Annotated in this window: 55 protein-coding genes (2 of these 55 cut by a window edge); 25 read left to right on the top strand and 30 right to left on the bottom strand. The window is 59.7% G+C overall.

What is annotated here, in order from left to right; genetic code table 11:
- A protein-coding gene (locus QSV77_RS09450; protein WP_065113889.1) for a MoxR family ATPase crosses the window boundary here: on the bottom strand, nt 1-1005 show its 5' portion. It extends 6 nt beyond the left edge of the window; the window shows 1005 of its 1011 coding nt (coding positions 1-1005); its start codon is at nt 1003-1005; the stop codon falls past the left edge of the window.
- Between the two features lie 175 nt (nt 1006-1180).
- Between QSV77_RS09450 and QSV77_RS09445 the strand changes: the two genes are divergently transcribed.
- The 3 genes from QSV77_RS09445 to QSV77_RS09435 are packed head-to-tail and all read left to right on the top strand — an operon-like array spanning nt 1181 to nt 3698.
- Nucleotides 1181-1810, top strand: coding sequence for a DUF1285 domain-containing protein (locus tag QSV77_RS09445; RefSeq protein WP_080816250.1), 630 nt, complete (start codon nt 1181-1183; stop codon nt 1808-1810).
- Nucleotides 1807-2445: a CoA pyrophosphatase gene (locus tag QSV77_RS09440; RefSeq protein WP_137003848.1), complete on the top strand. Its 639-nt coding sequence runs from the start codon at nt 1807-1809 to the stop codon at nt 2443-2445. Before QSV77_RS09445 ends, QSV77_RS09440 begins: the two co-directional genes overlap by 4 nt.
- On the top strand, nt 2442-3698 hold the full coding sequence (locus QSV77_RS09435; RefSeq protein ID WP_302733252.1) for a CCA tRNA nucleotidyltransferase: 1257 nt from the start codon (nt 2442-2444) through the stop codon (nt 3696-3698). The genes QSV77_RS09440 and QSV77_RS09435 overlap by 4 nt, the downstream gene beginning before the upstream one ends.
- A 25-nt stretch (nt 3699-3723) precedes the next feature.
- On the opposite strand, the gene QSV77_RS09430 is transcribed toward QSV77_RS09435, so the two are convergent.
- From QSV77_RS09430 to hemF, 3 genes are all read right to left on the bottom strand, one after another.
- Nucleotides 3724-3909, bottom strand: coding sequence for a DUF1059 domain-containing protein (locus tag QSV77_RS09430; RefSeq protein WP_046797940.1), 186 nt, complete (start codon nt 3907-3909; stop codon nt 3724-3726).
- Between the two features lie 133 nt (nt 3910-4042).
- Nucleotides 4043-4312: a hypothetical protein gene (locus QSV77_RS09425; RefSeq protein WP_142840387.1), complete on the bottom strand. Its 270-nt coding sequence runs from the start codon at nt 4310-4312 to the stop codon at nt 4043-4045.
- Between the two features lie 122 nt (nt 4313-4434).
- Complete coding sequence (gene hemF / locus QSV77_RS09420; protein ID WP_142840386.1) at nt 4435-5346, bottom strand: oxygen-dependent coproporphyrinogen oxidase; 912 nt, start codon at nt 5344-5346, stop codon at nt 4435-4437.
- Between the two features lie 131 nt (nt 5347-5477).
- Between hemF and QSV77_RS09415 the strand changes: the two genes are divergently transcribed.
- Nucleotides 5478-5750 carry a hypothetical protein gene (locus QSV77_RS09415; RefSeq protein ID WP_302733251.1) on the top strand — a complete coding sequence of 91 codons (273 nt, stop codon included), beginning with the start codon at nt 5478-5480 and terminating at the stop codon, nt 5748-5750.
- A 55-nt stretch (nt 5751-5805) separates the two neighbouring features.
- Here the strand turns inward: QSV77_RS09415 and QSV77_RS09410 are convergent, their stop codons facing one another.
- Both QSV77_RS09410 and QSV77_RS09405 read right to left on the bottom strand, forming a co-directional pair.
- Nucleotides 5806-7458 carry a Na/Pi cotransporter family protein gene (locus QSV77_RS09410; protein WP_142840384.1) on the bottom strand — a complete coding sequence of 551 codons (1653 nt, stop codon included), beginning with the start codon at nt 7456-7458 and terminating at the stop codon, nt 5806-5808.
- A gap of 174 nt (nt 7459-7632) precedes the next feature.
- Nucleotides 7633-8094, bottom strand: a complete 462-nt coding sequence (locus QSV77_RS09405; protein ID WP_142840383.1) for a tRNA (cytidine(34)-2'-O)-methyltransferase — start codon at nt 8092-8094, stop codon at nt 7633-7635.
- Nucleotides 8095-8329: 235 nt separating this feature from the next.
- On the opposite strand from QSV77_RS09405, the gene QSV77_RS09400 reads away from it, so the two are divergent.
- The 4 genes from QSV77_RS09400 (at nt 8330) to QSV77_RS09385 (ending at nt 14036) form a co-directional block, all read left to right on the top strand.
- A complete protein-coding gene (locus tag QSV77_RS09400; RefSeq protein ID WP_302733250.1) occupies nt 8330-9205 on the top strand; it encodes a phosphodiesterase in 876 nt (291 codons plus the stop codon).
- A gap of 379 nt (nt 9206-9584) precedes the next feature.
- Complete coding sequence (locus tag QSV77_RS09395) at nt 9585-11435, top strand: ABC transporter ATP-binding protein (RefSeq protein ID WP_302733248.1); 1851 nt, start codon at nt 9585-9587, stop codon at nt 11433-11435.
- Between the two features lie 19 nt (nt 11436-11454).
- Nucleotides 11455-12045: a GNAT family N-acetyltransferase gene (locus tag QSV77_RS09390; RefSeq protein WP_368045854.1), complete on the top strand. Its 591-nt coding sequence runs from the start codon at nt 11455-11457 to the stop codon at nt 12043-12045.
- Between the two features lie 122 nt (nt 12046-12167).
- A complete protein-coding gene (locus QSV77_RS09385; RefSeq protein ID WP_142840684.1) occupies nt 12168-14036 on the top strand; it encodes an ABC transporter ATP-binding protein in 1869 nt (622 codons plus the stop codon).
- Nucleotides 14037-14045: 9 nt separating this feature from the next.
- Here the strand turns inward: QSV77_RS09385 and QSV77_RS09380 are convergent, their stop codons facing one another.
- A complete protein-coding gene (locus tag QSV77_RS09380; protein WP_302733247.1) occupies nt 14046-14978 on the bottom strand; it encodes an endonuclease/exonuclease/phosphatase family protein in 933 nt (310 codons plus the stop codon).
- Between the two features lie 308 nt (nt 14979-15286).
- On the opposite strand from QSV77_RS09380, the gene petA reads away from it, so the two are divergent.
- The 4 genes from petA (at nt 15287) to QSV77_RS09360 (ending at nt 18844) form a co-directional block, all read left to right on the top strand.
- Nucleotides 15287-15865 (top strand): ubiquinol-cytochrome c reductase iron-sulfur subunit, encoded by a 579-nt coding sequence (gene petA / locus QSV77_RS09375; RefSeq protein ID WP_142840379.1) that lies wholly within the window; start codon nt 15287-15289, stop codon nt 15863-15865.
- A 14-nt stretch (nt 15866-15879) separates the two neighbouring features.
- Nucleotides 15880-17163 carry a cytochrome b N-terminal domain-containing protein gene (locus QSV77_RS09370; protein WP_302733246.1) on the top strand — a complete coding sequence of 428 codons (1284 nt, stop codon included), beginning with the start codon at nt 15880-15882 and terminating at the stop codon, nt 17161-17163.
- A 22-nt stretch (nt 17164-17185) separates the two neighbouring features.
- The gene (locus tag QSV77_RS09365; protein ID WP_142840378.1) at nt 17186-18070 is read left to right on the top strand and encodes a cytochrome c1; all 885 of its coding nucleotides are present in this window, start codon (nt 17186-17188) and stop codon (nt 18068-18070) included.
- Between the two features lie 231 nt (nt 18071-18301).
- Nucleotides 18302-18844 (top strand): adenine phosphoribosyltransferase, encoded by a 543-nt coding sequence (locus QSV77_RS09360; RefSeq protein ID WP_046797952.1) that lies wholly within the window; start codon nt 18302-18304, stop codon nt 18842-18844.
- A 14-nt stretch (nt 18845-18858) separates the two neighbouring features.
- On the opposite strand, the gene QSV77_RS09355 is transcribed toward QSV77_RS09360, so the two are convergent.
- The 4 genes from QSV77_RS09355 to ychF all read right to left on the bottom strand — a co-directional run bounded on the left by QSV77_RS09355 (nt 18859) and on the right by ychF (nt 21892).
- Nucleotides 18859-19494: a bifunctional 2-polyprenyl-6-hydroxyphenol methylase/3-demethylubiquinol 3-O-methyltransferase UbiG gene (locus tag QSV77_RS09355; RefSeq protein ID WP_302733245.1), complete on the bottom strand. Its 636-nt coding sequence runs from the start codon at nt 19492-19494 to the stop codon at nt 18859-18861.
- A gap of 62 nt (nt 19495-19556) precedes the next feature.
- Nucleotides 19557-20024 carry a MaoC family dehydratase gene (locus QSV77_RS09350; protein ID WP_269702088.1) on the bottom strand — a complete coding sequence of 156 codons (468 nt, stop codon included), beginning with the start codon at nt 20022-20024 and terminating at the stop codon, nt 19557-19559.
- Nucleotides 20021-20494 carry a MaoC family dehydratase gene (locus QSV77_RS09345; RefSeq protein WP_269702090.1) on the bottom strand — a complete coding sequence of 158 codons (474 nt, stop codon included), beginning with the start codon at nt 20492-20494 and terminating at the stop codon, nt 20021-20023. The genes QSV77_RS09350 and QSV77_RS09345 overlap by 4 nt, the downstream gene beginning before the upstream one ends.
- A gap of 294 nt (nt 20495-20788) precedes the next feature.
- Nucleotides 20789-21892: a redox-regulated ATPase YchF gene (ychF, locus tag QSV77_RS09340; protein WP_302733243.1), complete on the bottom strand. Its 1104-nt coding sequence runs from the start codon at nt 21890-21892 to the stop codon at nt 20789-20791.
- Between the two features lie 243 nt (nt 21893-22135).
- Between ychF and clpS the strand changes: the two genes are divergently transcribed.
- Nucleotides 22136-22447 (top strand): ATP-dependent Clp protease adapter ClpS, encoded by a 312-nt coding sequence (gene clpS / locus QSV77_RS09335; RefSeq protein WP_046797956.1) that lies wholly within the window; start codon nt 22136-22138, stop codon nt 22445-22447.
- A 48-nt stretch (nt 22448-22495) separates the two neighbouring features.
- Here clpS and QSV77_RS09330 read toward each other — a convergent pair whose 3' ends face one another.
- From QSV77_RS09330 to QSV77_RS09310, 5 genes are all read right to left on the bottom strand, one after another.
- Nucleotides 22496-22957, bottom strand: a complete 462-nt coding sequence (locus QSV77_RS09330; protein WP_302733241.1) for a GNAT family N-acetyltransferase — start codon at nt 22955-22957, stop codon at nt 22496-22498.
- A gap of 5 nt (nt 22958-22962) precedes the next feature.
- Nucleotides 22963-23679, bottom strand: a complete 717-nt coding sequence (pth, locus tag QSV77_RS09325; protein ID WP_142840372.1) for an aminoacyl-tRNA hydrolase — start codon at nt 23677-23679, stop codon at nt 22963-22965.
- Nucleotides 23680-23771: 92 nt separating this feature from the next.
- On the bottom strand, nt 23772-24500 hold the full coding sequence (locus tag QSV77_RS09320) for an ABC transporter substrate-binding protein (RefSeq protein ID WP_302733240.1): 729 nt from the start codon (nt 24498-24500) through the stop codon (nt 23772-23774).
- A 16-nt stretch (nt 24501-24516) separates the two neighbouring features.
- The gene (locus tag QSV77_RS09315; protein WP_302733238.1) at nt 24517-26904 is read right to left on the bottom strand and encodes a bifunctional diguanylate cyclase/phosphodiesterase; all 2388 of its coding nucleotides are present in this window, start codon (nt 26902-26904) and stop codon (nt 24517-24519) included.
- Nucleotides 26905-27141: 237 nt separating this feature from the next.
- On the bottom strand, nt 27142-27750 hold the full coding sequence (locus tag QSV77_RS09310) for a 50S ribosomal protein L25/general stress protein Ctc (protein ID WP_269702103.1): 609 nt from the start codon (nt 27748-27750) through the stop codon (nt 27142-27144).
- A gap of 305 nt (nt 27751-28055) precedes the next feature.
- On the opposite strand from QSV77_RS09310, the gene QSV77_RS09305 reads away from it, so the two are divergent.
- The 3 genes from QSV77_RS09305 (at nt 28056) to adh (ending at nt 32877) form a co-directional block, all read left to right on the top strand.
- Nucleotides 28056-30140 carry a bifunctional diguanylate cyclase/phosphodiesterase gene (locus QSV77_RS09305; protein WP_302733237.1) on the top strand — a complete coding sequence of 695 codons (2085 nt, stop codon included), beginning with the start codon at nt 28056-28058 and terminating at the stop codon, nt 30138-30140.
- A gap of 106 nt (nt 30141-30246) precedes the next feature.
- The gene (locus QSV77_RS09300; protein WP_302733912.1) at nt 30247-31206 is read left to right on the top strand and encodes a helix-turn-helix domain-containing protein; all 960 of its coding nucleotides are present in this window, start codon (nt 30247-30249) and stop codon (nt 31204-31206) included.
- Nucleotides 31207-31359: 153 nt separating this feature from the next.
- On the top strand, nt 31360-32877 hold the full coding sequence (gene adh / locus QSV77_RS09295; RefSeq protein ID WP_269702107.1) for an aldehyde dehydrogenase: 1518 nt from the start codon (nt 31360-31362) through the stop codon (nt 32875-32877).
- Nucleotides 32878-33206: 329 nt separating this feature from the next.
- On the opposite strand, the gene QSV77_RS09290 is transcribed toward adh, so the two are convergent.
- Entirely contained in the window at nt 33207-35471 is a 2265-nt protein-coding gene (locus tag QSV77_RS09290) for a methyl-accepting chemotaxis protein (RefSeq protein ID WP_368045853.1), read from the bottom strand.
- A 187-nt stretch (nt 35472-35658) separates the two neighbouring features.
- Here QSV77_RS09290 and QSV77_RS09285 point away from each other — a divergent pair, with 187 nt between their 5' ends.
- From QSV77_RS09285 to QSV77_RS09270, 4 genes are read left to right on the top strand one after another with little or no spacing between them, the layout of a single operon-like run.
- Nucleotides 35659-36498, top strand: coding sequence for a glycosyltransferase family 2 protein (locus QSV77_RS09285; protein ID WP_302733235.1), 840 nt, complete (start codon nt 35659-35661; stop codon nt 36496-36498).
- 20 nt (nt 36499-36518) lie between these two features.
- Nucleotides 36519-36806, top strand: a complete 288-nt coding sequence (locus QSV77_RS09280) for a lipid-A-disaccharide synthase N-terminal domain-containing protein (protein WP_302733911.1) — start codon at nt 36519-36521, stop codon at nt 36804-36806.
- Nucleotides 36781-38292: a glycosyltransferase family 39 protein gene (locus QSV77_RS09275; protein WP_302733234.1), complete on the top strand. Its 1512-nt coding sequence runs from the start codon at nt 36781-36783 to the stop codon at nt 38290-38292. Before QSV77_RS09280 ends, QSV77_RS09275 begins: the two co-directional genes overlap by 26 nt.
- Nucleotides 38282-39130 (top strand): phosphatase PAP2 family protein, encoded by an 849-nt coding sequence (locus tag QSV77_RS09270; protein WP_302733233.1) that lies wholly within the window; start codon nt 38282-38284, stop codon nt 39128-39130. The genes QSV77_RS09275 and QSV77_RS09270 overlap by 11 nt, the downstream gene beginning before the upstream one ends.
- A gap of 293 nt (nt 39131-39423) precedes the next feature.
- Here QSV77_RS09270 and QSV77_RS09265 read toward each other — a convergent pair whose 3' ends face one another.
- From QSV77_RS09265 to lgt, 6 genes are all read right to left on the bottom strand, one after another.
- Nucleotides 39424-40356, bottom strand: a complete 933-nt coding sequence (locus tag QSV77_RS09265) for a ribose-phosphate pyrophosphokinase (RefSeq protein ID WP_046798416.1) — start codon at nt 40354-40356, stop codon at nt 39424-39426.
- Nucleotides 40357-40576: 220 nt separating this feature from the next.
- Entirely contained in the window at nt 40577-41341 is a 765-nt protein-coding gene (locus QSV77_RS09260; protein ID WP_302733232.1) for a hypothetical protein, read from the bottom strand.
- An 89-nt stretch (nt 41342-41430) separates the two neighbouring features.
- Nucleotides 41431-42582, bottom strand: coding sequence for a Xaa-Pro peptidase family protein (locus QSV77_RS09255; protein WP_142840361.1), 1152 nt, complete (start codon nt 42580-42582; stop codon nt 41431-41433).
- A 1-nt stretch (nt 42583) separates the two neighbouring features.
- Entirely contained in the window at nt 42584-43378 is a 795-nt protein-coding gene (gene pgeF, locus QSV77_RS09250) for a peptidoglycan editing factor PgeF (protein WP_302733231.1), read from the bottom strand.
- 150 nt (nt 43379-43528) lie between these two features.
- Nucleotides 43529-44629, bottom strand: coding sequence for a class I SAM-dependent methyltransferase (locus tag QSV77_RS09245; protein ID WP_302733230.1), 1101 nt, complete (start codon nt 44627-44629; stop codon nt 43529-43531).
- A 15-nt stretch (nt 44630-44644) separates the two neighbouring features.
- The gene (lgt, locus tag QSV77_RS09240; RefSeq protein WP_271362420.1) at nt 44645-45457 is read right to left on the bottom strand and encodes a prolipoprotein diacylglyceryl transferase; all 813 of its coding nucleotides are present in this window, start codon (nt 45455-45457) and stop codon (nt 44645-44647) included.
- A 308-nt stretch (nt 45458-45765) separates the two neighbouring features.
- Here lgt and QSV77_RS09235 point away from each other — a divergent pair, with 308 nt between their 5' ends.
- The 4 genes from QSV77_RS09235 (at nt 45766) to QSV77_RS09220 (ending at nt 48148) form a co-directional block, all read left to right on the top strand.
- Entirely contained in the window at nt 45766-46029 is a 264-nt protein-coding gene (locus tag QSV77_RS09235) for an accessory factor UbiK family protein (RefSeq protein WP_046797974.1), read from the top strand.
- A 428-nt stretch (nt 46030-46457) separates the two neighbouring features.
- Complete coding sequence (locus tag QSV77_RS09230) at nt 46458-46958, top strand: YbjN domain-containing protein (RefSeq protein ID WP_142840357.1); 501 nt, start codon at nt 46458-46460, stop codon at nt 46956-46958.
- Nucleotides 46959-46960: 2 nt separating this feature from the next.
- Nucleotides 46961-47779 carry a pyrroline-5-carboxylate reductase gene (gene proC / locus QSV77_RS09225; RefSeq protein ID WP_271362222.1) on the top strand — a complete coding sequence of 273 codons (819 nt, stop codon included), beginning with the start codon at nt 46961-46963 and terminating at the stop codon, nt 47777-47779.
- A 27-nt stretch (nt 47780-47806) separates the two neighbouring features.
- Nucleotides 47807-48148, top strand: coding sequence for a tRNA-binding protein (locus tag QSV77_RS09220; RefSeq protein ID WP_302733228.1), 342 nt, complete (start codon nt 47807-47809; stop codon nt 48146-48148).
- Nucleotides 48149-48196: 48 nt separating this feature from the next.
- On the opposite strand, the gene QSV77_RS09215 is transcribed toward QSV77_RS09220, so the two are convergent.
- The 4 genes from QSV77_RS09215 to QSV77_RS09200 all read right to left on the bottom strand — a co-directional run bounded on the left by QSV77_RS09215 (nt 48197) and on the right by QSV77_RS09200 (nt 51654).
- Nucleotides 48197-49576 (bottom strand): ATP-binding protein, encoded by a 1380-nt coding sequence (locus tag QSV77_RS09215; protein WP_142840354.1) that lies wholly within the window; start codon nt 49574-49576, stop codon nt 48197-48199.
- 30 nt (nt 49577-49606) lie between these two features.
- Nucleotides 49607-50320, bottom strand: a complete 714-nt coding sequence (locus QSV77_RS09210; RefSeq protein ID WP_142840353.1) for a response regulator — start codon at nt 50318-50320, stop codon at nt 49607-49609.
- A gap of 2 nt (nt 50321-50322) precedes the next feature.
- Nucleotides 50323-50850, bottom strand: coding sequence for a MarR family winged helix-turn-helix transcriptional regulator (locus QSV77_RS09205; RefSeq protein ID WP_161991242.1), 528 nt, complete (start codon nt 50848-50850; stop codon nt 50323-50325).
- Between the two features lie 198 nt (nt 50851-51048).
- Complete coding sequence (locus tag QSV77_RS09200; RefSeq protein WP_142840350.1) at nt 51049-51654, bottom strand: DUF1236 domain-containing protein; 606 nt, start codon at nt 51652-51654, stop codon at nt 51049-51051.
- Nucleotides 51655-51887: 233 nt separating this feature from the next.
- Here QSV77_RS09200 and QSV77_RS09195 point away from each other — a divergent pair, with 233 nt between their 5' ends.
- Complete coding sequence (locus QSV77_RS09195) at nt 51888-52532, top strand: MBL fold metallo-hydrolase (RefSeq protein ID WP_271362221.1); 645 nt, start codon at nt 51888-51890, stop codon at nt 52530-52532.
- Nucleotides 52533-52617: 85 nt separating this feature from the next.
- Here QSV77_RS09195 and QSV77_RS09190 read toward each other — a convergent pair whose 3' ends face one another.
- The 3 genes from QSV77_RS09190 to QSV77_RS09180 all read right to left on the bottom strand — a co-directional run.
- Nucleotides 52618-52833 (bottom strand): cold-shock protein, encoded by a 216-nt coding sequence (locus QSV77_RS09190; RefSeq protein WP_003494703.1) that lies wholly within the window; start codon nt 52831-52833, stop codon nt 52618-52620.
- Nucleotides 52834-53279: 446 nt separating this feature from the next.
- Nucleotides 53280-54182 (bottom strand): DMT family transporter, encoded by a 903-nt coding sequence (locus QSV77_RS09185; protein ID WP_302733215.1) that lies wholly within the window; start codon nt 54180-54182, stop codon nt 53280-53282.
- A gap of 183 nt (nt 54183-54365) precedes the next feature.
- Nucleotides 54366-54539, bottom strand: the 3' portion of a protein-coding gene (locus QSV77_RS09180; protein WP_302733214.1) for a hypothetical protein. The gene runs 135 nt beyond the window's last position; the window shows 174 of its 309 coding nt (coding positions 136-309); its start codon lies off the right edge, out of view; its stop codon occupies nt 54366-54368.

The following is a 54539-nucleotide window of genomic DNA, read 5'->3' as shown; positions in this document are numbered from 1 at the left end:
CTTCGCCTGCTCCACGAGGGCCGCAATCACATCGCGCACCGACATGCCTTCGGCGCGGGCCGCAAAGGTCAGCGCCATGCGGTGTTCCAGCACCGGCTCGGCCAGCGCATGGACGTCGTCCAGCGACGGGGCGAGGCGGCCTTCGTAGAGCGCACGGGCGCGGGCCGTCAGCATCAGCGACTGGCCGGCGCGCGGACCCGGACCCCAGACAACGTGTTTGTCGGTCAATTTGTTGCCATGGCCGGGGCGGGCGGAACGGACGAGCGACAGGATCGCGTCCACGACCTTGTCGCTGACCGGCATCTGGCGGATGAGGGCCTGGATTTCCATCAGGCGCTCGGCACCGATCACGCCGCGTGCTTCGCCGGAGGCGGTGCCCGTCGTGTCGAGCAGGATCTGGCGTTCGGCGGCAAGCTCGGGATAACCGACATCGACCTGCAGCAGGAAACGGTCGAGCTGGGCTTCGGGCAGCGGATAGGTGCCTTCCTGTTCCAGCGGGTTCTGCGTGGCGAGAACGTGAAACGGCTTCGGCAGCTCATAGGTCTGGCCGGCCATGGTGATGTGATATTCCTGCATGGCCTGCAAAAGGGCGGACTGCGTGCGCGGGCTGGCGCGGTTGATTTCGTCGGCCATCAGCAGCTGGCCGAAAATCGGACCCTTGATGAAACGGAAGGACCGGCGGCCGTTCTCGTCCTGATCCATGACTTCGGAACCGAGGATGTCCGAAGGCATCAGGTCCGGTGTGAACTGGATGCGGTTGGCATCGAGGCCGAGCACGGTGCCGAGCGTGGTGACGAGCTTTGTCTTGGCGAGGCCGGGAACGCCGACCAGCAGCGCATGGCCGCCGGAGAGGATGGCGAGAAGCGTGTTCTGCACCACTTTTTCCTGGCCGAAAATGACCTTGGAGACTTCCGTGCGGATGGCCGCAATGTCGGAAAGCGCCTTTTCGGCCGAGGCGACGATGGCCTTTTCATCGAGGGTTTCGCCGGTATTCATCACGCCCATGTCGCTCTCCTCATACCTTCGCCGCTGTCACATTCGCATCCCGGTTTTGCTGGTTGCCAACCGGGGCGGATTTTGCGCTGCATCTAGCTTATTGCTCTCTTGGCCGCTGACAAGCGCCATTCGAATGACTATGTCGTGACTTAGTATTTCCTTATCGGCAAAGCGAGACTCGAATATGGCAGCGGAGACGATAAATTCGGCTGATGATGCGGCGGGGCTTGCGGCGATGATTTCCCGTGCTGCCGAACAGAGCGGCGATGCCAAGCGCGGGCCGGCCCCGGTGGAGCGCTGGAATCCGCCTTTTTGCGGCGATCTCGACATGGAAATCCGTGCTGACGGCACGTGGTTCTACCTCGGGACGCCCATCGGACGGGCACCTCTGGTTCGGCTGTTTTCCACGGTTCTGCGCAAGGATGAGGACGGTAGGACCTACCTTGTAACTCCTGTGGAAAAAGTCGGCATCCGGGTGGTGGATGCACCCTTCGTCGCCGTGGAAATGACGGTGACTTCGGCTGGTGCGGATGGCGAATCCCTGCTGACCTTTCGCACCAATGTCGGCGACGTGGTGGAGGCGGGGCCGGAGCATCCGCTGCGCTTTGAAATTTTCGGTGAAAACCGCGAATTGAAACCCTATCTTCTGGTGCGCGGCCGGCTGGAGGCGCTCGTCTCACGGGCCGTGATGTATGATCTCGCGGCACTCGGCGAGGTGATCGACGTGGATGGCGTCGACATGTTTGCGGTGCGCTCGGGCGGGGTGATCTTTCCGGTGATGCCCGCCAAGGAACTGGAACGGCTTTCACAATGACGATGATGACAACGGGCCTCAAGGCTTTTACCGCCACCGATTTCCGCCGCCGAGTGCTGCAGGAAGGCGAGGGCGTGGCCGAGCGGGAAAATGGCGACCACGTGCTCAATCCGGGCGTGGTGCTGTCTGGCAATGGCATCCGGCTGAAGGATGCCGCAGTGCTGATACCGGTTATCGACGATGGCAACGAGGCGCGGGTGATCTTCACCCAGCGCACCGCAACCTTGCGCCAGCATTCAGGCCAGATTTCCTTTCCCGGCGGCGGCATTGATGCCGAAGACCGCACGCCGGAAGAGGCAGCGCTGCGCGAGACGGAAGAGGAGATCGGCCTGTCTCGTTCTTTCGTGGAGACGGTCGGACGGCTGCCGGATTATATTTCCGGGACGGGTTTTCGCATCAAGCCGGTGCTGTCAGTCGTCCGCCCGGGCTTTGATTTAACGCTTAATCCCACTGAGGTGGATGAGGTTTTCGAGGTGCCGTTGTCCTTCCTGATGGACCCGGCCAATCACGGTCGCGGCAGCCGCATCTTTCAGGGGAAGGAGCGGTTTTTCTACGAAATGCCCTATGGCGAACGCTATATTTGGGGCATTACGGCGGGCATCGTGCGAACGATTTACGAGAGGTTTTATACATGAATAGCCTTGCCGGGCGGGACTGGTTTGAAAAACCGGCGCTGAAGCGCATCTTTACGCTTCTGAATGCCGATGGCGGCGAGGTGCGGATCGTCGGCGGCGCGGTGCGCAATGCGCTGATGGATCTGCCGGTCGTCGATGTCGATATGGCAACGACGCTTACTCCTGACGTGGTTGTTGAGCGGGCGAAGGCTGCGGGCATCAAGTCGGTGCCAACCGGCATCGAGCACGGCACGGTGACGCTGGTGATCGATGGCGAAGGCTTTGAAGTCACGACTTTGCGCCGCGATGTCGAGACCAACGGCCGCCATGCGCAGGTTGCCTTCGGCACCGACTGGCAGACCGATGCCGAGCGGCGGGACCTCACCATCAATGCCCTTTACGCCAACGAAAAGGGCGAGATCATCGATCTCATCGATGGTCTGCCCGATGTCGAAACCCGCACGGTGCGCTTCATCGGCGATGCGGCGATGCGGATTGCGGAAGATTACCTTCGTATCCTGCGGTTTTTCCGGTTTTTCGCCCATTATGGCTCAGGTCGGCCCGATGCCGACGGTTTGCGTGCCAGCGCCCGGGCCAAGGACAAGCTTGGGACGCTTTCGGCCGAACGCGTCTGGAGCGAGACGAAAAAACTGCTTTCCGCCCGCGACCCATCCCGCGCCCTTTTGTGGATGCGGCAATCGGGCGTGCTGGCGGAAATTCTGCCCGAAACGGAAAAATGGGGCATCGATGCCATTCACGGTCTGGTGACGACGGAGCAGTCCCTCGGCTGGACTGTGGACCCTATGCTGCGGCTTGCCGCCATCGTGCCGCCCGACAAGGACAGGTTGGCGGCCCTTGCTGCGCGGCTGAGGCTGTCCAAGGCTGAGGCGGGATATCTCGCCAATTGGGCTTCCGCCCCGGCGATCGACCCGGAAATGAAGGAGACGGCGCTTGACCGGCTGCTTTATCGCCAGGGTGTCGAGGGTGTGAGGACGCGGCTGAAGCTGGCGCTCGCCTCGGCCCGCGCCGACCTTTCGGCGGGTGATGCGGCGATGCAGAAAGTGGCGCGTCTTTCGACGTTGCTGACGCGAGCGGAAAAATTCAAAAAACCGGGATTTCCGTTGAGCGGTGCGGATGTGATGGCCGCCGGCGTCGAGGCTGGCCCGAAGGTGGGCGAGGTGCTGAAAAACCTCGAGGAAAAGTGGATCGACGTCAATTTCTCGCTGGACCGGGCAGCGCTGACCGCCCGGCTTAAAACCATGCTGGAGAATTGAGACCGCAGCGATGATGGCGGTTCGGCTAAGCCGCATTTGCCTCGTCGCGGATGCGGGCCTTGATATTGTCGATCATATTTTCGCGGATCGTGGTTTCGCCATGGGCCGAACGCATATGTTCCACCGTGCGGCGGACAACTTCGGCGTCGTCATCGGCGCGTGTATGCCAGGCACAGCCGGGCACGAGCGTTCCACATTCAAACAGTCTCATTGGTTTTACCTCCCTGTTTCGAGTGAGCGACAGCATTGAAAGGACATGCTGTCCCTCTGCCAAGAAACGAACGGTTGCCGCTTATGTTCCAGAGCGACACCCTTCTACCCTGTTCGGGTCTCTATTCTGGCCCCTATTCCGGCATTGCCCAGCACTGGAAAACAGAGGATGTGCCAGCTGCCGGAATTTTTGTACGAGGCATTTCGTCATTGGCCGCCCGCCGTGCCGTCGTTTGTCCAGCAAGGGTGCGCTTTACCTGTTCGACATAAAAGGAATGCGGCAGTTCACGATCGCCCGTGGCACGCATTTCCGCTGCCAGGCGGTCGATCAATTCGGGGGTATCGATGGATTGCGGTGCTGCCTCGGGGGCAGCAGAAATAGGCATGCTGTTCGAAGTAATCATGACGATAGCTCCTCCAGTACGTCTGCGGGAGGAGACTATCACTGCCTTGATTTTTCCATAAGTCCTAATTTGCGCTATTTGCGACAAATTGGCTGATGAGTGTCAAATTTGCGTGAGGTTTTTTAAGGCCAGCGCACCACCGGCGGTAGAGACGAGAGGATCGATTCGACATTGCCGCCGGTCTTCAGGCCGAAGATGGTGCCACGGTCGTAAAGCAGGTTGAATTCCACGTAGCGGCCGCGGCGGATAAGCTGCTCGTCGCGATCCTCTTCCGTCCAGTTCTGGTTGAAGTTGGCGCGAACGATTTTCGGATAGACCAGATTGAAGGCGCGGCCGACATCCTGCACGAAGGCGAAATTGGCGTCCCAGCCGCCCTTTTCTTCTTCCGGGTGCAGCCAGTCGAAAAATATGCCGCCGATGCCGCGGGCCTCGTTGCGGTGCTTGAGGAAGAAGTAGTCATCGCACCAGCTCTTGTAGCGCGGATAATCGGCGACCGGGTGGCGTTTGCAGGTGATCTCGAAGGCGCGGTGGAACAGCTGGCTGTCCGCGTCCTCCTGCGTCCGTCTGCGGCCCAGCACGGGTGTCAGATCCGCACCACCGCCGAACCAGTGGCTGGTGGTGACGACCATGCGGGTGTTCATGTGCACGGCCGGGACATTGGGGTTGACCGGATGGGCGATCAGCGAAATGCCCGAGGCCCAGAAACGAGGGTCTTCTTCCGCACCCGGTATCTGCTGGCGGAATTCCGGTGAGAACTCGCCATAGACGGTGGAGGTGTGCACGCCGACCTTTTCGAAGACGCGGCCTTCCATCATCGACATCTTGCCGCCGCCGCCTTCGCCATTGTCGCGCAGCCAGTCCTTCTGCACGAAGCGGCCGGGCTCCTGATCCGCCAAGGGGCCGGTCAGGTCGTTTTCGAGCGTTTCGAAGGAGGTGACGATGGTGTCGCGCAGATGCTGGAACCACGCTTGGGCAACGGCCTTCTTGTCTTCGATGTCCTCGGGCAAGCCCTTCGGCAAGATTGGCCGTTCCATATCTCTTCTCTCCTGCGGTGAAGTCCGTTCCCTGCCGCGTCTAGCAGGTGTTTGCGCCGCGCACAAATTCGACTCGCCAAGGCGGCGTGCCGACACTATCTTTATCGATGTAGGTGCCAGAGGTGAATATCATGACGAAATTTGCCGGACCGCCCCTCGACGGGCTGAAGCGCAGGATTGCCAATCACCGCAGGGAACGCGAAAGCGCCGGCGGTGAACAGAAACGTGACGGCATGTTCGTGCGCCAGACCTTCTGTCTTGAACGTGAAGAAGCCCGCGCCAAGGCGCGCGAATGGTTCGACAGCTTTCCCAAGGCCGCCTATTGGACGGAAGTGGAAAGCTGGCGGCAGCTGGAAGGCGACCGCATCGAATTCACCATGCGCAGGCTTCCCTCTGCCGATTAAGTTTCAGAGCGGTTTTGCGTTTCCGGGCGGAAAGCCGGGGACCATTTTTCCTGGCTCAGGCGCGCGGTTCGGCATAACGCAGACGGCTTTCGATCAGTACGCCGCTTTCATCCAGAATGGGGTGGGCCACCGTTACGATATGAGCGTTGATGCGCTTCAGATCCCGCAGCATGTCGAGATGTAGCGAGCTGGTTTGCATGCTTTCCGCCAAGCCGTCCCGCAGCCGCTCCAGATGGCGGTTTGAAGACTGTTTTTCGAGGCGGCGTATATCCACCTTGCTTTCCATCAGCCGCCGGGCAAGATCGAAATCGCCGGTGACCAGAATGCTTTGGGCGGCCCGCAGGTTCTCGATGGTCATGTCGAACAGGGTCTTCAGCTCCTCATAACCGTCGTCGGAAAATTTGAAGCTGTTCAGCACCTTCTTGCGGATTTGCTCGCAGATGCCTTTTTCGATGATATCGCCGATATGTTCGAGATTGATCGCATAGTCGATGATGGCGATCGAACGGCGCGCTTCTTCGTCGGCAAGCCCCTTGCGCCCCAATTGCGAAAGATAGACCTTCACCTCCTGCTGACGGCGGTCGACCTTCTTTTCGAGCAGGGAAACTTCCTGAAGCGGTGCCAGATCATTGTGCTTGAAGGCGTTTTCGGCGCGGATCAGCATCCGTTCTATGCTGTCGCCGACGCTCAAAACCTCGCGGGTGGCGTTGGCAAGCGCGACGACCGGCATATCAAGCGCCTGCTGGTCGAGGAAATTCGGGCCGTCTTCAGCCTTCGGATCGCCCGGCACGAGTTTCGCCATCAGATCGGATATCAGGCCGGAGAAGGGCCAGGCCACCGCCGCCAGAATGACGTTGAAGATGAGATGCGCATCAACAGGCAATTTGGCCGGCGAAAGCGGCAATTGCTGCAAATACGTCGCACCGTAAGAGGCGAGCGGCATGGCGATGAGGCAGCCGATCGTGCGCACCACGAGGTTGCCGATGGTGATGCGCCGCGCGGAGGCGGGGCCCGAAAGTGTGGCGATGACCGGCGGAATGGCGCCACCGAGATTGGCGCCGAGAATGAGAACGATGATGAGCCCGGTGGACAGGGTGCCGGTGGCGGCCAGCGACAGGATCAGCACCACGACGGCGAGGCTGGAGGAGGAGACGAACGCCAGCACCGCGGAAAAGATCAGCGCGACGGGCCATGCACCATCCAGCAGGCCGATGAAGACGCCAAGCGCGGGGGAGGCGCGCATCGGTTCGGTGGCCCCGCTCAAAAGATGCAGCGACAGGAGCATGAGGCCGATGCCGATCACTGCCGTTCCGCCGCCCTGTCTGGCATTGGAACTGCCCTTCTTGAGAATGATGCCTGAAAGGATCAAAAGTGGTGACAGCCATTCCACGCCGGCTGCCACAATCCAGGCGGTAACGGCGGTGCCGACATTGGCGCCAAGCAGCACCACCTGGGCCATGCGCGGTTTGATGAGGTCACGTTCGGCGAAGGAGGCGACTGTGAGTGCCGTTGCCGTCGAGCTTTGAAGTGCGACGGTGGCGAAGAAGCCGGAAAGGAAGGAACGCGGGCCGTTCTGGGTGCCTGTGGCCAGCACGCTTCTGAGTTTCATGCCGAAGGCGCGGGTGACGCCGTCCTTGACCTGCGCCAAGCCGAAAAGCAGCAGCGCGACCGCGCCGAGAAGGTTGACGATGACAATGGTGGATTGCATTCTACGTCTCCTCACACCCGCCGGCGGATTGTTCCGGCGAGGGTGGTTTTTAATTGCCCGGCTAATCAGTATAGGAGCGTGAACGCGTCCGGTACAGGCCATGTTGCGACAGTTTCGCAATGAAACCGGTCAATTTTCATATTTGCCTGAAAAAATGGCTGCAAAGATGGCGGGTCAGGCCCATTCCGTCTGGCGCAGGACCTCGCCGGTGATCATCGCCGCCGACATGGCGACGTTGATGGAGCGTTGTCCGGGCACCATGGGGATGATGATTCGCTCGTCCGCCTTTTCATGCACATGGTCAGGCACGCCGGCACTTTCGCGGCCGAAGAGCAGGATATCATCGGTGCGGTAGCTGATATCAGTATAGGGCAGGGCGGCCTTGGTGGAGGCGAGAACAAGGCGGCGGCCGGTGGTTGCACGCCATTCCTCGAAGCGATCCCAGCTGACATGGCGCGTCAGCGCCGCCGCGGCAATATAATCCATGCCCGCGCGTTTCAGATTGCGGTCGGAAATATCGAAGCCGGCCGGCTCGATGATATCGACGCCGAGGCCAAGGCAGGCGGCCAATCGCAGGATGGTGCCGGTATTGCCGGGAATATCGGGCTGATAAAGGGCTATTCTGATTTCAGGCATGGTTTTCTCATGGCGATTGGAGTGCCTGCCCGATTATCACGGGCGGCGGGCGGGCAACAGATGCGGCACAAAAAGTCCCTTTCCGGTGCCGTTGCCGGCCGGATATTCATTCGCGTGACACACAGGGCGGCTACCCATTCACCAGCACATCGTCAGGCCTGCCCGCAATATCGGACATGGCCGTTACGATATCTTTTCGAACCGGATTTTCTGCACGCAACAACAGGAGGACGCCATGTCCGAACGGGTGAATTTTGTCCATCTGACTGATCTGCATATCGGCAATCCGCAGGTGCAGGATGATGATCTTTATTCCGAGACGTCGGCCACGCTGTCCGCCACGCTTACGCAGATCAAGGCGCTGGTGCCGCCGCCGGAATTCATCGTTGTCAGCGGCGATCTGACCAACCGGGGCGATGCCGGCAGCTATGAAGAACTCAAGCGCCTGATGGCTGAGGCGGAACTGGATGTGCCGGTGCTTTTCGCGCTTGGCAATCATGATCGTCGCGACGGTTTTTATCCCGTCATGCTTGGCCGCCACGAAGATCTGGACGCACCCTACGACCATTCGCAGGTGATTTCGGATATCCACGTCATCGTCATGGATACCAGCGTTCCCGGCAAGGTCGGTGGCGCTTTTGAGCCCGGCCAGATCGAATGGCTCGAGGAGGAACTCGAAAACCATCCCGATCTGCCGAAGCTTCTGGTGATGCACCATGCGCCAGCGCTCGATTTCGACCGTCCCGACGCCGAGTGGGAATCCCTGTCCTTCGACGATACCGAGGCGCTGGACGAAGTGTTGTTCGAACACGACGTCATGGGCATTCTGGCGGGCCATATCCATTACGATCGCATGTCGCACTGGCAGGGTATTCCCGTTGTCGTCGGCATCGGCCAGCATTTCGCTACCGACCCGTTGTGGCTGCATGAAGGTGTGCGCATGCTGTCAGGTGCATCTTTCGCCATCGGCACGGTGCGGGATACCGGTCTGACCGTTACCTTCGCGCCGCAGCCCAGCGATCGCCGGGAACTCAAGCGTCATACGCAGGCCAGCATGGTTGAGCTCGTTACGGAATATGAGAGCGGGCAGGCGCAGGACGCAGCTGAATAAGACCACATATTCAGGTTAAGTGATGGGCGGAAACCTTTGCGGGTAAATCCGCCCATTTTGCACTGTTCGACACAATCGGGAGTTTTCTGGCGCATCCAGTATCTTTCCGACTGGTCATTGATTAATTTTTGCGCTACAAGGCCACATCTTCAACACCAGCTAGGGAGGTTCTCATGGATATTTACGTTCGCTTTCGCCTCCCGGCCCCAGTAGTGCCGCTGCTGGCTTAGGTGTTACTTCGCGGTTTGACCGCGTTTCCCATTTCTCGATTCGTCATGTGGCTGTCACGGCCATATCCAAAGACTTTTTCGTTCCGTCGTGAGCCATATTTGCGTTTGCTCACCTTTCGATGGGGCGATTGATTGCCGGAGCTTGGCCTATGTTTGGCTGGTTTGAAAAACGCCTTGATCCTTTTCCCTCTTCGACGCCGGATGTGCCGCCGAAGAAGCTGTTGCCGTTCCTGTGGCATTATGTGAAACCGGCCTGGCCGTGGCTGCTGCTGCTTGGCCTGATGTCCATGGGCATCGCCATTGCCGAAGCCATGCTCTACAAATTCCTCGGCAACATCGTCGACTGGCTTTCCACGGCGGATCGCGCGACGTTTTTTGCCGATGAGGGCTGGCATCTGATCGTCATGGCCGGACTGGTGCTCGTGGTGCTGCCGCTGATGGGCGCTGTCCACACCATGACGATGCACCAGACGCTTGCCGGCAATTTCGGCATGATCGCCCGCTGGAAAATGCATCGTTTCCTGCTGCGTCACTCCATGAACTTTTTCGCCAATGAATTTGCGGGCCGGGTTTCAACCAAGGTGATGCAGACGGCGCTGGCGATCCGCGAAGTGGCGCTGAAGGTGATCGACGTCTTCGTTTACGCCATCAGCTTCGTCGTCTCGATGCTGTTCATGGTGGCCGCGGCCGACTGGCGGCTGGTCATCCCGCTTCTGGCATGGCTCGGCATCTATATGTGCATTCTCGCCTATTTCGTGCCGAAACTCGGCCGGCTGGCGCAGGAGCAGGCCGATGCGCGTTCGATGATGACGGGGCGGATCGTCGACAGCTACACCAATATCTCGACGATCAAGCTGTTTTCCCATGCGGGCCGCGAGGAGAGATATGCGCGTGAGGGTATGAATGTGTTCCTTGGAACCGTTCACCGCCAGATGCGCAAGATTTCCGGCTTCAACATCCTGATCGACCTCAACAATGCCGTGGTGCTGTTTTCCACGGCGGCGCTTGGTCTTTATTTCTGGATGCAGGGTTCGGTGACGGCCGGTTCGGTCGCCATCGCCATCAGCCTTGCCATGCGCGTTAACGGCATGTCGCAGTGGATCATGTGGGAAGTCACGTCGCTGTTCGAAAATATCGGCACGGTCTATGACGGCATGTCGATGATGACGAAACCGCACGATATCGTCGATGTCGCCAAGGCGCCGCAGCTTGCGGCACCACAGGGCGCCATCCGTTATGACAATGTCCGCTTCCACTATGGCAAGAACAAGGGCGTGATCGACGGGCTGACGCTCGACATCAAGCCGGGCGAGAAGGTCGGTCTCGTCGGCCGCTCGGGCGCCGGCAAGACGACGCTGATGAACCTGCTGCTGCGCTTCTATGATCTGGAAGCGGGCAGGATCACCATCGACGGGCAGGACATTTCCAAGGTGTCGCAGGACAGCCTGCGCGAACTGATCGGCGTGGTGACGCAGGATACGTCGCTGCTGCACCGGTCGATCCGCGACAACATCGCCTATGGCCATCCCGAGGCCACCGACGAGCAGGTAATCGCGGCGGCAAAGCGGGCAAATGCCTGGGATTTCATCGAAACGCTGGTGGACATGCATGGTCGCCAGGGTCTCGATGCCCAGGTGGGCGAACGCGGCGTGAAACTGTCAGGCGGCCAGCGCCAGCGTATCGCGATCGCCCGCGTCTTCCTCAAGAACGCACCGATCCTGGTGCTGGATGAGGCGACCTCGGCGCTCGATAGTGAAGTTGAGGCAGCTATCCAGGAGAACCTGTTCTCGCTGATGGAAGGCAAGACGGTGATTGCGATCGCCCACCGCCTTTCGACGCTGACGGAAATGGACCGGCTTATCATCCTCGACAAGGGCCAGATCGTCGAAGCGGGCAGCCATGCGGAGCTGGTGGCGATGGGCGGCATCTATGCCGATCTGTGGCGGCGCCAGTCCGGCGGTTTCATCGCCGACCACGAGGCGGAAGCGGCCGCGGAATAAGGAAAGGGAAAGGGCGGGAGTGATCCCGCCCTTTTTTGTCGAAGGCCTAAACCTCTCTGTCGTCATGCCGGCCGTGAGCCCGTGTCCAGCCACGCCGTGTCTGCGCCATGAGAGCCGGGTCGTTTGCGATCAGGCGCGGATCGTGCCGTACTCCGAAACCGAAGCAAAAGGGATGCGAATGGAGCCGATATCACCGCAAGAATTCACCCCTTGCGAGTTTACGACCGAATGGCGGGGAGCGTTCGAGAATGCTGAGGTCAATGCCCTTCATGCCGAGTGCTTTGAGCATCGACTGCTCGCCGATGACTGGTGGTCGCAGGTCAACCGCTTCAGTCTCGGCTGGGTGTGTAGCCGCCATTTGGGGAGGCTCGTCGGGTTCGTTAACATCGCATGGAATGGCGGGGTCCACGCGTTTGTTCTCGACACAATGGTGTCGTCCGCTTTCCAACGTCAGGGCATTGCAAAGGCGCTGATAGGGGAGGTGGTTGATCGGGCAAAAGATACCGCCTGCGAGTGGCTTCATGTGGATTTTGACCCGCATCTCCGGCAATTCTACTTCGATGCCTGCGGATTTCGCCCGACGGACGCTGGACTTATCGCCCTGAAGTAGCGACATCGTCTGGCATCCGTTTCATTCCCGCCCTTTTCGTTTCACGAACGTTACCGAAATATAATCTCTTCCCAAAGGCTCTGCGGCTGTTCCGGCGACGGGAATCCGCCTATATCCGGATGATGGTCATTACGCGCATCTTCGAGTTCTTCGAGAACTGGATTAGGCCCTTCGCCCGCAAGGACGACCTGCGGCCGCCTGAAAACACATTCGCTTTCATCTGGTTTTACATTTCGCAGGCCAAGGCGCCGTTTTTTGCGATGCTGGTGCTCGGCGGGCTGACGGCGGCCATCGAGGCGGCGCTGTTCTGGTTCGTCGGGCGGCTGGTGGATATTCTCTCGACCGTGAAGCCGGAAGAGGGCTGGGCTGGGTTGCTTTCCGCCCATGGCGGCGAACTGGTGGGCATGCTGGTGTTGATTGGCGTTGTGCGTTTCATCGTCACGATGATCACGGCACTGGTGGACCAGCAGATCATCACGCCCGGCTTTTACAATCTGGTGCGCTGGCAGTCCTACATGCATGTGGCGCGGCAATCGCTTTCCTTTTTCCAGAATGATTTTTCCGGCCGCATCGTCACCAAGGTCTGGTCGGGCGGGCAGGCGGCGGGCGATCTCGTCACCTCGCTGATGGAAAGCGTCTGGTTCGTCGGTATTTATTCCGTCTCGATGCTGTTTCTGATCGGTGGGCTGGACTGGCGGCTGGCGGTCGTCGTGCTTGTCTGGGTGCTGATCTTTTCGGCGCTGGCGCGTTATTTCGTGCCGCGCATCCGCTATCATTCCAAAGAGACGGCGGAAGCCGCTTCCATGCTTTCCGGCCGCATGGTGGATGCCTATAGCAATATCCAGACGCTGCGGCTGTTCGGGCGCGACGATGCGAATGACCGCTACATGCGGCAGGGCTTCGACATCTTCCAGAATGCCACCATGACCTTCACGCGGTTCATCACCGGCGTGCGCGCCTCCATGGCGCTGCTGTCGGGCGTGATGATCACCTCCATGGCGGCGCTATGTATTGATCTGTGGCTGTCTGGCAGGATCAGTTCCGGTGCGGTGGCCTTCACGCTGGCGCTGGTGCTGCGCCTCAACTTCCTGCTCGGCCGCTTGATGACGCAGTTTAACGGCATCATGCGCAATTTCGGCACGGTGCAGAATGCCGCCGAGCTGATCTCGCAGCCGATCGGCCTCGTTGATGCGCCGGATGCGGCGGTGCTGGAGGTCAAGAAACCGAGCGTTCGCTTCGACAATGTCAGTTTCCATTACGGGCGGGCTAATGGCGTCATCGACAATCTCAATCTGGAGATCCAGGCGGGCGAGAAAGTCGGCATCGTCGGACGCTCCGGCGCGGGCAAGTCCACGCTCGTCAACCTGCTCCTGCGGTTTTATGATGTCGAGAAAGGCCGTATCCTCATCGACGGGCAGGATATTGCCAAAGTGACCCAGGAATCGCTGCGCGCCCATATCGGCATGGTCACGCAGGATACGTCGCTGTTGCACCGCTCCATCCGCGATAACATCATGTTCGGTCGCATGGATGCCACCGAAGCGCAGTTGCGGGAAGCGACGCGCCGGGCCAAGGCGGATGATTTTATCGAGAGGCTGGAAGACCAGCGCGGCCGGACCGGTTTCGACGCCCATGTTGGCGAACGGGGCGTAAAACTCTCCGGCGGCCAGCGGCAGCGCATCGCCATCGCCCGTGTGATGCTGAAGGATGCGCCGATCCTCGTGCTCGACGAGGCGACCTCGGCGCTCGATTCGGAGGTGGAGGCGGCGATCCAGAGCAATCTGGATGAGTTGATGCAGGGCAAAACGGTGCTCGCCATCGCGCACCGGCTATCGACGATCGCGGCGCTGGACCGGCTGATCGTGATGGATCAGGGTCGTATCGTCGAACAGGGCAGCCATTCCGATCTGGTCTCGCAGGGCGGACTTTATTCGGAGCTTTGGGCGCGGCAATCGGGTGGTTTTCTCGCTGCCGAGGAAGCGGCCCAATAAAGACGCGCGCTATTTTCCGATCATGAAATCCGCCATCAGGCCGTAATGATTGGAACCCAGGCTTTCGGGCAGGCGGGTCGTCTTCATCAGTGTTGCCGGCGCGCGGGCGAAGATGTGGTCTATGGCGATGCCGAAGCGGCCGGCTTCCGTCGGCCAGGTGGCGGGTTCCCAGGTCGCTTTCTTCAGCTCGTTGGCGGAAAGGAAAGCGCGCATGTCGGGGGCGATGCTCGCCGAATTGAAGTCTCCCGCCAGAATGAGCGGGCCGGTGACGCGAAAGAGAATTTCGCTGACCTCATCCAGCTCATCGCGGTGATAATCGTCGAAATAGGGTTTGGTGATGTGCCCGGCGGCAAGCGTCAGTTCCGTGCCGTCGATGTCGACGCTGGCGATTGCGAAACGGTCGCGGCGCAGATCGCTGAGGCTGTGGAACCGGCCTTCCAGCAACGGTCGCTTCGACAAGATCAAAAGGTCGCAGGTCGGTGTTCCCGAATAACAGCCAAGCCTGTGGGGATAGGTTTGCTCAAGCCGTGGCAGAGCCGATTGCAGCGCCGCCGCCTCGAACAGATAGACCGCATCCGCGCCTGATTCGAGAATGGTGTCGGCAATCGCATCCGCGTTGACGGCATTGTCCATCAGCACGTTGAAGGACAAAAGCCGGAAGGGCCTCGCACCCGGTGGCGGATTGGCGGATGTGGAGAATTCCATCAGCATGGCGATGGCGTGGATGGCAAGCGCCAGCGACCAGACCACGAGCAGGGCGGAAACCGCATCGCGCGTCACCCAAAAGACGAGGCACGACAACAGGATACAGACAATGGCGATGTGGAGTTGGAAACTTGTGACGAAGGCGAGAAGCCAGAAATCCGTCACATAACGCAGGCTGGCGATGAAAAGAACGGCAGCCACCACGGTGGAGACCATGCAAGCGAGCTTCGCCGTCATCCGAATCCCTGCTTTCCAAGCTCTCCCTGTGCGTCTCGTACCATGGGGCACAGGCGGGCACAATGTTGCCCGCCTGCCAAGGCTCGGGAAAAATGCGAAACAAATCGGCCCCCTCAGGCAGAATTACGGCAGCTTTGTGTGCTTTGCTCTTGCCAAGTCAGTCAATATTTTGCGATCAAACACAATGACGCGGTTTCTTTATGCCGCAGTTGTGTCCAGGACGATGGGACGGAGTTTGTCCTGGATCAAATCATAGCGGGAGGACTCATGCGATTTACGGCAAAAACAGCGCAGAGGATGGTGTAGCGGTGAGCGAGCACGTAACCAATCACGACGCCTCGGGTGAACCGACCCGTCGCGATTTTCTTTATCTAGTAACCGGAATGACGGGCGCCGTTGGCGCTGCTGCAGTCGCATGGCCTTTCATCGACCAGATGCGTCCCGATGCATCGACGCTGGCGCTCGCTTCCATCGAAGTGAATGTCGCGGCGGTCGAGCCGGGCATGTCGCTTACCGTGAAGTGGCGCGGCAAGCCGATTTTCATCCGCAACCGCACGGAAAAGGAAATCGATGAAGCCAAGGCGGTCGCTCTCGGCGATCTCAAGGATCCGGTGGCACGCAATGCCAATATCGCCGTCGACGCCCAGGCGACGGATATTGACCGTTCGGCCGGTGAGGGCAAGGAGAACTGGATAGTCATGATCGGTTCCTGCACCCATCTCGGTTGCGTTCCGCTCGGCCAGGCCGGCGATTTCGGCGGGTGGTTCTGTCCCTGCCATGGCTCGCACTACGATACGGCGGGCCGCATTCGTAAGGGTCCGGCGCCGCAGAACCTCGCCATCCCGACATTTGCATTCACATCCGATACCGTGATCAAGATCGGATAAGGGGACAGATATTCATGAGTGGCCATTCCAGTTATCAGCCGTCCACCGGCATCGAAAGGTGGATCGATTCGCGGCTTCCCTTGCCGCGCTTGATCTATGACAGCTTCGTTGCCTATCCTGTCCCGCGTAACCTGAACTACGCCTACACCTTCGGTGCGATGCTTTCCGTCATGCTGATCGTGCAGATCCTCACCGGCGTCGTGCTTGCCATGCATTATGCCGCTGAAACGACGGTTGCCTTCAATTCCGTCGAAAAGATCATGCGTGACGTCAACCATGGCTGGCTGCTGCGTTATATGCACGCCAACGGCGCGTCGTTCTTCTTCATCGCGGTCTATCTGCACATTGCCCGTGGTCTTTATTACGGGTCCTACAAGGCGCCGCGCGAAATCCTCTGGATTCTCGGCTGCGTGATCTATCTGCTGATGATGGCGACGGGCTTCATGGGCTACGTCCTTCCCTGGGGTCAGATGTCCTTCTGGGGTGCGACCGTCATCACCGGCTTCTTCACGGCTTTCCCGCTGATTGGTGAATGGATCCAGCAGTTCCTGCTCGGCGGCTTTGCGGTGGACAATCCGACGCTTAACCGCTTCTTTGCGCTCCATTACCTGCTGCCCTTCATGATCGCGGGTGTCGTCATCCTGCATATCTGGGCGCTGCATGTGACCGGCCAGACCAACCCGACCGGTGTGGAAGTGAAGACGAAGACCGATACGGTCCCCTTCACGCCCTATGCGACGCTGAAGGATGCGCTCGGCGTTTCGGTGTTCCTCATCGCCTATGCCTGGTTCATCTTCTACATGCCGAACTTCCTCGGCCACCCTGATAACTACATCATGGCGGATCCGCTGAAGACGCCGGCGCATATCGTGCCGGAATGGTATTACCTGCCGTTCTACGCGATGCTGCGTGCCATCACCTTCAATATCGGGCCGATCGATTCCAAGCTCGGTGGCGTTCTCGTGATGTTCGGCGCGATCATCGTGCTGTTCTTCCTGCCCTGGCTCGATACGTCGAAGGTTCGCTCCGCCGTCTATCGTCCGTGGTACAAATTGTTCTTCTGGATTTTCGTGGTCAACGCCATCCTGCTCGGCTGGCTGGGTTCACGTCCTGCGGAAGGCCTCTATGTCGTCATGTCGCAGATCGGCACGCTGTACTATTTCGGGTTCTTCCTCGTCATCATGCCGATCCTCGGTCTGGTCGAAACGCCGCGGCGTATTCCGAATTCCATTACCGAGGCCGTTCTCGAAAAGAACGCCGCCAAGAAGGGTGCCGCGCCAGCGGCCGCCCAGATCTGAGCGCGAAGGAAGGATGACGACAATGAAGACGCTTCTCACGAGCATCGCGCTCATCGCCGCCATTGGCTGTTCCTCCGCCGCATTCGCGGCCGAGGAGAGCCATGACCTCGCCACCAAGACCGAACATGCGGTTGCCGGCGGTCACTTCCCGGTCATCAAGCCCGAGGAGCAGAGCTGGTCCTTTGCCGGACCTTTCGGCAAATACGACAAGGGCCAGCTGCAGCGCGGTCTCAAGGTCTATAAGGAAGTCTGCTCCGCCTGCCATTCGATGAGCCTTGTTTCCTTCCGCACGCTGGGAGATCTCGGTTACTCGGAAGATCAGGTGAAGGCTTTCGCTGCCGAATATGAAGTGCAGGATGGCCCGAACGCCGATGGCGAAATGTATAGCCGCAAGGCCGTGCCTTCCGATCATTTCCCTTCGCCGTTCCCGAACCACGAGGCGGCAGCCGCCGCCAATGGTGGGGCCGCACCGCCTGATATGTCGCTGCTTGCCAAGGCGCGTGGTGTTGAACGCGGGTTCCCGCAATTCATCATCGACATGATCCCGATCATCGGCGGTTACCAGGAAGGCGGCCCGGATTATATCCATGCGCTGCTGACCGGATATCAGGATGCGCCGGCCGGTGTTGAAGTGTCGGAAGGCACGCATTTCAACCCGTATTTCGTCAGCGCCGTGGCGCTGAAGATGGCGCCGCCGATCAGTGCCGATCAGGTGACCTATGATGACGGTGCACCGCAGACGGTAGATCAATATTCCAAGGACGTCTCCGCCTTCCTGATGTGGGCTGCGGAGCCGCATCTGGAACAGCGCAAGCGCACTGGTTTCATGGTCATGGTGTTCCTGTTCATCTTCACGGCACTGATCTATCTGACCAAGAAATCGATCTACGCCAACAAGGAGCATTGAGCCGGTTTCAAGCGGCTGCAATCAACGGCCCCCACGGTTTCCGTGGGGGCTTTTTTGTGGCCTGTCGAACAAGGGAGCGTTGTCCGATCGCAGCTCACGCGACCCGAAAGTTGAGGTTCAGTACCAACGGAGGAGGGCTGACGGTCGCGGTCCTTTTTTGTTGGTCCACAGCCGGCAAGTTGATAGGGTGGCCCGAACCTTCTGATCCATTCCCATATAAATGGAAATACCATGACCCTTATCGCTTCGGAGCTTTCCGCTGCCATCCGTTCCATTCCCGACTATCCGAAGCCGGGCATCATCTTCCGGGACATCACCACTTTGCTTGGCAATCCGCGGGCTTTCCGCCGGGCGGTGGACGAGCTTGTGCAGCCCTATGCGGGAACGAAGATCGACAAGATCGCCGGCATGGAAGCGCGTGGCTTCATTCTGGGCGGGGCGGTGGCGCATCAGCTCTCGGCCGGTTTTGTGCCCATCCGCAAGAAGGGCAAGCTGCCACACACCACGGTGCGGGTCGCCTACAGCCTGGAATATGGCGTGGACGAAATGGAAATGCATGTGGACGCCGTGCAGCCCGGCGAGAAGGTCATTCTGGTCGACGATCTGATCGCGACCGGCGGGACTGCCGAAGGCGCGGTCAAGCTTTTGCGGCAGATGGGCGCGGATATCGTCTCCGCCTGCTTTGTTATCGATCTGCCCGATCTCGGTGGCCGCAAGAAGCTGGAGGACCTTGGCGTCGAGGTACGGACGCTGGTGGAGTTTTCTGGCCACTAAGGCAGAAATAACGGTCAGGGCTGCTGCAGCAGCCCGCTCGCTCTGCCGGTTTTTCGCAAGGCAATCCATGTCCAGTGAACGCCCAGAGCTCGGTTCCCGGCTTGAATGGAACCGACCTCCGCTTCCCGGATTAGCGTGAAGCCAAGACGGGCGGCCTCGTTTATGGTTTCCGCCGGGGAAATGGCAAAGGCGCGGCGGCCCTCGGGCGCCGGGCCATGACGCAGCGACATGATCAGCAATCCGCCTGTCGCCGCCATCTCGGAGAGGCTTTCCATCGCAGCCCGCCGTGCATCGTGATGGATGTGATGCCAGACGCCGCACAGGGCAACCAGATCGAAGGTGCCATAGTAGCGAGCCTTTGTCAGGGCGGGCAAGGTGTCATCCAGCCAGGTTATTTTCTCCGATGAATGCAACTGCATGCCGGGTTCACGAAGCTCTCCGACCGGCTCGACGGCGAGAACCTCATGGCCCTGCGCGGCAAACCATGCGGCGTCGCGGCCGGTGCCGCTGCCAATATCTGCAATCCGGGAGGGTGCCGTCGGCAGCAGGTCGATGACGGGTGCGTAAACTGCCCCGCAGTCGAGATTTTCGAACCTGGAAATCAGGTCGGGCGTTGCTGCCTCGGCATAACCCTTGAGAATATCATCCATATTTACCGGCCCGCCGCGATTCCTGCTGAAGGGTATCGCGGCGGAGTGATATGGGCCAGTGCCTATTCGAACTCCAGAACCCCGCTGCGGAAGGTCAGCACCGTTTCTCCCGACTGGTTCACACCTTCGTTGAAGGTGGTGTTGAGCCAGACGCCGGCGCGGGATTCCAGCGGGCGGGTATCGAGCAGGGTGACGAAATAGGTCACATCATCACCGGCAAACACCGGCTTCTTCCATTTGAGCTCTCGAAACCCCGGGGAGGGGCCGAGCCGCGGTGGCTCAATGCCCTGCTGCTTCAGCCTTTTGACCTCTTTTGCCCAATGGGACAGGAAACACTTCATCCAGCCCGCGCCCGTGTGCCAGCCGGAAGCGCAGAGGCCGCCGAAAACGCTGTTTCTGGCGGCATCGGCATCGAGGTGGAACGGCTGCGGATCAAAATCGCGGGCGAAGCGAATGATGTCTTCGGCGGAAAAATGCAGCGTGTCGAGGGTGACGCGCTCGCCGATCGGGGATAATTCTGCCAGTCTCATGCTGCAAGGCCTCCGTCTGCCCGCATCAGGAACATTACGGTGTTTTCGCCCTGCGCGACCAGAATACCGCGCTGATTGTAAAGCTCATGGCGGAATTTCACGAGGCCGATGCCAGCGCGCGACGCGGAAGGGCGCTGTTCCAGAACGATGGATTTTCCCGAAAGCGTATCTCCGGCCAGAACCGGCTTTTTCCAGTCGACGTAATCGATGCCGGGGCTGCCCTGCGAGGTTGAACTGGCAATATAGCTGTCTGCCATCATCCGCATCAGCAGGCTGCAGGTGTGCCAGCCTGATGCCGCCAGCCCGCCGAGAATGCTCTGGCGGCCGGCTTCTTCGGAAAGATGCATGGGTTGCGGGTCGAATTCGCTGGCGAAAGCAATGATCTGCTCTGCGGAAATCGATTGCGGTCCGAGGGGAAATTCCCGTCCAACGGAAAAATCCTCATAGGTGTAAATCGCGACCGGCGTCATGGCGTCCTCCCTTCGCACAGTCAAGGTCGGCGCATCTAAGATGATTTTTCCCTTTACGTAAAGGTCAAATCGAAGGTGTGATGCGAGGGAGGGATGGCGAGCGGGTGAGGCCCGTTTCTTCTCCCCGCCGGGGAGAAGGTCGCGGCAGCGGGATGAGGGGGCGAGGGTAGAGATATGCGGAGAGGTTATCCCGCATCCGACTCTTCGAGCCACCTTCTCCCCGGACGGGGAGAAGAAATAAGCGGATCCGTGGCACCTAGCGCTTCAGAAGAAGCAAGCCCCGTCCAAACCTGATCAGGTGTTGAAGCGGAAGTGGATGACGTCGCCGTCCTGAACGACATATTCCTTGCCTTCGTCGCGCCCCTTGCCGGCTTCCTTGGCGCCCACTTCGCCCTTATAGGCGATGTAGTCGTCAAAGCCGATGGTGAAGGCGCGAATGAAGCCGCGTTCGAAATCGGTGTGGATGACGCCGGCGGCGGCGGGGGCTTTGGTGCCGCGCACGATCGTCCAGGCGCGCGTTTCCTTCGGGCCAACGGTGAAATAGGTGATGAGGTCGAGCAGGTGATAGCCTGCGCGGATTAGGCGGTCGAGGCCGGCCTCGTTAAGACCGAGGGCCGAGAGGAATTCCTCGGCTTCATCAGCCGGAAGCTGTGCAACTTCGGCCTCGATCGCCGCCGAGATGATCACGCATTCGGCGCCCTGCTGCTTTGCCATCACCGCGACGGCCTCGGTGTGCTCGTTGCCGGAGGATGCATCGGCTTCCGAGACGTTGCAGACATAAAGCACTGGGTGCGACGTCAGAAGGTTGAGGCCCTTGAGGATTTCGATCTCCTCGGCTGCCAGCGTCTTCAACAGCAGGCGTGCCGGCTTTCCGTCGTTGAGCAGCGCGATGACGGCTTCCATGACGGGCAGCTGGGCGAGGGATTCCTTGTCCTTGCTGCTGGCGCGCTTGCGGGTCTGCTCGACGCGGCGTTCCAGGCTTTCGAGGTCGGCGAGCATCAGCTCGGTCTCGATTGTTTCGGCATCGCCGACCGGGTTGATGCGGCCTTCCACATGGGTGATATCGTCGTCTTCAAAGCAACGCAGCACGTGCACGACGGCATCGACTTCGCGGATATTGGCGAGGAACTTGTTGCCGAGACCTTCACCCTTCGATGCGCCACGCACCAGACCGGCAATGTCCACGAAGGAGATGCGGGTCGGAATGATTTCCTTCGAACCGGCGATGGCGGCAAGCTGCTGCATGCGTGGATCGGGCACCGCAACCTCGCCGGTGTTCGGCTCGATGGTGCAGAAAGGATAGTTGGCGGCCTGTGCGGCGGCCGTTTTCGTCAGCGCGTTGAAGAGGGTGGACTTGCCGACATTCGGCAGCCCGACGATACCGCATTTGAAGCCCATGGCTTGAAACCTGTCCGTTTGAAAGAATTCGTTGAGGAGCCTTTTGCGGAAACGGCAGGGCAAGGTCAAGCCCGCGGGCCGATTTGGGCTGGCAAAGCCCTGCGAAAGGTACCGATTTCCGGGCAGGCTTGCCGATAGCGCGGTTGCGGCGCAATATAAGCGGGTCCATAGCGCGATCTTTCGCCATCCAGCGGGATTTTCCCCCTGAACCACGATGATGAACCACCATGACGAGCGACAATCATGAGTGACAGTCCTGTCGACCTCAAACCGAAACCGAAAGTCAAACCGAAGCTGGAGCGGCCGAAGCTCTACAAGGTCATGCTGCTGAATGACGACTATACGCCGCGCGAATTTGTCACCGTGGTGCTGAAGGCCGTCTTTCGCATGAGCGAGGAGACCGGCCACCGGGTGATGATGACGGCGCATCGCTTCGGCAGCGCGGTGGTTGTTGTCTGTGAGCGCGACATCGCCGAGACCAAGGCCAAGGAGGCGACCGATCTCGGCAAGGAGGCCGGTTTTCCGCTGATGTTCACCACCGAGCCGGAAGAGTGAGCGTATTTTGTTTCACGCATTTTCCGGACGTAAAACCGCTACGCACCTTTACTGGAAATTTTCGCTCCGGATCTGAAAGCCGGTCTTGTTCTGCACAAAACCGCAGCTTTCATAAAAGGCATGAACCGCGGGGTCGTCACGGCCCGTCAGCAGCATGACCTTGTAACAGTTTGCAGTGAAAGCGGCCTTGATGGCATGGCGCACGACCTCGCGGCCATATCCCCGGCCGCGCAGCGCTTCCAGCGTCACGACATTCTCGATGAGCGCATAGGGGCGGGCGGCGCGCGTCAGGTTTGGAACAACCAGAAGCGTGGCGGTCGCAACCGGTTTTCCGTCATGCGTTGCCAAAAACACGGTCAGGCCGGGTTGCTCAAGCATGGCGGCGAAGGGCGTGCCAGCCTCCTGCACCGTCAACGCGGGGTCCGATGGATTGAGCGCCTGGTAGAGTTCAAGCAGGCCAGGCAGATCGCCGGGACCGGCTTTGCGCAGGGCAAGGGTCTCTGAAGGCATTCGAGTTAGTCTTTCTTGCCGAACATGCGCTTCAGCATTTCTGCCATCGGCCCGGTTTCCGGCAGCTTTTTCGGCTGGGCGCTGTTGCGGGCCTGATGGATGTGGGACTGCCCGGCGGGTTTGGCCGCCTTCACCGGTTTTTCGGCCTCCGGCTTGCTGCCTGTGGCCAGCGCCAGCTTGTTCATCAGCTGCGAATCCTCACCCTTCACTAGCATGGCGGCGTTGTCGGCGATGGCGTCCAGCAGCGGATCGAGCCAGACCCGGTCGGCCTTGGCGAAATCGCCCAGTACGTGGCCGTGCACCCGCTCCTTGTCGCCGGGGTGGCCGATGCCGAGGCGCAGGCGGCGGTATTCCTTGCCACAATGGGCATCGAGCGATTTCAGGCCATTATGGCCGCCATGACCGCCGCCCGTCTTGATGCGGGTGCGGCCGGCGAGAAGATCGAGTTCGTCATGGATGGCGATGATGTCGCCGGGCGAGAGCTTGAAGAAGCGCATGGCCTCTCCGACGGACTCGCCCGACAGGTTCATATAGGTGAGCGGTTTCATCAGCAGAACCTTCTCGCCGGCGATTTCACCTTCGGAAATCTCCGCCTTGAACTTTCGCGCCCAGGGCGAAAAGGAGGGCAGGCGCTGCAGCGCGTCGACGGCCATGAAACCGATATTGTGGCGGTTTCCCGCATATTGTGCGCCGGGATTACCAAGTCCTGCGATGATCTTCATGGGGGCATGTCCGCGTTTTACCTGATGATGCTGTTGTCACCACCCCGAAATGCGCCGACTGTCAATCTTTTTATGGATGTGCGGGATGCCGCTCAGGGGCTGACGAGGTTGTAGCGGTCGAATATGCGCTGTTGGGTTCCGTCAGCGATCAGCCCGTCCAGCCGAGCCTGCAATTTTGCGATGAGCGCGTCGGGAACGCTCTTGTTGCAGGCAAGGCCCAGTTGTTGTCGCGTCAGGGTAATCACTTCCTTGAACGTGTCGGCCGGCAGAGTTTTGAAGGTGCTTTCCGACATGGGCATCAGGTCGATGCGCCCTGCTTTCAGCTTGTGAAGGGTGATCTGGAAATCTGCACCGACATCCACCAGCGGGAAGCCGAGCGTTTCCAGAAGCGCTTCGGTATAGTCGCCGCGCTGGGTGCCGATGCGGTATTTCTTTGCGTCCTGAAGGCTGGAGACATTGATATCCGCCTTGCGGCGCGCCACGAGAATGTTGCGATCGGTGTGGATCGGTGAGACCCATTTGAAGAGTTTTTCCCGCTCCGGCGTTCGCGCCGTGGCGAAGACGCAATGCATCGTCTGTGTCGCGGCGAGCGCAATTGCCCGCGCCCAGGGCATGACAGCGACTTCGTAGCTGGTGCCGGTTTCCTCCAGCATGATTTTCAGCTGGTCGAAATAGACGCCCTGCACGCTGCCATCGGCGGCCTGCAGATTATACGGAGGATAGACTTCGGTCGTCAGGAAAAGCTTGGCCGCGCTGGCCGGCCATGGGGCAAACAGGAGTGCGAAAGCAAGAAAGATCAGACAAATGCGGATCAATCCCATGGCTCTTTCCACCGCTTCACGCTTGCCGTGCCGCAATGCGGCCAATATCGGACATTGCGTCCAGTGTGGTGATCAGTCTTTCGACGGGCTGCGGCCTTGCGAAGAAATAGCCCTGTCCGTAATCGGCGCCTATTTCCGTCAGAAGTTCCTTCTGCTCTTCCGTCTCGACGCCTTCAGCGATGACGGTGCAGTTCATCTTGTGCGAGATGGCGGCTATGCCTTCGACCAGCATGCGGTTGCGCTGCCTGATTTCCACCGCATCGTCGCAGATGGAGCGGGTGAAGGACTGGTCGATCTTGACGATATCGACCGGAAAACGGCTGAGATAGCTGAGCGAGGAATAACCCGTGCCGAAATCATCCAGAGCGATGCGGCAGCCGAGCTGGTGAATGGCGTTGAGGATTGCCCGGATTTGCGGGTCGTCCTTCATGATGACGGCCTCGGTTATCTCGATGACCAGTCGCTTGGGAACAATGCCGTGCCGGTGCAGAACGCCGGCGATCCGCGTCGGCAAGCCCGGTTCGAATTGCAGCGGTGAAAAATTCACGGCTACATAGGTCTGTTCCATGCCCGGCAGGCGCGACAGCCTGGCAAGGTTGGCGATCGACTGATCGAGAATGACATTGCCGATACGATTGATGGTGCCGTTTTCTTCCGCAAGGCTGATGATGGCGGCGGGGGAGAGCAGACCCTTTTCCGGGTGGTTGAGACGCAGCAAGGCCTCGAAGCCCGCTATTCCGCCCTTTGCGAGGTCTTGAATCGGCTGGAAATGCGCCTCGAACCAGCCTTCGGAAAGCGCCTGTGCGATATCCCGCTCCAGTTCGGCATGTTCGCGCGCCCGGTCCATGATCGAGGGATCGAAGATCTGCGAGCCGTTCTTGCCCGTTCTTTTGCGGCTATACATGGCCATGTCGGCATTCTGCAGAAGCTCGGAGGCGCTGGTGGCGTGCAGAGGATAGACTGCCATGCCGATGCTGGCGCTGAGGCGGATGCTGTTGCTGCCGATCTCAAAAGGCGTATCCAGTATGGCGCAAATCCGCTCGCAGAACTGCAGGGCGCGTTCTTCCACCGTGTCGCCGGCAAGCAGGATCGCGAATTCATCGCCGCCGAGACGCGAGGCGCTGTCAAGCGGCGTCAGCAGCGGTTCGAGTTTCAGCGTGAATTCGCGCAGAACCGCGTCGCCCACCGCATGGCCGAGATTGTCGTTAATGGATTTGAACCGGTCCAGATCGATGAACAGGCAGGCCAGTTCGCTGGCGTTCGTGTCCGCTTCACGGATCTGCAGGTCTAGGATCGCCTCGAAACCCTGACGGTTGAAGAGGCCGGTCAGATGGTCGGAAATGGCCTGCTGGCGGTTGCGTTTTTCCGACTGGCGCAATTCGGTCACGTCAGTCATGACGCACAGGCATGTGCTCTGCTGTGCCCCATCGCCGGAATCAAGGGCTTTTTCAAGGATGAGCGCATCCATGACGCTGCCACCCATGCAATGAAAGCGGATGGTGATGCCGACCTGCGAAGCCTCGGGCGACTGTTGCGCCGCCTTGCGTTCCCGGAACAGGGAACGGTCATCCGGGTGGATAAGATCGGCGAAGTTGAGGCCCAGTATCCGGGCGCGGCCATAACCCGTCGCCTGCACCCAGTAATCGCTGACGGCGGCAATCCGGTCGTACCTGTCGAGCGAGAACAGCATGGCGGGTGTGCGGTTGTAGATTTCCGTCTTGCGCTCATGGGCGTTCTTGATTTCCAGCTCTTCCTTTTCAAGCTGGGTCTGCATTTCGTTGAAGCTTTTCGCCAGCCGGCCGATCTCATCCTTCGAGCGCCAGTCGACATGATGGCGGGAGCCGAGGCGCCGTGTCGCCTCTATCGCTGCCGCAAGCCGCATCAGCGGGCGGATGACCATGAAGCGGTTACCGGCAATCGCCGCCAGAACGATGGTCAGGATGGCGAGAACGAAAATGGTGATGAAAGCCATTTCGGTGCGGCTGAGAGAGGTGAGAAGGCTGACATTGTCGTAATAGACCGTCAGTTCGCCAACGGTGACAGTGCCCTTCGTCGTCTTGTAGGTTACCTCGCGCGTGGTTGAGGCAGCATCCTGAATGAAATCGCTACCGGCCGTCTGCACGATATCGAGCTGTCCGGACGTATCCTTGACCTCGACCATCTTGATCATCGGGTCGGAAACAAGGGTTCCGGTAATCTGGTTTATGGTGTCGTCATCCATATCCCAAAGGGGACGGGCGAGCGCCTGCGAATTTGTCGACAGCAGAATCTCAAGGTGATTGCGCTGGCTACGAATGGCCTCGTTGTAGGAGAGCGTCAGCAAAAGGGTAAAGAGCGGAGCGACCACTGTAAGAAGTGCGCCGGAAACAATCGCGATAAAGCGGCTTTCGACGGAATGAGCCATGTTTGATTGTAGCTACCCTTTGCCCCTGAATTTTTGCGCGCCGTTTTCATCCGTCCGGAGTTTCCACGACAGCGCGAGGGTATCGTTTCATGGAAGTGTTAATCGACGCTAAAACAGGGTGGGCGTCCTGCACGGTCCGCGGGCTTTCTGTTTTTAAAGTTCATAAAAACTAAAAGGCCCGTTCCGAAAACGGAACGGGCCTCAATGCGCAAAGCTATCCGGCCTTGCGGCCGCCGATTATTCTTCGGAAGCTTCTTCGGTCGTTTCGTCTGCAACGCCTGCAGCCGGAGCGACGATCGTTGCGATCGTGAAGTCACGGTCGGCGATAACAGGCGAGATGTTCTTCGGCAGCTTCACATTCGAGATGTGGACGCTGTCGCCGATCTTCAGGCCGGACAGATCAACCGTGATGAATTCCGGAATGTCGTTGGCCGGGCAGTGGAATTCCACCGTGTGGCGAACGATGTTCAGAACGCCGCCGATCTTGATGTCCGACTTTTCTTCGTTTTCGAAGTGAACCGGAACTTCAACGTTGACGAGCGTGTTGCCCGAAACGCGCAGGAAGTCGACATGCATGGTGAAGTCGCGGACCGGATCAAGCTGGTAATCCTTCGGGAGAACCTTGATCTTCTTGCCGTCGACGTCGATGGTCGCAACCGTCGTCATGAAACCGCCAGCGTGGATACGCTTGGTGACTTCGTTGGTCGAGAGTGCGATAGAAACGGGGGCCTGCTTGTCACCATAGATGACAGCGGGAATCAAACCGTTGCGGCGAAGTTCACGAGAGGACCCCTTACCAACTCGTTCGCGCGCCTCGGCCTTGAGCTCATACGATTCTTTGCTCATGGCAATTCCTTTCGAGGTTATATGGAGAGTTCACGCCGACGATGCGGCCTGAACTGGAGAGGCCCATGGAGCCATCCCGCCCGCGTTGCCTCCAAGGGTGTCTACACGGGTGCGGGCGCTATAATACAAAAGACCCATAAAGACAAGAGCGGCCAGTTTTCACGATCATCTAGCCAGGATTTTATTAGTTGCAACTAATTCACTCGTTTGTTGCAACTTTTAATATGTGCTTATCCATGCATATAAACTAGCTGAAAACCTGGCAAATGATAAAGCTGCACGGAATTCCAATTGTGTAGATAACAATGCTGACCGTTCTCCAGTGCCTCGCCATCGATCATGACTTCCGATACACCGCCGCAGCGGTTTTCGTGTGCATGTTGGGAAGCTTCGTTACGATACGTCTTTTTTCGAGAGCGCGTCTGGCGACCGGGCTGCAGAAGGTCAATTGGCTGTTTCTGGCGGGTGTGAATGGTGGCGCTGCGATATGGACCACCCATTTCGTGGCGATGCTGGGTTATTCCGCGGCAGGCGAGGTGGGTTACGATCCCTATCTGACGGGACTTTCGCTCCTTATCGCCATTGCCACCACGACTGCCGGCTTCGGCATTTCCGCCTATGCCGGACGCAGTGCGCTGGTGGAAGCCGGTGGCGTCATCCTGGGTCTTGGCATCGCGGCGATGCATTACACCGGCATGGCCGCTTATAATGTACAGGGCGTGATTTTCTGGAACCAGGCTTATGTCATCGCCTCGCTGGTGCTGGGGGCGGTGCTGGGCGGGATTGCCGTCAACAGAGTGGCGCGGCCGCTCAACCGGTTCTGCCAATATAGTGCGGTGACGTTTCTGATCGTCGCCATCGCCTCGATGCATTATACCGGCATGGCCTCGATGTCCTTCGCGTTTGATCCTCGCGTCGTCATTCCCGAGAACCTGCTGCCGCCGGCCATCATGGGCGGAGGTGCCATCGCGGTCACGCTTCTGCTGCTGGCGCTCGGTCTTTCCACCTATGTCATCGATGCCCAGTCCACCCAGCAGGCGGTTGCCCGCTATCGTCATCTTTCGCTGCACGATCCGCTGACGGGCATTCCCAATCGCGCGGCCTTCATCGAACATCTCAACCGCCGCACGCGCCATATCTCCCTCGGCGCGCATACCGCACTTCTGTCCATCGATCTCGACCGTTTCAAGGAAATCAACGACGTGCACGGTCACGCGGCGGGGGACGCGGTGCTGCGCGCCATTGCCGACCGGGCGAGTTCCGTGCTGAAGGCCGGGGAGTTTCTGGCGCGCATGGGTGGCGATGAATTCGTGGCGATGACCCATTCCTATTATACCCGTGCCGATGGCGCGGAATTCGCCCAGAGACTGATCGAGCAGATCAGCAAGCCGGTCGAGTGGAACGGGCAGACATTTTCCGTGGGCGCGAGTGTGGGCATATCGGTCCGCAACAGCGGCGCCATCGATGCCGACACGCTGATGGCGCAGGCCGATGTCGCCATGTATCGGGCAAAGGGCGGCATTTCGGAGACGATCTGCTTTTATGACAAATCCATGGACGAGGCCGCCCGCGAGCGCAACGCGCTTGCCATCGCCATGCGCAGTGGTCTCGCCAACAAGGAATTCGAGCTTTATTACCAGCAGCAGAACGATACCAAAAGCGGCAGCATCGTCGGTTTCGAGGCGCTTTTACGCTGGAAGCACCCTGAACGGGGCATGGTGTCTCCCGCTGAGTTCATTCCGATTGCCGAACAGACCGGCTTTATCGTCGAACTCGGTGAATGGGTTCTCCGCGAAGCCTGCGCGCAGGCGGCGCTGTGGAAGAAATCGCTTTCCATCGCCGTGAACGTCGCGCCGCAGCAGCTCGCTGACAATGATTTCCCCGAAAAGGTCGAGAGGATCATTCTGGAAACCGGACTTGCGCCAGAAAGGCTCGAACTGGAAATCACCGAAGGCAGCATCATCGCCGACCATCGCCACGCGCTGGTCACGATCCGCAAGCTCAAGGCGCTCGGCGTCAAGATCGCCATGGACGATTACGGCACGGGCTATTCCTCGCTATCGACCCTGCAGAGTTTCCCTTTCGACAAGATCAAGATCGACCGCGCTTTCATCGACGGCCTGTCGACCAACGTGCAGTCGGAGGCAATCGTCCGCTCAACGCTCATTCTGGCGCACAGCCTCAATATACCGGTGCTGGCGGAAGGGGTGGAGACCAAGGCCCATATCGAATTCCTGCGCCGTGAAGGCTGCCTGCAGGTGCAGGGCTTCTTTTTCGGCAAGCCCGGTCCGCTGAATTCCATCGCCAATCTCGTCGATGACACGTTTCTTTCGGTTGAGGAGGAAACTGACGCGGGTGACGGCCGGCGTTACTTCAAGGCGGCTCGATAGGCTGGCCGCAGCCCGCGGTTGCGCCCGGCCATGCCGGTCGCGAAGTTTTTAGTTGAAACATGAACGCTTCCAGCGCACCATCGCCGAAAAGCTTTGGGAGGAGCGTATGCCGACCGACATCGCCCATGCAGAACGCGTGTATGAAACAGCGCGCCACCGTTCCGCAGCCGCAAGTTCTCCGATTGTCGCTTCATGGCGCCGCTGCATGGTCAAGCATCGTCTTGCGCCGGAGGAAAACCGCAAGCCGATCTTTCTCAGCGAATTCGAATTTCGCCGCGCCCGCGAAAGTGCTGCCGGCCTGATCGCGGAAAGCACGGATGAACTCGACCGCATCTTTCATAGTGTCGGCAAATCCGGCTGCTGCCTGCTTTTGACCGATGCGCAGGGTGTTGCGCTGGAACGGCGCGGTGCTGCCGGCGACGACCGCGAATTCCGTGCGCTCGGTCTCTGGTCCGGTGCCGTCTGGAGCGAGGCGAGCGTCGGGACCAACGGCATTGGCACGGCACTTGTCGACGAGCGCTCGGTGGTGGTCTATCGCGACCAGCATTTCTTCACCTCGAACACTGAACTCTGCTGCACCACGGCGCCGATCCGCGATCACACCGGCCGGGTGACGGGGGCGCTCGATATTTCCACCTGCCGCGACGACATCAACGAGATGACCTTCTCCTTCGTCACCCAGGCGGTGAGGGATGCGGCGCAGCGCATCGAGGGCAATCTTTTCCGCCGGGCCTTTCCCGGCGCACGCATCGTCGTTGTGCCGAGCGGTTTCGGGGCGGCGCTTTCGCTGCTGGCGGTGGATCAGGACGATCTCGTTCTCGGCGCGACACGTGCCGCGCGTCTGGCGCTGAAGCTCGACGACCATGCCATCGCGCAGGGTCTGCCTGCCGCAGATATTCTGCAGGAAGAACGTCACGACGGCGGTTCCGACCTTGCGGAAGCGGAGCGCTCTGCCCTGCGCCGGGTTCTGTCGCGCACCAATGGCAATGTCACGCAGGCTGCATCCCTGCTCGGCATCAGCCGCGCCACGCTGCATCGCAAGATGAAGAAGCTTGCCGTGCATTGAGGCTGTTTAAGTCGTCCCGCAGCGCGTCTGTCGCAGATGTGAGACAATGTGCGCTGCGGAACCGCGCTGCCCCTCTACCCGACTGCACCATCCAGGCCCACCTTCCTCTCATGCGATCCGTCGCGGATCGTTTTCATCAGGGAGGATGAAATCATGAATATTCAGGTTCAGCAGAAAGCCGGCGAAGCGCCCTTCAAGCTGAAATACGGCAACTACATCGGCGGCAAATGGGTGGAGCCGAAATCCGGCCGCTACATGGATAATCTTTCCCCCGTCACTGGCCACAAGATCTGCGAAGTTCCGCGTTCAGACGCATCCGATATTGAATTTGCGCTGGATGCCGCCCACAAGGCCCGCGACAAATGGGGCAAGACGAGCATAACCGAACGCTCCAATATCCTGCTCAAGATCGCCCAGCGCATCGAGGAAAATCTCGACCTCATCGCCCGGGCCGAAACCTGGGATAACGGCAAGCCGCTGCGTGAGACCACCAATGCGGATATTCCGCTGGCCATCGATCATTTCCGTTATTTTGCGGGCTGCATTCGCGCGCAGGAAGGCACGATCGGCCAGATCGACAACGACACCGTCGCCTATCATTTCCATGAACCGCTCGGTGTTGTCGGCCAGATCATTCCGTGGAACTTCCCGATCCTCATGGCTGCGTGGAAGCTTGCACCGGCGCTTGCCGCCGGCAATTGCGTGGTGCTGAAACCGGCGGAGCAGACACCTGCCTCCATTCTCGTCGTGATGGAACTGATCGAAGATCTGCTGCCGCCCGGCGTTCTCAACATCGTCAACGGCACGGGCCTCGAAGCCGGCAAGCCGCTGGCGCAGAGCAACCGCATCGCCAAGATCGCCTTTACCGGTTCCACCTCGGTCGGCAAGGAAATCATGCGTTATGCGGCCGATAACGTCACCAACATCACGCTGGAGCTGGGCGGCAAATCGCCGAACATCTTCTTTGCCGATGTGATGAACGAGGACGACGCCTTCCTCGACAAGGCGCTCGAAGGTTTCGCCTTCTTCGCGCTCAATCAGGGTGAGGTCTGCACCTGCCCGTCGCGGGCGCTGGTGCATGAATCGATCTATGACCGCTTCATGGAAAAGGCCATCAAGCGCGTTCAGGCCATCAGCCAGGACGATCCGCTCAATCCGTCGACCATGCTGGGCGCACAGGCCTCGCAGGAACAGTTCGACAAGATCATGAGCTATCTGGAAATCGGCAAGAAGGAAGGCGCCAAGGTTCTGACCGGCGGCGACCGCAAGACGCTGACGGGCGATCTGAAGGACGGTTATTACATCCAGCCGACCGTCTTTGAGGGCAACAACAAGATGCGGATTTTCCAGGAGGAAATCTTTGGTCCTGTCGTTTCCGTCACCACCTTCAAGACGGTGGAAGAGGCGCTCGAAATCGCCAATGACACGGTTTACGGATTGGGTGCCGGCGTCTGGAGCCGCGATACCAATATCGCCTATCGCGCCGGTCGCGGCATAGAGGCTGGCCGTGTGTGGACCAATTGCTATCACGTCTATCCGGCGGGTGCGGCATTCGGTGGCTACAAGCAGTCGGGCATCGGTCGCGAGACCCACAAGATGATGCTCGACCACTACCAGCAGACCAAGAACCTGCTTGTTTCCTACAGCCCGAACAAGGTCGGCTTCTTCTGAGCTCCTCCCCGGAAGCCGGCGAGGGTCATCGTGATCTGCCTTCGCCGGCGCGTTCCCAGGGGCCCTGGCCCCTGGGAGCCCGGCACAAATAAAAAGGCCGGAGGTTTTGCCTCCGGCTTTACTGATTACGGGGGGCGAAGCCTCCTCCGTCATGCCGGACTAGATCCGGCATCCAGCCACGGCGCGTCTGCGCCGTGAAAGAGTCCCTCGCGATCAAGGACTTGACCGCGCTGGACCCCGGATCAAGTCCGGGGTGACGGTGTGCGGATGATGGATTTTTGTCCTTGGTCTGGGGCCGGAGATAAGATTTCCGGCCTTTTGTTGTTGCTTTACGCCGCGTAGCGCTGATCCCGCTGTTGGGTATGGCCGACGGAGAATTGCCCTACCTGTTCGGTCAGGCCATCCGCCTCGTTGGCCAGTGAGAAGGCCGCTGCCGTGGTTTCCTCCACCATCGCCGCATTCTGCTGCGTCACATGATCGAGTTCGTTGACCGAGGCATTGATCTCGCCAAGGCGGCCGGACTGTTCGCGCGAGGCCGTGGCAATCGCGCCGATCTGGTCGTTGACCGACTGGATGCGTTTCTGGATCTGCTCCAGGCTTTCGCCGGTCTTCAGCACCAGCGCCACGCCGCTTTCCACATCGCCCGCCGAAGTGGCGATCAGTGTGGTGATGTCGCGGGCGGCGGCTGCCGATTTCTGGGCGAGTTCGCGAACTTCCTGCGCCACGACAGCAAAGCCCTTTCCGGCTTCACCGGCGCGCGCCGCTTCCACACCGGCATTCAGTGCCAGAAGGTTGGTCTGGAAGGCGATCTGGTCGATGACGTCAATGATCTGGCGGATCTTGGACGATGAGGTTTCGATACGCTCCATGGCGACGATGGCTTCTTTCACGACAGCCGTGGATTTATGGGCGTCCTGCATGGTTTCCGCCGTCGTACCAACTGCGACATCGCAGCGTGACAGCGAAACATTGACGGCCTGCGTCATGTCGCCCAGTGCCGCTGCCGCTTCTTCAAGGGCGGCCGCCTGACGTTCCGTGCGCCGCGACAGATCTTCCGATGCGCTTTTCAGCTCGCCGGAGCCGGAGCGGATGGCATTGGCGCTTTCGCCGATATTGGAGATTGTCGCTTCCAGCCCCGCCATGGAGTTGTTGAAGTCGATGCGCAGATGATCGAGCGACGGCACGAAGGATTTTTCAATGCGCAGATCGAGCCTGCCGGCTGCAAGATGGGCAAGGCCGGAGGCAAGCGCATCGACGGCCTCTTCCAGTTCCTTGGCGCTTCTTGCCTTTTCCATCTCGCGCTGGGCGCGTTCCTCGTCCAGTTCTTCGCTCTTGCGATGGGACTCGGCTTCCATGTTCTGTTTGTCCAGAATGCCCTGACGGAAGGATTCCAGCGCGCGCGCCATGGTGCCGATCTCGTCGCCACGGGAAACCGCCTTGATCTCGATGTTGTTTTCACCACCGTTCAGGCGCTCCATCAGCCTGGCAAGGCCAGTCAGCGGCTTGGTGAGGCTGGCGGAAACGAAGATGCCGACAAGCGTCATGACGGCAAGCACCGCCAGTGTCGCCAGCGTCGCCCAGAAGGCCAGATCATTGGCGGCGGCGAGAACCTTGCTTTCCTGCTGGCCGATGGCCAGAAGATGCTTCTGTCCGAAGACGGAGACCGGGCGATAGGCATAGAAGATGTTGCCCGCAGATGTCTGCGCCATCACCGTTCCAGCTTCGCTGGTGCCGGAGAGGGCCGCGAGGCTTTCCGAAACCGCGGCATCTGCGCCGCCCGAGAGCACGCCTGCCCGGCGTTTGCCCTCTGCAGTGAGAATAACGGCGTCATCGATGGTCTTGCCGGTTTCTTCCGGCGTGACCACCGCGCCGATGCGGTCGGCTGAAATGCGCATGATGACGGCGCCCTTGCGCTGCAGCTGGCCCCAGTTGGAGACCGCGAGCGGCATGCCGACCATGGCCGAATCATTCGCGCCGCCGGTAAATCCGGTCGTGCTGACGACACCGTCCTTGCCGGCTTCAACGCGATCAAACAATTCCTTGATCGCGCTGTTCTCCGGGTCCTTGACACTCGTCAGGAAGTTCTTGCCCTTGGTGACGGAATAGATAATCAGCCCGGTCTTGTCGATCACATAGATATCGCTGACCCGGGTGTTGCGCCAGACGCTGGCGATGGTCGCGTTGATCGTCGCGTGGCGAATGGCGTAGAGCAACCGCAATCCTTCGCCGTTGAAGGAGGCGCGCTCCTCCTCGGAGACACCTTCGCGGCGGAAAGCCTGGATGATCGCATCCTTTTCCGTCGGAACGACATTGGTCATGGTTTCCAGCGCCTGGGCGATCGCGGCATTTTGCGACAGTTCGGAAATGCTCTGTTCAACCCGCAGCGTATAGGCGTCCAGCTGCTTGGACTGGTTTCCCGCAACCGTCTCCAGCCTTATTTTGCTGGCGTCGATCAGGCCCGACTTGCCCATCTCATAGGACAGCAGCCCCACGGACAGGCAGGAAACCAGCGTCGCACCGGTGACGAGCGCCGCAAATTTGGCCTTGATTGACAATGATTTAGCTCTGACAGCAGTCGGATTTGCACCCGGCATCTGTTTCCTCCCCCAAAAAAACGTTGCCGCAGCGTCGCAACAATTGTTTACGGCCACGTTAAAGGGCTGAAATTTGTATGATTATTTCCCGCATACCGCGAAAAAATCGCCGACCTGTTCAGGCGTCGTACCCGTTATAAAACTGCAACAGAACGGGCGCATACCGTGCGAAGTTCAACGGTCGTTCATGTTCATGCAAGCTTTTCGCGCTCCATCTCCTGCCACTATCGATGATGTTTGCGCCACCCGCGCAGACGGATGTGACGGAGCCACTTTGCGATCGACGCCGGATTTCGCCGTTATCGTGCCCATGCACAATGAAGAAGCGAGTGTGGAAACGCTCGTGGCGGAGATCGTGGCTGCCTGCCAGCCAGTCGGCCAGTTCGAGATCGTCGTGGTGGATGACGCTTCTTCCGACCGAACGGCGGATGCCGTTCTTGCGCTCGGCGATCGTTATCCCATGCTGCGGCTGGTGCGGCACAACCGTCAGGGCGGGCAATCGGCGGCGATCCATAGCGGTGTGCAGGCGGCGCGCGCGCCTGTCATCTGCATGCTTGATGGCGACGGCCAGAACCCGCCGGATAATCTGCCGGCGCTTCTCGCGCCGCTTCTTGCCGCCAATGCCGCCGGCCGCCTAGGGCTGGTGGCCGGCCAGCGCGTCGGCCGGCGCGATACGCTTGGAAAACGGCTTTCCTCACGCTTTGCCAATGGGCTTCGGGCGCGGATATTGAAGGACGGAACGCGCGATACCGGTTGCGGCCTCAAGGCCTTCCGCCGCGATGCCTATCTCGCCTTGCCCTATTTCGATCACCACCACCGCTATTTCCCGGCGCTGTTTAATCGCGACGGCTGGCAGGTCGCCCATGTCGATGTGACGCACCGGGCGCGGCAGCATGGCAATTCCCATTACACCAATATCGGCCGCGCGCTTGTCGGCATTCACGACCTGATCGGCGTCGCCTGGCTGTTGCGCCGGCGCAAGCGGGCAAGCTGGGCCGAAACTTTCAAAACGGAGACATCGCCGTGAATACACCGGCCATATGGTCCATGCTGCATGTGAGCAGCTGGAAGGAATTTCTCTGGGTCATGACCGGCTTCATGGGCCAGATGCTGTTCACCATGCGTTTTCTGGTTCAGTGGATTTCGTCGGAACGGGCCAACCGTTCGGTCATCCCGGTGGCCTTCTGGTATTTTTCCGTTCTCGGCGGCCTTGTGCTGTTGTCCTATGCGGTTTGGCGTCGCGACCCGGTCTTCATCATCGGACAGGCGTCCGGCCTGTTCATCTATGCCCGAAATCTCTGGTTGATCCATGCAGAACGCCGCCAGCATGCATGACGGGGCAGCGGCTTTGCCCTATGCGCAGGCGAGCCAGCAGCGCCAGTGGATGACGCTGGCGCTTGCGGCCATCGTGTTTGTAACGGTGCTGCGCGTCCTCGGTCTAGCCTTCAATCGGACCGATCTGTTCGTGGACGAGGCGCAATATTGGCTGTGGGGCCGGGAGATGGCTCTCGGCGCCTATTCCAAACCGCCGCTGATCGGCTGGCTCATTCGCGCATTCAGCATTCTGGGCGGCGGCGAGGGTACTTTTCAGGTGCGGTTGGCTGCACCCGTGGTGCATGGCATCGCGGCGGCGGCCATCCTTGTTCTTGGACGGATGATCTACGATGTGAGGCTGGCTTCGCTCGCCGCCGTCGTCTATCTGACGCTGCCCGCCGTGACGCTCGGCAGCCTGCTGATTTCGACCGATACGCCGATGATGCTGTTCATCGTGCTGTCGATGATCTGCGTGCGCAAGCTGGCGCAAGCCCGCATTGAGGGCAGGGCGGCGGTGGGCTGGAGCCTTGCGCTCGGTCTCTGTTTCGGCCTCGGCCTGATGTCGAAATATGCGATGATCTATTTTCTGCCCTGCTTCATCGCGGCTGGCTGGCTTTGCGAGGCATGGCGCATCCGGCTGCGGGACGCAGGCGTTGCCGCCGTTGTCTGCGTCGCGGTCATCGCTCCCAATCTGTGGTGGAATGCGGCACATGATTTCATGACCGCGCGCCATACGGCCGACAATGCCAACTGGAACGGCATTCAGCTGAAAATCGGTCCGGCGCTTGAGTTTTTCTTCTCGCAGGCGGGTGTTGTCGGGCCGTTCGTCTTCGTCGCCATGATCGTCGCAACCTTCCGGGCGAAGAGTGCCGAAACCCGGGCGCTGGTCGCCCTCTCTGTGCCGATCGTGCTGTTGATCACGGCGCAGGGTTTGATGTCGAGGGCGCTCGCCAACTGGGCTGTCGGGGCCTATGCCGCGGGGGTGCTTCTGGCGGTGCCGGTACTGGCATCCCGGCGCTGGCTGACGGTCTCCACCCTCGTGCTCGGTGGCATCGTCGCCGTCGCGCTGCCCGTCATGACGATTGCCGGGACCGAACTGCGCCTGCCAAGCGGCGAGCTGGCGATGAAGCGTTATCTCGGCCGGTCGGAATTGGTGTCCACCGGTTTTACGCGGGCGAAAGAGGCGGGCGCGGATGCCGTTGTCGCTTCCGATCGCTCCATATTGGCCGAGCTTTTTTATCAGCTGCGGGATGAAAAACAGGTGCTGACGCGCGCCTTGCCGGAAACCGGCGTGCCGTCCAGCCACTATGCGCTTCTTTATCCGCTGAAAGCCGGTGAGGCCAAAAATCCCCTGTTCCTGGCAAGCATGGATGGCCTGCCGGCCTGCCTTGCCGGTGAGGCGCCGGTTGCGCGCTGGACTGCCGGGCCGGGCTTCCTCGAAGGCAGGGAAATCGGGCTGTGGCGCCTGCTGCCGCAGTGCATTCCGGGAGGCGCCAATGGACAATGACCTTTCGCATATGCGGATCACGATCTGGGTAATGTTCGTTACCCTGGCGCTTGTCATCCTGTTTGCGACCTTCCCATCCATCGATCTTGGGTTCTCTTCGCTGTTCTTCTCTCCCGAGGGAAATTTGTGGTCTGGCCGCGAGCCGCTGCCTGAGTGGTTTCGCGACACATTGCGCGAGCTGACGGAGCTTGCCACCATTCTGGCCTTCATCGTCCTTGTCGGCAACATCCGGCTCGGTTCCCTGCAGCGCACCGGCTGGCGTGTCTGGGCTTTCCTCTGCGGGCCGGTGGTTCTGTGCGCCGGGCTTCTGGTGAACGGCGTGCTTAAGGCCAATATTGGTCGCGCCCGGCCATTCAGCGTCAGCGATTTCGGCGGGCAACAGCTATTTACGCCGCCTTTCCAGTTCAGCACGCAGTGTTTTTCCAACTGTTCGTTTTCCTCGGGGGAAACGGCGCTGATCGCGAGTTTTTTCCTGCCGCTCTGCGCGCTCGTCTGGCCCCGCCTGCAATGGCGCGGTCGTGTTGCGATGGGCAGCTTCGCCGCCGGCGCGGTTATCCTCATGTCCGGTCTTCGTATCGCGGCCGGCGGGCATTTTCTCAGCGATGTGGTGATGTCTGTGCTGTTCTCGGCTCTCACGACGCTGTTTCTCTATCGGGCGCTGGCAATTGGTCGCCATCGACATCTGTTTACGAGCGATGCCGTCACGGCCGATACTGTCAATCTGTGGCGCAATGGCAGCTATGCGGTGCGTGTGAGGGCCCGGCGCTGGTGGCCGAAAATCAAGGCTGCCGCCACACGGCTGCAGCGTCCGCCGGATGCGGGTGCGGCATCGCCTTGAGGGATGCAGAATGATTCTTGCGATTGCGTTTTAGCGCGTCAATGGTTTCCGTAAGGCGAAAGGCAGCGACCTTTGGTCGAGAACACGTGCTGCAGGGCGGCTTGTGTTCCCAACAATATAAATCGTGCGATTTTTTTACTTGAAACGCGCATGCGTTCAGCGAACGCTCGGATGCGAGGTTTTCAAACCCTCAGTCATCCTCGGGCTTGACCCGAGGATCCATAACTCGTCGAAATCAAAGGATCCTCGGGTCAAGCCCGAGGATGACTGAGCGCGAGGAAAGGACGGCAGCGTCAGTCGAACAGGCCGGACACCGACTGTTCCTGCGCAGTGCGGTTGATCGCTTCGCCGAGCAGGCCCGCCGTGCTGATGACGCGGATGTTATGCGCGGATTGCACGCCGGTGGTGGGCTGGATACTGTCGGTGATGACGAGTTCGCGCAGCTTCGAGGAGGCCACGCGGGCAACTGCGCCGCCGGAAAGCACACCGTGGGTAATATAGGCGGTGACGCTGGTGGCGCCCTTCTTCAGCAGCGCTTCGGCCGCATTGCAAAGCGTGCCGCCGGAATCGATGATGTCGTCGATCAGGATGCAATCCTTGCCGGAAACATCACCGATAACGTTCATGACTTCGGATTCACCCGGACGGTCGCGGCGTTTGTCAACGATGGCCAGCAGACAGTCCAGACGCTTCGACAGGGCGCGGGCGCGCACCACGCCGCCGACGTCGGGTGAAACGACCATGACGTTGTTGGTGTCGTAATGTTCCTTGATATCGCGGGCCAGAATGGGGGCTGCGAAAAGGTTGTCGGTCGGGATATCGAAAAAGCCCTGGATCTGGCCGGCATGAAGATCGAGCGTCAAGACGCGGTCGGCGCCGGCTTCGGTGATCAGGTTGGCGACGAGCTTGGCGGAAATCGGTGTGCGGGGGCCGGCCTTGCGATCTTGGCGGGCATAACCGAAATACGGAAGCACCGCGGTGATGCGCTTTGCCGAGGAGCGGCGCATGGCATCGATCATGATGAGCAGTTCCATCAGATGATCATTTGCCGGAAACGATGTGGACTGAACGACGAAAACGTCCTCGCCACGTACGTTTTCACTGATTTCTACGAATATTTCCTGATCAGCAAACCGCTTTACGGTGGCATTTCCGAGAGGAACGTTGAGATACTTGCAGATCGCTTCGGCAAGGTGCCGGTTCGAATTGCCTGCGAAAACCTTCATTGCGGCCGCCTGTTTCCATGCCATCGCCTTGCGCTACGGAAGTCTGTCTGCCGTAACCAAGCGTCGTTCAAGGGGAGGAACATCCGGCCGAAAAGCCTTTGCCGGACACGCCTTGTTGCCATGCGCGCCTTAATAGCGCTGTTGCTTTCGATTGCAAGAGGACTCAGCGCTTTCGCAATGATTTTCATGAAATCTCTGTGACTTCTCCCGCCGTTTCACCTCATCCCCTTTGAGACTGCTTCCATGATGAATAGTCATTGAGCGTTTTTGCGGCGATATCCTGCATCACCCTGTCGGTCACGGCGGCCCATGGATCGCTGCCCTTTGCGGCCACCGTCTCCTGTCCCTGAAGACGGTGAAGCCGCACGCCATTGGCATCCAGAACGTCCCAGACGTAAATGACATTGACCTTGCCGCCATCGGCGAAGGCGGAGAAATATCCTTTCAGGATGTTCTCTGCCGAATTGTCGTTGGAGGCGCGGATGGTCAGTCCCTTGGCCCGTGCTTCGGCACCCAGCTGCCGCGAGAGCGGCGTGACGGCCTGAACGGGCGCGCCGATGATTGGCAGGAAGCGGATGGTATTGCCGGAACCCGCCGGAGCAAGGGCGGCCGTCTGTTGCGAGGGTGGTGGCTGGCCACCTGCAGGCGATGCTGCGGATGACGGGGCCTGGCCAAGCGGCTCACCATATTGGTTGCCGCTCGAAAGCGCCTGTGCCTGCGCCTGCAAGGAATTCTGCGGCGCATAGGCCGGCACGGACGATGCGGTTGCCGAAGCGCCCGGCGGCGCGCGGTCGGCGGCGGCGGCCATCTGGTCGAGATCGCCCTGGGTTACCGGCGTCGATTGTATAGCGTTGTGGCCGACGTCCACCTGCGGGGTCAGCGCCTCCGTGGTGTTGCAGCCCGAGAGGGCCAAAACCAGTGCCGAAACGGCAAGAGCTGGAAAGACAAAGGCTGGGAAAGGGGAGACAAACCCCGTCCGGCTCATGTGACGTTTTCTCTCATGTTCCGCTCCTTCTTGCCCAAGGTGCGGCAATGTAAGGGCGGTTTTCCCGCTCTGTCAAACCCGGTGGTGATTTAAGCTGTGAGAAGATCGAGGCTATGGCGTGAGAGCGGCTCGGGAGCGCCGTCGGTGGTCAGATAGGTCTGGCCGAGCGTCATGGCGGTGCCGGCATCGGAGTCCATCACGATCATATGCACGAACAGCGTCATGTCGCTGGTAATCTCCTGCGGATTCCCGGCATGGAACATCTGATGCTCCATCCAGGAAGGGGAGAAACGCGCTCCCAGCGAATAACCGCAGGAGTTCAGCCGGTGGCGGGTGAGCCCGCGCTCGTCCATGACGCGGGCATGCACGTCGAAGACATCGCCGAAGGTCTTGCCCGGCCGCAATACATCCTCAATGGCGGTGAGGTTTTGCAGGCAGGCGCTGTAAAGCTCCTTCTGGCGGAAGTCCTGTTCGCCGATCACCACCGTGCGCATCATGGCGGCGTGGTAGTGGGCGCTGACGCCGGCCCATTCCAGCGTCAGCTGGTCCTTGGTGTCGAGCCTGCGGCGGCCGGATTTATAACGGCACAGCAGCGCATCCGCGCCGGAGCCGATGATGAATTCATTGGCGGGATAATCGCCGCCGCCAGCCAGAACCGCGCCCTGCATCGCTGCAAGAATGGCGGCTTCGTCCGCGCCGGCCTTGATGAGCGGCAGAGCGGCGTCGAGGGCGTCGTCGGCCAGTTGGCCGGCCTTGCGGGCATAAGCAATCTCGGCCGGGCTTTTGACGAGCCTGAGCGTGCTGACGAGGTAGGAGGCGTCAACCATCTGGCCGAAGCTGGCAAGCTGGTTGTCCAGCAGCCGGGCGACACGGCCGGTCATGCCGTGGGTATCGTATTCCACGCCAATCTTTGCGCCGAGCAGGTCGAGGTCACTCAGGAGATTTTTAAGATCGAGCGTCGGGTCGGCATTGGGCCGGTCGACCCAGATGAGGATATTTTCGATGATCGAGGTATTGCGCGCCTGGCGCAGATCGGCCGAGCGGGTCAGCAACGTCATCGAGCCATCCGACTTGACCACCAGCGTCTGGAAGAAGCAGTAGCCGAAGGTATCGTAACCGGTCAGCCAATACATGCTTTCCTGCGCGAAAAGCAGCAGGGCATCCAGCTTCTCTTCCGCCATTTTCGCCATCAGCCGTTCGCGGCGGGCATCGAATTCCGAAAGCTCGAAGTGCAGGGCCATGTCAGTCCTCCAGAATTGCGATTGCGGAAATCTGCCGGCCATAATCGGGTTCGGCGCGGTGGGTCGTGCGGCGATAGGAATAAAAACGTTCTTCGTCAGGATAGGTGCAGAGGCCGAGATTTTCCGCCCTGACGCCGGCTTTGGTCAGGCGGTCGATGGTAAACCGCTTGAGGTCGAAAAGCGCGTGGCCCTGCTTCTCGGCCGCGGTGAAATAATCCGCGTAAGCCGGATCGATATCGGTGAAGCGTGCCACATATTCCGGCCCGACCTCGTAATTACTCTGGCTGATGGAGGGGCCGAGTGAGGCGACGATGCGCTCGCGGCTGGCACCCAGTTTTGTCATGGTCTCGATGGTGTTTTCGAGAACGCCGAACAATGCACCCTTCCAGCCGGCATGGGCGGCGCCCACGACGCCGGCATCGGCATCGGCAAACAGGATCGGGCCGCAATCGGCGCTCAAGACGCCGAGCACGAAACCCGGCGTCGCCGTCACCATTGCATCGGCCTGCGGGCGGTTGCCGTCATAGCTTTCATCGACCACGAGAACATCGGGGGAATGGACCTGATGCACGGTGGCAAGGCGTTCAGCCGAAAGGCCGAACCATTGCGCCACGCGCCGGCGGTTTTCCTGCACAAGTTCCGGCTCATCATGCGAGCCGAGACCGACATTGAGACCCTGATAAAGCCCCGAGGAGACGCCGCCCTGCCGGGTGAAGAAACCGTGGCGAACACGGTTTTCACCAGAGGCGGCGAGCAGGGGGCTCTGGATGGGGAGCGGCAGCGTTTCGTTCTGCATGGTGCGGGAGTTCCTTGGAGAATATCGCTGTTGGCCGGTGGGGTGCGTTAAGCGAGATGTTTCCTGTTGCTGCGGCGTTGCGCGGCGTGTGTGATGCAGTGTGCCTGCTTCGTGTGTCGCGGCGATGTTGGCCCAGAGGTTATTGCGCTGTCAATCCACCGCACGAAACGGCATGAGATGAAGCGCGGGACTTGAAACGGCGACGACCTTGAAAAGTTCCCCCATCTTGCCAGCCCCTTCGCCGGCAAGGCGGTTGACCGCTTCGGCAATCGCCAGCGTCTGATCGGGTGTAGCCTTGGCGGCAAGGGCTGCTGCCCGCTCCTTGAGGCCGAGGCCATAAAGAAAGTCGCCCTGTCTCAGGTTGCCGTTGACATGCACGCCGGTCGCTTCGGCCGTTCTGACGAGGCTTTCGAAATCGACATGGCTCGTCAGGTCGGCCTCGCCCGGATGTGCTAGCGGCGGGTCGAAGGCATGGTTGCGCATGGCCTGCAGGGTGTCGCCAAACCCGGCGACCAGATGGCCGTAATCGATGGCGAGCGCTGTGCCGCCATGGGCCGACAGGCGCTGGCAGATGGCCGTCATCACGGCTTCGCGGGCAGGTGAAATTTCGAATATGGTACCAAGCGGCTGTCGTTCAGGCTGCGGCGGCAAGAGGGCCGGGTCGATGCTGGCAAGGCCCGTCGAGAAGACAAGCTCGTCATTTGCATCGAGGCTGACAACCCGTTCGCGAAAACCCTGAGGCGTCTTGACGAATTGCCGTATGGGTATGGCGTCGAAAAGTTCGTTGGCGACGAGGAGCAGGAAACCTTCGGGCACCACATCGAAACTTTCATGCCATGTCAGCCGGCCGGCATGGTCGGCAAGCGTATCCTTCTGGATCGTGGAAAGGCGGGGACTGGTTTCCACCAGATGCACCCGCATCGTCTCGTAAAGCGGCGGCGCGATTCGGCGGATGACGCGCAGCATGTCCGACATCATGGTGCCGCGGCCGGGGCCGATCTCCACCAGCTGGGTTTGCGCCGGTGCGCCGTGCCGCTGCCAGGCATGGACAACGAAAACGCCGAGCATTTCGCCGAATAGCTGGCTGACCTCAGGGGCGGTGATGAAATCACCCGAGCGGCCGAAGGGTTCACGGCTCTTGTAATAACCGTGTTCGGGATCGGCGAGGCAAAGCGAAAAATAATCGGTGACGCTGAGCGGACCGTTGAGCCGGATAAGGGATTTGATGCGTTGCGCGAGCGGTGTCGTCATGGCAGGCCATACCGCTTAGGCGATTTTTGCAGCGCGGCGTGCGCGCAGCACCGCCCAGAGGCCGAGAAGGAACATCGGTGTGGAAAGCACCATGCCCATGGTCAGCCAGTTACCGGCGAGATAACCGATCTGGGCATCCGGCTCGCGGAAGAATTCCACGAAGATGCGTGACAGCGCGTAACCGCAGACGAAGATGCCGGTGACGACGCCGGGCGTTTTCAGCGCCCTGAAGGCATAGATGGCAATGGCCAGAATGATGACGAGCACGAGGCCTTCGAGGCCGGCTTCATAAAGCTGGCTCGGGTGCCGCGCAAACGGGCCGCCGGTCGGGAACACGACTGCCCACGGAACATCGGCGATGCGTCCCCACAATTCGCCATTGATGAAATTGGCGATGCGGCCGAACAGCAGGCCGATGGGTGCCACGGCCGCAATGACGTCGAACATGCTCCAGACCGGGATGCCGTTCTTGCGGGCAAAGAGGATCATGGCGACGGTGGTGCCGATCAGGCCACCATGGAACGACATGCCGCCGTTCCATATTTCCAGCGCTCTAATCGGGTTGGCGGCAACGGCGCCGAGATCATAAAACAGGATGTAGCCGATGCGGCCACCGAGCACGATGCCGCCAGCTGCCCACAGGATGAAATCATCAAGGTGCTGCGCCGAGATCGGCGACGTCTCGTTTGGCCACAGGCGATCCGTGCGGGCGAGGCGACGGGCATAAAACCAGCCGAGCATGATGCCGGCGACATAGGCAATGCCATACCAGTGGATCGCCAGAGGCCCGATGGAGAGCGCAATCGGATCGATATTGGGAAATGGCATGATGGCAAGTTGAGTGGGAGCGGCTAACAATCCGTATATTCCGTCATCGTTGCTGGGCGGACAACAGAATGATCCATTGCCTCGAGGGGCCGGGCGATGATGCTCACCGGTCTCCCTGACGCCAAGGAAAATGGCGATTGCCGAGGCGGCGGTCAAGGTGATTTTTCGTGAGCGGATTGCGATGTCGGGCGCTGCAGCGAAAGGCCGCATTTTTCGATTTCGCTTGCAAGGCGGCTGTCGAGCACCTACCTGAAAGGCATCAACAGCAGGGAATGGAACGCTCCCTGAACCGACGAAGGAACAGCGCCATGAGCACGACAGGCACCAACCGTATTCTGGATGAATTCGCCAAGCTGATGACCGATGCGGCCGGCGCGGCGCAGGGCGTGCGCAAGGAAGCGGAAGCCGCCCTTCATGCACAGGCCGATCGCTGGCTGAACAGTCTTGATGTCGTCAAGCGCGAGGAATTCGACGCGGTGCGTGAGATGGCCATCAAGGCGCGTGATGAAAACGACGCGCTGCGCGCCCGCATCGAGGCTCTGGAAGCAAAGCTTTCGGCCACTAACGACTGATTCTTTAGCGCTTTTTCCTGATGGGTCCCGGATCGCCTGCGATTCCGGGACTTTTTGTTTGCGGGCCATGCAACCCGAAATAATCTCCGGTTGCCGAAACCGGCCTCTGGCGCGATTTTTTTGGTGCCTGTGGACACTTCCAAAAAACGCAATCGCCAGAGTCGCTTATGTATCTCGCCTGAGGTGATGGGGGAGAAGATATCCACTGTTCAAAAAGCAAAAATGGCGGACGAGGGGTGGCAGCAGGACTCGGCCATTATACACTGATTTTAAATGATGATTCGAAACGACCTGGTAAGCTCCGGACAGGGTGAATGCGTAATTCTGTTGGTGTCGGGCAATCGTCTCAAATGTTGAATCCGGTTTGTGTGTGCGTTTTGTGCCCGGCGTTCAAAACAGAACATCCATACCGGCTGAGAAGGTGCCGCATGAGCCTGATAGAATTTGAAATTGAGCGTCAGTCCAATCCCGTGGACATGATCGAGATTGTCGCTGCCTCGAATGACTGGTCGTTCGAGCGTTCCGGCGAAGACGAGATCGCCATGACGGTGGCTGGTCACTGGGCCGACTATCACGTTTCCTTTGCCTGGATGGAGGATTTCGAAGCGCTGCATCTGGCTTGCGCTTTTGACATCAAGGTGCCCGACCACCGCGTCAACGAAGTCATTTGCCTGCTTTCGCAGGTCAACGGCCAGGTGCTGATGGGTCATTTCGATCTGTGGCGGCAGGAAGACGTGGTGATCTTCCGTCAGTCCCTGCTTCTGGCTGGTGGCGCCGAACCGAACAACCAGCAGGTGGAAGTGCTGCTTTCCAGCGCGCTTGAGGCCTGCGAACAATATTATCAGGCATTCCAGTTCGTCGTCTGGTCGGGGCTGGATGCGAAAAGTGCAATCGAAGCGGTCATGTTCGAGACCGTCGGAGAAGCGTGAAGATGGTATACAAGGCTTCCGGTCCGCTGGTGCTCGTCGGCGCCGGCAATATGGGCGGCGCCATGCTTTCGGGCTGGTTGAAAAAGGGCGTGCCTGGATCCCAGGTCATCGTCATCGATCCGCGCCCTTCCGATGCCATGCGCACAACGATTGCCGAAGCGGGTGCAACGCATAGCCAAAGCGTGCCTGACGGCATCAAGGCAGGCATTCTTTTCGTGGCGGTGAAACCGCAGATGATGGAAGCCGTGCTGCCGTCCCTCAAACCCCTCCTGGGAGCGGATACCGTCGTTGTCTCGATTGCGGCTGGCACGACCATCGGCACCTTCGTGTCACATTTCGGTGCGGTTGCCGCCGTGCGGGCCATGCCCAACACGCCGGCCATGGTCGGGCGCGGCGTGACGGGGGCCTATGCCAATGAATTGGTAACGCCGGAGCTTAAAGCCGTGGTGGACGGATTGCTGAAGGTCAGCGGTCCGGTCGAATGGGTGGAAACCGAAAGCGATATCGACGCGGTGACCGCGGTTTCGGGCAGCGGCCCGGCCTATGTCTTTTATCTGGTGGAATGCATGGCCGAAGCCGGCCGCAAGGCCGGTCTGCCGGCGGATGTGGCCATGCGTCTGGCGCGGGAAACCGTGGCCGGCGCGGGCGAGTTGCTGCACCAGTCTCCCGACGAGGCGGCGCGGCTGCGCCAGAACGTGACCTCACCGGGCGGAACGACGGCCGCGGCACTTTCCGTGCTGATGGCTGACGATGGCATGCAGCCGTTGTTCGACAAGGCGGTTGCGGCGGCAAAGACACGCGCCGAAGAACTTGCTGGTTGAAGCATTGCAGGCAGGCGGGAGCAGGATATGAGCGGTGAAATTTCCTACGCCGATTTCGAGAAGGTCGATATTCGTGTCGGCACGATCATCGAGGCTGAGCCCTTTCCCGAAGCCCGCAAGCCGGCAATCAAGGTAAAAATCGATTTCGGACCTGAGATCGGCATCAAGAAATCTTCGGCACAGATTACGGTGCATTATACGCCGGAAAGTCTGGTTGGCCGGCAGGTGCTGGCTGTGGTGAATTTTCCGCCGCGCCAGATCGGCCCGTTCCGTTCCGAGGTCCTGACGCTGGGCTTTGCTGACGGCAAAGGTGATATCGTGCTTGCCGCCGTTGAACGGCCGGTGCCGAACGGCGAGAAAATGTGCTGAGATAACAGCACGGGTGCTCGATCTCTTGGATTGAGCGCGGGATGTATTTTACGCCGGAATTTTGACGATTACCCGCAGTCCGCCCAAGGGGCTGTCATCTAGCGAGACGTCGCCGCCATGGCTGCGGGCGATGTCGCGGACGATGGAGAGGCCAAGTCCCGTACCCGAGGCGTTGAGGTTGCGCGCCTCATCCAGCCGGAAGAACGGCTTGAAGACATCCTCGCGGGAGGCTTCCGGAATACCCGGGCCATCATCATCGAAGGTCATGATGATGGAGCGCGGCGCCTTGCGGATATCGATGTGCAGATTGGTCGCATAACGCCGGGCATTCTCCGCCAGATTGGCGACGAGGCGGGAAAGAGCATTCGGGCGCGCGATGATGCGCTCGATATTATAAAGCTCGTAGCTGAATTTCTTGCCGTGAAGCTCGAAATCATGGCCGATCTTCTCCAGAAGTGCGGGAAGCTCGAGCGTGCCGACATCCTCTTCGACATCGGTGCGGGCAAAGGTCAGATAGGCCTCCAGCATCGACTGCATGTCCTCGACATCCTTGTCCAGGCCTTCAAGGTCCGGATTGTCGCCCGCCAGAGCCAGTTGCAGCTTGAAACGGGTGAGGATGGTGCGCAGGTCGTGGCTAACGCCGTTGAGCATGGCGGTACGCTGTTCCATCTGCCGCTCGATGCGTTCGCGCATCAGGATGAAGGCGAGACCCGCCCGCCGGACTTCATCTGCGCCACGGGGAGAATAGGCTGTGAGTTTCTGGCCGCGGCCGAAATTCTCCGCCGCTTTGGCAAGCGCTTCGATGGGCTTGATCTGCCCGCGCAGGAAGAGGATCGAGATTGCAATCAGCACCAGCGATGCGCCAACCATCCAGACGAGGAAGATATGGGTATTTGAGGCATAGGCCGCGCTGCGGCTGGTAAAGACGCGCAGGGTCTTGTCGTCCAGCTGGACGCGGATTTCGACCAACGAGCCGTTGCCATAGGTGTCGATCCAGAACGGCCTGCCGATCTGCTGGCGCAATTGATCGGCCAGAATTCTGTCGAGGATCGAAAACAGCGGCTCCGGCCTCGGCGCGGGCAGGTCTGCTTTCGGTTCGATATAGACGCTGAGATCCAGCTTCTCGCGGGCGATGCGGATGACGCGCTGGTAGTCATCTTCCTCGGGGTCGGTTTGCAGCAGCTCGATGATCGCGGCAATATCGCGCGTCACGGCGGCGGAAAGACGCTCCGTCACCAGCTGCCAGTGGCGTTCCATGAAGACGGCGGCGACCACGCCCTGAAGCAGGATCATCGGCAAAATGATGATCAGCAGCGAACGTGTGTAAAGCCCGGTGGGCAGCCAATGGCGCAGCCCTCTGGCAAACGAGCGCCAGGTCTTTGCTATGCCGCTTTTTTTGACCGTATTGAGAAAATCGAGGCTCGCCATGGCCGTGCGCCCGCCTTTCGTTTATCCTTGTCAGTCCACGCTTAGCCGGTAGCCGATGCCGCGCACCGTCTGCAGATAGACCGGATTGGCAGGGTCGTCCTCGATCTTGCGGCGAAGACGGTTGATCTGCACGTCGATGGTTCTTTCGCCCACTTCCGATTCCGCCTCGACCAGTTCATGCCGTGGAATGGTGTCGCCGGCGCGGAGCGCAAAAAGCAGCATGATCTCCTGCTCGCGGTCCGTCAGGCGGATGGTTTCGGGACCGCGGCGCAATTCCCTTTTGGGAATGGAGAAGCTGTAGGGTCCGAACATGATCTGCTCGATCTTCGGGGTATCCGGCGAGGTGTTGCGCCGCAGGATGTTGTTGATGCGCAGCACGAGTTCGCGCGGATCGAATGGTTTGGCGAGATAATCATCCGCCCCGGCCTCCAGCCCCTCGATGCGGGAATCCGCCTCCGAGCGGGCGGTCAGCAGAATGACCGGCACGGATTTGTCCTCGTTCAGCGAGCGGGTGAGCGAAAGTCCGTTTTCTCCCGGCATCATCACGTCAAGGATGAGCAGGTCGAAGCGGATGCCGATCATCTTGCGCCGGGCTTCGGCCGCATCCCCAGCGACGGAAATGCGGTATCCCTTCTCACCCAGAAAGCGCTGGAGAAGGTTGCGAATGCGGGCGTCGTCGTCAACGATGAGAAGGTGGGCGGCGTCATCATCCGCCGGCGGGCGCTTTGTCGTTGCTGTCGCCATCGTCAGTCGCCTTCCCCTGTTGTCGGGCTGCGCATCTGCGCCAGGAATTTGCGCACGCAGGCGCGGGCATCGGGACCAAGGCCCTCCAGCGCACGATCAATACGCCGCGACTGCGGTTCGCTCAGCGCCAGGGCCAGTTCGCGACCGGTCAGCGTCGGATAAAGCCGGCGCTGGCGGCGGTCTTCGGGGCCGGCCATCTGGCGGATGTAACCGTCATCGATCAGTTGCTTCAGCACGCGGGCGAGGCTCTGTTTGGTAATCTGCAGTGTATCGAGCAGATCCGCCACCGTCATGCCCGGCTGCCGGCTGACGAAATAGACTACCCGGTGATGGGCGCGGCCATATTCCAGCTTCGACAGGATGACATCAGGGTCGGAGACGAAATCGCGATAGGCAAAAAACAACGCCTCGATCGTATCGAAGTCAATCTTGCCGTCGTCAACCTTCGGGAGTGCCGGTATTTGTCTCGCGGCGGCGGTTTTGAGCGATTGCGGTGGCACTGCGGTTCCTTCATATCCTGCGGCTGACATACGTCGATGCGCCAATATTCTGTAAACATAGCCGAAAATGCGTCCGCTCGGGAGAATGTCGCCGATCATTTTCTGTTGCGTTGGATAATATGCTGCGGGTGCGGGTGCAACTGGAATCCTGAGTGGCCTTTACCGGAAATAGAAAAGAGCGCGGAAAGCCCGCGCTCTTCAGTTGTTTCATACGATTTAGCCAGGGGTCTACTGGTAGACGTAGACGATCCGGTGGGTTGATGGCTCGACCAGAACCGGCACGTCGTTCACCCGGACATATCGATACTGATAATCGGGAACTTCGACGAGACGGGTATCGGATGGCAGGGTTGTGCCGACGACCACGTCGCCATCAAAGGTGACGGTGTCTGCAGGATGCTCGTCCATGTAGGTGATAACCGCTTCGGGCGGGGTGATGTCGACATCACCAACGCGGCCGAGGTTCGGATCACCGGGATTGGGTTCAGCCTGCACGCTTGCGGTCTTCTCATACGTCACGACAGGCACACTGAGTTCGGTGCGACGGTCTTCGAGAATGACGGGAGAACCCTCATACATGACATTCAGATAATCGGCATGCGCCCAACCGCGCAGGCCATTGACCTCGATGCGGCACCAGCTGCTGCCGTCCATGCAACCATCCAGCACGGCATTGCTGCCACGTGTGGCCAGACCCAGTTCGGGATAGTCTTCGCCGGGGCCTGAACGAACGGAAATGTCCGATGCGGTGGTGGCGACCATGGCGGCGTTTGCATAACCGGCCATCAGGGCGAAAGCGCCGCCAGCCATGAGCATTTTAAGCGTCTTGTCCATGTGTCTCACTCCTTTCAAGACTGGAGCTACAACGTCGGGGCCACCCGGGCGTTCCACATTTTTTGGGGGGACTTCCTGTTTTAAGAAGTAATATACCGACTATCTTGTTGAATTTTATCGTAATTTTTAGGGGCGATCTGGCAAAGGAAAAACCGTATCTTTTCTCCGCCATTGTACTGTGATCGGTCGCAGTCTATACGAGGCGGGATTTTTCGGACAAGGAGACACGGGATATGGGAAAGTTGCAGGCGGGCATTATTCCGGTCACGCCGTTCGAGCAGAACTGCACCATCCTCTTTGATCAGGATACCAAGGAAGGTGTTGTCGTTGATCCCGGCGGCGATGTGGATGTCATCCTCCAGGTCGTCGCTGAAAACGGCATCACGCTCAAGGAAATCTGGCTGACCCATGGACATCTCGACCATGCCGGTGGTGCCGAGGAATTGCGCGCGAAACTCTCGCTGCCGGTCATCGGTCCGCATGAGGACGACCGGCCGTTGCTGGAGAGGATCGAGGTGCAGGCCGAAAAATACGGTATCGCCGGTCTTCAGAACGTCGTGCCGGACAAATGGCTGAAGGACGGGGACAGGGTATCCTTCGGGGATCATGTCTTTGAGGTCTATCACTGCCCAGGCCATGCCCCCGGCCATGTCATCTATTATAATCGCGACCAGCAATTTGCCCATGTCGGCGACGTGCTGTTTTCAGGGTCGGTGGGGCGGACCGATCTGCCCGGCGGGAACCATGAGCAATTGATGGCGTCCATTCGCGACAAGCTTTTGCCGCTCGGCGACGATGTCGGGTTCATCTGCGGCCATGGTCCTGGCGGTCGGCTGGGCGATGAACGCCGCAACAATCCCTATCTTCAGGGGATCTGAGCGCGTTACGCATGGCGTGTGCGCAGGCATAAAAAAACCCGGCATTCCTGCCGGGCTTCAACTAGAAAAGAAAGCCGTTTTAGGGTCAGCCAGCAATCTGCAGATTGACTGCCTTCGGGCCCTTGCCGCGACGATCCGGTTCCGTGTCGAAGCTCACTTTCTGATTTTCTGAAAGTCCGGACAGGCCAGAAGCCTGTACAGCAGAGATGTGAACAAAGATATCAGCGCCACCATTGTCTGGCTTGATGAAGCCGAAGCCTTTGTCTGTATTGAAGAATTTTACGGTGCCAGTTTCGGCCATGCATCAGGTCCTTTTCGCTCTGCCCGCGTTCAGCTACAGGCAGCATTACAGTTTTGCCCCGCGAGGGCGTTGGCAGGCAGTTTTTGACTATTGAGAAAATGGACCTTCGCAGCGGGAAGTAATGGCGTTTTCATCCAACGTTTTTCGTCCCACCGCCCGAGGTTTATAGCGTCCCCAGTGCGCAAAATTATAGGCCTTCCCATGCTCGCAAATTGCCCGAACCGCGGTAGAGTGATGCGTTTATGGAAAATTGGCAAGCAAAAGTTTTCACGGGCTTTTTGTCAGATAAAAAACCTGCGGTAGAATAACGGCGTGCAATCGCACATTTTTTTCGCATAGGCGATATTTGATGAAATAATTGCCGGTTAGGGCGGGCGTTCCCGGCAAAATTTTGGATGCCGAAACGCGTTTTTGACGCGGAGCGAGAAAAAACGGTTCTTTTTGCGTCAGGCCGTTCCAGCCACGGTTTTTTGCCGTTTTCGCGTCAGTTCAGGCACCAGTTCCACGATCAATATGGCGATGAATATGATCAGGCAACCGACATAACCGGCGCGGGAAATGGTCTCATTGAGGAAAAGCGAGGCCATCAAAGCGCCGAAAAGCGCCTCCGAGGACAGGAATATCGCCGCCTGCGGCGCCGTGGTGTAACGCTGGCCAATGACCTGCAAAACGAAGGCGAGGCCGGAGGATACGAGGCCGACATAGAGGATTTCCGCCAGCGAGGCTTCGATTGCAGCCATGCTGATGGGTTCGAAGGCAATGCCGATCATGCAACTAAGAAGGGAGCAAACCGCGAACTGGGTGCAGGAGAGGGCGAGCGGTCGCCCGCTCTCGGAGACGAAGCGGCCGGCAAGCGTGATCTGGATCGCCCAGAAGAAGGCGCAGATGATGCTGAGAATATCCCCTCTTGTCAGCGCCTCGAATGCGCCGCCGGACAGGAGGAAGATGCCGCCGAGCATCATCAGCGCGCAGGGCCAGACGATCCAATGGGGATGCCGCCGGTAAAGCACGACAGCGATCACGGGCACGAAGATGACGTAAAGCCCGGTCAGGAAGCTGGAATTTGTGACGGTCGTGGTCAAAAGCCCGACCTGCTGGGTGGTGGCGCCGCCGAACAGGGCAAGTCCCACCAGGATATAACTGCCGATTTCCTTGCGGCGCGGCGGCGATTTCTTCGACCGGGTTTCCATCATGGCGAAGGGCAGCACGGCGATTGCGGCAATGGCGAAACGCAGACCGACGAACCAGAAAGGGCCAATGGAGGCCATGGCGGAGGACTGCGCGACAAAGCCGCCTCCCCAGATCGCTGCGGCGAGCAGAAGCAGCATATTGGCCTGAATACGCGTCATTGTTGGCACCAGCACACAGGGGCCGGAAGATCATTCCATCGCGGCCTTGGCAATTCGGGGATTTTTTGAAATGTCGATCAGACGGTTTCCCGGGTGCTTTAGCAGCAACCTGCCGGTGCCGCAAGCCGGCGGAAGGCGGTCACCGTCAGACGCGGCGACTGGCGTAGCTTTTGGAGCGCCAGCTTATTTGTAGCGGCGGGCTTCGTCCTTGAGACTGCGGCGGGTCAGCGTCAGGCCGCCGATGCCGAGGCCGATGAAGGCCGCAGCCGAGAGGATGATGAGCAGGAAGTGCGGACCCGCCCGCGATGTGGCCGCTTGCGGAATAGACGCGGTGTGCAATGTATCGACGGCTTGGGC

This window comes from Agrobacterium sp. V1, from assembly GCF_030518355.1.
GTDB classification, from domain to species: Bacteria; Pseudomonadota; Alphaproteobacteria; order Rhizobiales; family Rhizobiaceae; genus Agrobacterium; species Agrobacterium cucumeris.
Note: the sequence above shows the minus strand (reverse complement) of the source record. Positions and strands in the feature narration are given on the sequence as shown.

What these genes read in the sequence shown, in the direction of transcription:
- QSV77_RS09445 (WP_080816250.1), top strand. Translation starts at nt 1,181, where the DNA reads ATGGCAGCGGAGACGATAAATTCGGCTGATGATGCGGCGGGGCTTGCG.
- QSV77_RS09440 (WP_137003848.1), top strand. Translation starts at nt 1,807, where the DNA reads ATGACGATGATGACAACGGGCCTCAAGGCTTTTACCGCCACCGATTTC.
- QSV77_RS09435 (WP_302733252.1), top strand. Translation starts at nt 2,442, where the DNA reads ATGAATAGCCTTGCCGGGCGGGACTGGTTTGAAAAACCGGCGCTGAAG.
- QSV77_RS09430 (WP_046797940.1), bottom strand. Translation starts at nt 3,909, where the DNA reads ATGAGACTGTTTGAATGTGGAACGCTCGTGCCCGGCTGTGCCTGGCAT.
- QSV77_RS09425 (WP_142840387.1), bottom strand. Translation starts at nt 4,312, where the DNA reads ATGATTACTTCGAACAGCATGCCTATTTCTGCTGCCCCCGAGGCAGCA.
- hemF (WP_142840386.1), bottom strand. Translation starts at nt 5,346, where the DNA reads ATGGAACGGCCAATCTTGCCGAAGGGCTTGCCCGAGGACATCGAAGAC.
- QSV77_RS09415 (WP_302733251.1), top strand. Translation starts at nt 5,478, where the DNA reads ATGACGAAATTTGCCGGACCGCCCCTCGACGGGCTGAAGCGCAGGATT.
- QSV77_RS09410 (WP_142840384.1), bottom strand. Translation starts at nt 7,458, where the DNA reads ATGCAATCCACCATTGTCATCGTCAACCTTCTCGGCGCGGTCGCGCTG.
- QSV77_RS09405 (WP_142840383.1), bottom strand. Translation starts at nt 8,094, where the DNA reads ATGCCTGAAATCAGAATAGCCCTTTATCAGCCCGATATTCCCGGCAAT.
- QSV77_RS09400 (WP_302733250.1), top strand. Translation starts at nt 8,330, where the DNA reads ATGTCCGAACGGGTGAATTTTGTCCATCTGACTGATCTGCATATCGGC.
- QSV77_RS09395 (WP_302733248.1), top strand. Translation starts at nt 9,585, where the DNA reads ATGTTTGGCTGGTTTGAAAAACGCCTTGATCCTTTTCCCTCTTCGACG.
- QSV77_RS09385 (WP_142840684.1), top strand. Translation starts at nt 12,168, where the DNA reads ATGGTCATTACGCGCATCTTCGAGTTCTTCGAGAACTGGATTAGGCCC.
- QSV77_RS09380 (WP_302733247.1), bottom strand. Translation starts at nt 14,978, where the DNA reads ATGACGGCGAAGCTCGCTTGCATGGTCTCCACCGTGGTGGCTGCCGTT.
- QSV77_RS09370 (WP_302733246.1), top strand. Translation starts at nt 15,880, where the DNA reads ATGAGTGGCCATTCCAGTTATCAGCCGTCCACCGGCATCGAAAGGTGG.
- QSV77_RS09365 (WP_142840378.1), top strand. Translation starts at nt 17,186, where the DNA reads ATGAAGACGCTTCTCACGAGCATCGCGCTCATCGCCGCCATTGGCTGT.
- QSV77_RS09360 (WP_046797952.1), top strand. Translation starts at nt 18,302, where the DNA reads ATGACCCTTATCGCTTCGGAGCTTTCCGCTGCCATCCGTTCCATTCCC.
- QSV77_RS09355 (WP_302733245.1), bottom strand. Translation starts at nt 19,494, where the DNA reads ATGGATGATATTCTCAAGGGTTATGCCGAGGCAGCAACGCCCGACCTG.
- QSV77_RS09350 (WP_269702088.1), bottom strand. Translation starts at nt 20,024, where the DNA reads ATGAGACTGGCAGAATTATCCCCGATCGGCGAGCGCGTCACCCTCGAC.
- QSV77_RS09345 (WP_269702090.1), bottom strand. Translation starts at nt 20,494, where the DNA reads ATGACGCCGGTCGCGATTTACACCTATGAGGATTTTTCCGTTGGACGG.
- ychF (WP_302733243.1), bottom strand. Translation starts at nt 21,892, where the DNA reads ATGGGCTTCAAATGCGGTATCGTCGGGCTGCCGAATGTCGGCAAGTCC.
- clpS (WP_046797956.1), top strand. Translation starts at nt 22,136, where the DNA reads ATGAGTGACAGTCCTGTCGACCTCAAACCGAAACCGAAAGTCAAACCG.
- QSV77_RS09330 (WP_302733241.1), bottom strand. Translation starts at nt 22,957, where the DNA reads ATGCCTTCAGAGACCCTTGCCCTGCGCAAAGCCGGTCCCGGCGATCTG.
- pth (WP_142840372.1), bottom strand. Translation starts at nt 23,679, where the DNA reads ATGAAGATCATCGCAGGACTTGGTAATCCCGGCGCACAATATGCGGGA.
- QSV77_RS09320 (WP_302733240.1), bottom strand. Translation starts at nt 24,500, where the DNA reads ATGGGATTGATCCGCATTTGTCTGATCTTTCTTGCTTTCGCACTCCTG.
- QSV77_RS09315 (WP_302733238.1), bottom strand. Translation starts at nt 26,904, where the DNA reads ATGGCTCATTCCGTCGAAAGCCGCTTTATCGCGATTGTTTCCGGCGCA.
- QSV77_RS09310 (WP_269702103.1), bottom strand. Translation starts at nt 27,750, where the DNA reads ATGAGCAAAGAATCGTATGAGCTCAAGGCCGAGGCGCGCGAACGAGTT.
- QSV77_RS09305 (WP_302733237.1), top strand. Translation starts at nt 28,056, where the DNA reads ATGCTGACCGTTCTCCAGTGCCTCGCCATCGATCATGACTTCCGATAC.
- QSV77_RS09300 (WP_302733912.1), top strand. Translation starts at nt 30,247, where the DNA reads ATGCCGACCGACATCGCCCATGCAGAACGCGTGTATGAAACAGCGCGC.
- adh (WP_269702107.1), top strand. Translation starts at nt 31,360, where the DNA reads ATGAATATTCAGGTTCAGCAGAAAGCCGGCGAAGCGCCCTTCAAGCTG.
- QSV77_RS09290 (WP_368045853.1), bottom strand. Translation starts at nt 35,471, where the DNA reads ATGCCGGGTGCAAATCCGACTGCTGTCAGAGCTAAATCATTGTCAATC.
- QSV77_RS09285 (WP_302733235.1), top strand. Translation starts at nt 35,659, where the DNA reads ATGTTCATGCAAGCTTTTCGCGCTCCATCTCCTGCCACTATCGATGAT.
- QSV77_RS09280 (WP_302733911.1), top strand. Translation starts at nt 36,519, where the DNA reads ATGCTGCATGTGAGCAGCTGGAAGGAATTTCTCTGGGTCATGACCGGC.
- QSV77_RS09275 (WP_302733234.1), top strand. Translation starts at nt 36,781, where the DNA reads ATGCAGAACGCCGCCAGCATGCATGACGGGGCAGCGGCTTTGCCCTAT.
- QSV77_RS09270 (WP_302733233.1), top strand. Translation starts at nt 38,282, where the DNA reads ATGGACAATGACCTTTCGCATATGCGGATCACGATCTGGGTAATGTTC.
- QSV77_RS09265 (WP_046798416.1), bottom strand. Translation starts at nt 40,356, where the DNA reads ATGAAGGTTTTCGCAGGCAATTCGAACCGGCACCTTGCCGAAGCGATC.
- QSV77_RS09260 (WP_302733232.1), bottom strand. Translation starts at nt 41,341, where the DNA reads ATGAGCCGGACGGGGTTTGTCTCCCCTTTCCCAGCCTTTGTCTTTCCA.
- QSV77_RS09255 (WP_142840361.1), bottom strand. Translation starts at nt 42,582, where the DNA reads ATGGCCCTGCACTTCGAGCTTTCGGAATTCGATGCCCGCCGCGAACGG.
- pgeF (WP_302733231.1), bottom strand. Translation starts at nt 43,378, where the DNA reads ATGCAGAACGAAACGCTGCCGCTCCCCATCCAGAGCCCCCTGCTCGCC.
- QSV77_RS09245 (WP_302733230.1), bottom strand. Translation starts at nt 44,629, where the DNA reads ATGACGACACCGCTCGCGCAACGCATCAAATCCCTTATCCGGCTCAAC.
- lgt (WP_271362420.1), bottom strand. Translation starts at nt 45,457, where the DNA reads ATGCCATTTCCCAATATCGATCCGATTGCGCTCTCCATCGGGCCTCTG.
- QSV77_RS09235 (WP_046797974.1), top strand. Translation starts at nt 45,766, where the DNA reads ATGAGCACGACAGGCACCAACCGTATTCTGGATGAATTCGCCAAGCTG.
- QSV77_RS09230 (WP_142840357.1), top strand. Translation starts at nt 46,458, where the DNA reads ATGAGCCTGATAGAATTTGAAATTGAGCGTCAGTCCAATCCCGTGGAC.
- proC (WP_271362222.1), top strand. Translation starts at nt 46,961, where the DNA reads ATGGTATACAAGGCTTCCGGTCCGCTGGTGCTCGTCGGCGCCGGCAAT.
- QSV77_RS09220 (WP_302733228.1), top strand. Translation starts at nt 47,807, where the DNA reads ATGAGCGGTGAAATTTCCTACGCCGATTTCGAGAAGGTCGATATTCGT.
- QSV77_RS09215 (WP_142840354.1), bottom strand. Translation starts at nt 49,576, where the DNA reads ATGGCGAGCCTCGATTTTCTCAATACGGTCAAAAAAAGCGGCATAGCA.
- QSV77_RS09210 (WP_142840353.1), bottom strand. Translation starts at nt 50,320, where the DNA reads ATGGCGACAGCAACGACAAAGCGCCCGCCGGCGGATGATGACGCCGCC.
- QSV77_RS09205 (WP_161991242.1), bottom strand. Translation starts at nt 50,850, where the DNA reads ATGTCAGCCGCAGGATATGAAGGAACCGCAGTGCCACCGCAATCGCTC.
- QSV77_RS09200 (WP_142840350.1), bottom strand. Translation starts at nt 51,654, where the DNA reads ATGGACAAGACGCTTAAAATGCTCATGGCTGGCGGCGCTTTCGCCCTG.
- QSV77_RS09195 (WP_271362221.1), top strand. Translation starts at nt 51,888, where the DNA reads ATGGGAAAGTTGCAGGCGGGCATTATTCCGGTCACGCCGTTCGAGCAG.
- QSV77_RS09190 (WP_003494703.1), bottom strand. Translation starts at nt 52,833, where the DNA reads ATGGCCGAAACTGGCACCGTAAAATTCTTCAATACAGACAAAGGCTTC.
- QSV77_RS09185 (WP_302733215.1), bottom strand. Translation starts at nt 54,182, where the DNA reads ATGACGCGTATTCAGGCCAATATGCTGCTTCTGCTCGCCGCAGCGATC.